The following is a 56,072-nucleotide window of genomic DNA, read 5'->3' as shown; positions in this document are numbered from 1 at the left end:
GCTGGGCTACGGCGCCCTGGACCGCCAACAGGCGCGCGCCTTCCGCCTGTTGGGCCTGGCCGACGGCCCCGACATCTCGCTCGCGGCGGCAGCGGCCGTACTGGGCCTGCCTGTTGACCGGGCCGAGGAGGTCCTGGAGTCCCTGGTGGACACCTCGCTGCTGGAGTCGGCGGCGCCGGGCCGCTACCGCTACCACGACCTCGTACGCCTCTACGCGCGCGCCTGTGCCGAGCGGGACGAACACCCGCCGGGTGAGCGGGATGTGGCGATGTCCAGGCTGCTGGACTTCTACTTGGCGACGGTCGCCGCGACCTACCGGATCCAGCGCCCCGAGGACAAGCTGGTCGACCACCTGGAGCACGCGGAGTACCCGGGCCTGACGTTCGCCGACCGGCACGCGGCGCAGGACTGGGTGCACGCGGAGGCGGTGTGCGTGCTGGCCTGTGTACGGCAGGCCGCGAGCCGGCCGCACGCGCTGCGCCGGGCGGCCGATGTCCTGTGGGCGGCGGTGGAGTTGGCCGAGTCGGGCACCAACTCCCGGGAGTACGAGGCGGTGGCGGCGATCGTGCGGGACGCGGCGCGGGCGGCGGGATCGTCACGCACGGAGGCGCGCGCCCTGACGACCCTGGCCTTCGTGCACCACGTCTCCGGGAGCGACTTCGACTCGGCCGTCCAGGAGTCGGAGCGGGCAACGGAGTTGGCGCTCGCGGCGGACGACCAGTACACCGCGTGCTGGTCGTCCAACATCAGCGGCATCGTCGCGCTCTACCAGAGCAGGCACGACGCGGGCGAGGCCCACTTCACCCGCGCCATCGAGAACTACCGCGCCTGCGCGGACCGTCCGGGCGAGGCGAGCGCCCTGTGCAATCTGTCCCGCATCCACCTCGCCACCGGCCGCACCGACAGCGCGGTCGCCCTGGCCGAGCGGGGCACGGCGATGTACGACGCGATGGGCCACACGGTCCGAGGGGCCAACGGCCGCTACGCGCTGGGCCTGGCGCTCACCCAGAGCGGCCAACTGGCGGAAGCGGCAGACCACTTGGACGAAGCCCTACGAGTCTTCCGGGACAGCCGACAGCGCCTGTGGGAGGGCATGACCCTGTTCCGCCTGGCCGAGGTGGATCTCGCGGCGGCCCGTTCGGCGCATGCGGCGACCAATGCCGAGCAGGCGCTGACGGTACTGCGCGGCATCGGCGGCGAGTGGCGCCGCGGGAACGTCCTCACGGTCCTGGGCCGTGCCCTGCACGGCATCGGCCAGCTGGACCGCGCCCAGGTCTGCTGGAAGGACGCGCTCGGCATCTTCGAGTCGCTGGGGGCGCCTGAGGGGGTCGCGGTACGGGAGCTGCTGGGGCAGCCGACGCGTACGAACCGCTGACGGTTGCCTGGGCATACCCGAAGGTGAGCGGCGTTCATCGTTCGTTTATCGCCGTCCGGCAGTCTCGTCCCTGTCGAGCCGTCGCGTCGGGGGGCAGGCGGAACGACAGGGGGCCGGACCTCTTAAGGTGAACCGGCCCTGGGCCCGTCCCACGATCCACGGGGGAATCGCGGGACGGGCCCTCACCGTCCACCGGTCACCATTCAGGGGAGACAGCAAGATGAGCGACGAGAACACGACGGACGACGTCCACGCGACGTCGGAGCCGGCGACCGTGACGACGCTGGGCGACGTCCACGCGACGAGCGAGCCGGTCAAGAAGACGAAGACCACGGCCACGATCCTGGGCGACGTCCACGCCACGACGGAACCGGCCACGGCCACGACGGACGACGTCCACGCGACGGACGAGACGGCCTGAGCCACGGGGCTCCAACGGGGCTCCCACGGGGGGAGTCCCACGGGGCTCCAACAGACGTACACCTGCACGGGGAACGACCGCGGCGGCGCGGAGGGGGAGCCGCCGCGGTCGTGGTGTTTGGGGGGGGCGGTGAGGCGGTGGGGCGGTCAACTATCCGGCTGTGGGAAGGCCCGGTGAGCAGCTCCCGGACCCGCGCTCGGCGAAGATACGGCCGATTCCACGCCGTTCCCTCTCTGCCGCGGCCGACTCCTCCTCAGTGACCGGACGGCCTTTCATGGCCTGCGGAACACCGGCGCCGGCCAGCTCACACCACACCGTCTTGCCCTCGGCGTCCACCTCCACGCCCCACCGCACGGCCAACGCCCCGAGCAGCGCCAGCCCGCGCCCCGACTCGTCGGCCCCGGTGGCGCTGAGCAGCACGGGCAGAGCACGCGGGTCGGGATCATCGACCTCGACCCGGACCCGAGCGCCGTCGACACGGGCCACTCGTACGGCAACGGGCACCCCCTCCCCGACATGCCGGATGACGTTGCCGACGAGTTCGGTGACGCACAACTGCACGTCCTCCCCGAACCACTCGCGCACCGCACTCCGTAGCTCCGGTACCGCCTTGGGGACCGCGAGCAGTTCGGCACCGAAGGAGGTCATGACGTTCACTGCCCGGCCGCGTTCCGCAGCACGGCGGCCAGCTTCCGCGCGGTGGCCGCGTTGCAGCCGCCGAGCGCGACCAGGCCCCTCGGCGTCCGGTAACTCCCCGCGAAACTCGGCAGATCGATCCGCAGGGACGGCAGGGTGATCCCGTGCTCACGGAGGGCGTCGCGGAGTTCCTCGACGCAAAGGGTGACGTCGAAGACGGTGGGTTCGGGCTGCGTGGGCTCCATGGGGCGGGACCTCCCTGCTCAGCACGCACTTATGCGCGCTCTGTGACGATTCCCTCACAGAGTGACGTGACGGTGCGTACCGTGGAAGGGCTTCGGATTGCGCAGCGCAACTGGAAAGAGGCGGTGGTGAGTTGTGCCCTCCCGTAAGGACCCCGACGCGTCGGCGAACGTCCCTTCCTTCTACGGCGCCGAGTTGCGCTTTCGAAGGGAACAGGCCGGCCTGACCCTGGAACAACTGGTCGAGGGAAGCTGGCGCGGCATCTCGTTCCTGAGCCAGGTCGAGCGCGGCGAACGCCGGATGACGGACGACCTGGCCAAGCACGTCGACCAGAAACTGGATACGGACGGCTTTTTCGTACGGCGTTGTGAAGACGCCCGCAGGGCGAAGCAGTCGGGGCACGCGGAGTACTTCGCGGACGTGGTCGAGATGGAGCAGCACGCGGAGTCGATCGAGGAGTGGGCGCCAATGCTCCTGCCCGGCCTTCTCCAGACCAAGGAGTACGCCAAGAAGGTCATCGAAACGGGGAGCCCTTGGCTACGCCCACGCACGGTCGAGAAACAGGTCAAGGCTCGGGTGGAGCGCGCCAAGCTCTGGGCATGCGAGGAGCCTCCCGCGTTCTGGGCGATCGTCCGCGAGGCGCTGATCCGCGAACCGCTGCTGCCACCCAAGGAGATGGCGGAGCAACTGGAGCACATCGCGCACATGATCCGCTCCACGCAGGGCGTTCTTCAGATCCTGCCGGAAACAGCTGTCGCCCACCCGCTCATGATGGGCATGATCAAAGTCATGACCTTCCCGGACGCACCCCCCGTCGTCTACACCGAGGGTCTCCACAGCGGCCAACTGATCGACTATCCACCCCTCGTGAGGGACTACCGCAGGTCGTACGATCTGCTCAGGGCCGCAGCACTTCCGCCGGAAGCGTCCCTGGCCATGATCGAACAAGCGGCAGAGGACTACCGAAATGGCAAGCATCCAGCCTGACTTGAGCACTGCGGTGTGGCGCAAGAGCAGCCACAGCAACTCCAGTGGCGGGGACTGCGTCGAACTCGCCGGAGCCTTCCCCGGCGCGGCCCTCTGGCGCAAGAGCAGCTACAGCAACGGCACCGGCGGAGACTGCGTCGAGGTGTCCTCCGCCCCCGGCGTCGTCCCCGTACGCGACTCCAAGACCGCCGCCCCGCACAACGGCCCCGTACTCCTCTTCCGGGCCGGGGCCTGGGCGGCCTTTCTCACCTCGGTGAAGAGCTGACCTGCCCGGCACCGGCGTTCACTCCAACCGACCACTCCGAACACCCTGCGTAGCCACTCGCCCCTGCCGTACCGTAGGCCCAGCACGGTCCACGGAAGGATCAGGATGACCGCACAGCACATCGAGCCCAGCGGGCCTCTCATCCCGCGGCCCGAGCGAACGCCCGCCGCTCTGCGCATCGCGCTGGCGCAGGTGGCTCCCCACCGGCTGGCCGAGATGGAGCGGCAGAAAGACGAGGCCATCACCCTGGCGGCGCGCACGGACAACCTCGGCCCCATCACGCAGTTCCTCGAAACGTGGGCCGTGGCGATCGAGATCGCAAGGATTCCGGCGGCCGCGGCACAGCTCCGTACCGCTGAGTACACGGCGCAGACCGTCGATCGCGACGAGCCCGCGTGGCGTGACGCCATGGACGAGATCCGGCACCTGCACTCCACCGCCCGGAAGTCGGTCACCGGTGGGTGATTGGTGCTGGGAGTATGACCCGGACGAAACGCACGTCATCGGCGGCCCCACACCCGCGCCTCCCGCTTTCGTCGCAGAAGTCGAAAAGCGGGCCGCCGAGATCGCACGAGCAGCCGAGGCACTCCACCTGGACGGCACCCGTTATCAAGGCGCGGGCGAGGGCGTGCAGACTGCCTATGTCTCAGGCGGGATGTTCCTCTACCTGACCATCGTTCGCCAGGAGTGCGTGTACGTCCTCCAGGTCACCCCGTGGCCGAACTAGAACCGGAACCCGGCCTGGCCAGCGGCCAAAGAGACATGTCGCGCACCACGCGTCTGACCGCCTACGGTGCCGTCTCCACCACCCTGGCCCTGCACAGCGACCGCTCCCTGTCCGAACTCGTCGACGCAGCCATGCCGACTCGCTCCGGCATCGGCGGAAAGTCGGCGCTGCTGGACGTCGACGGAACCCCGGTCTTCGTGAAGCGGGTGCCGCTCACCGACCTGGAAAGGGCATCGGAGAACGTACGGTCCACAGCGAACCTCTTCGACCTGCCGATGTTCTGCCAGTACGGCATCGGCGGGCCGGGCTTCGGGGCCTGGCGGGAACTCGCCGTGCACGCCATGACGACGAACTGGGTGCTCACGGGGGATCACGAGGGTTTCCCCCTGCTGTACCACTGGCGGGTGCTGCCCGACTCCACACCGCTCCCCGAGGAACTGGCCGACGTGGAACGGGCCGTCTCCTACTGGGGAGGCGGAGCACCGGTGCGGCGCCGGATCGAGGCTCTCCAGCAGTCCTCGGCGAGCGTGGCACTCTTCCTGGAGTACATCCCGCAGAACCTGCACCAATGGCTCCGCGAACAACTGGACGCCGGAGACCAGGCCGCAGACCGGGCCTGCGTCATGGTGGAGAGGAACCTGGCAGCGGGCACCTCGTTCATGAACAGCCGAGGGCTCCTGCACTTCGACGCCCACTTCGAGAACATCCTGACCGACGGCCGGCGCCTCTACTTCACGGACTACGGCCTCGCCCTCTCCTCCCGGTTCGAACTGTCCCAGGACGAGGCCGACTTCTTCGACCGCCATCAGACGTACGACCGCTGCTACACCGCTTCCTACCTGGTGCACTGGCTGCTCACCGCCCAGTACGGACACGACCGGGAAGACCGCTTCGCGCTGGTGCGCGCCTGCGCGGAAGGCAGACACCCCGCAGGTATCCCCGGAGCCGTCCCGAAGGAGGCGGCAGCGATCATCGCGCGACACGCGTCGCTCGCCCTGGTGATGTGGGACTTCATCGACGAACTCCGGCACCGAAGGAGGAGCGCCCCGTACCCACTGGAGAAAATCCGCCGGATCGACCTTCAGAAGTGAAGTGACGAACTCCGTTTTCAACTGAATTCAAACCCGGAAAAGGAAACTCCGATGTGGCCGTCCTCGGTGCGGATGGTGAGGTCGAGCAGGTCGTGGTCGTGGTTGATCCACACGTGCTGGACGGTGCGGGTGCCCTTGGTGCTTGCCGGTCTTCGGGGTGGCGGCTTCGACCTTGTCCCCGGTCTTGATCGCGCCGATCGGTTTGGTCCTGCCGTTGTCCATCAGGACAGGGGTGTCCGGGGAGAAACTGCAACGGCTGGGGGACTCGGTTCCGCCGTGGGCAGTGCCGGCTGACGGCTTGTCCGGCGCTGCCCCCGCCGCGTCCGCCTCCTCCGCCCGTGCCTAAGCGTTCGCCCGCTTGATGGCGGCGAGGTCCGCCGCGTCGGTCGCCGCTTCGTCAACGGCCTTGCTACCTGCGCCGGCCGCCGCGGCAGCATCCCCTTCAACGGCCCCCGTACTCCTCTTCCGGGCCGGGGGCCTGGGCGGCCTTCCTCGCCGAGGTGAAGTCGGGCTGATCCACGTATCCCCGTCTCAGAGGTCGTCCGGCAGCAGCCGGAACGCCGTCTCTCCGGTGAGCGGGGGTTTCATGCAGAAGTGACGGTCCGTAGTGAAGAGGTCGGCGGTCTGGAACGCGGCGGCCAGCACCACGTTCATGGCATCCGCGAGGCCCACACCCTTGCCGCCGCCGACGTCCTCATAGCCCGCATCACCGCCATCGCGTCACGCAGGTGCGGCGCGGAGTCCGGGATCCCGAATCGGCGGGCCTCCACCTGGCCCGCGATGAAGTCAAGAGCGTTCATGGATGCCCGGGGTCCCACTCGCTCCGTGAGCAGGTAGTCGAATTCGGTGAGGACCATGGGGGGGGACGACGAGGTGCCCCACTCTGGCCAGAGCCGCCCGGTGCGCGGCATGACGCGGGTCCTTCGGCGTGAACAGGCGGTACAGCGCGTTCGTGTCGGCGATGACGACCGGAATCTCGGGTCCGGATACTTCAGCCATCAACCGCACCCATCCCCCGCAGAGTCTCACCGAGCTCGTCGTCGCCCAGTACCGGTCCCCCCAGATCAGGGATGTCCAGCAAGCCCATGGGGTCGATCCTCAAGGCGTACACCGGCCGCCCGGTACGAATCCCGTCGCGCACACCGTGCGGAACGATGTCCCCTATCGGCACGCCGTCCTTGGTGATGGTGACGGTCTCGCCCGCCGCGACACGGGCCATGACCCGCGAGGTCTGCTGATTGAGTTCTCTGAGCGGCACCTCGCTGCGACCGTCCATGCCCACAAACGTACTACGCGTTCTACACCCCAGTTCCTCGGAAGGATCAGGATGACCGCACAGCACATCGAGCCCAGCGGGCCTCTTGTCCCGCGGCCCGAGCGAACGCCTGCCACCCTGCGAGTCGCACCGGCACAGGGTGGCTCCTCACCGGTCGGCCGGCATGGAGCGGCAGAAGGACGAGGCCATCACCCTGGCGGCACGCACGGGCAACCTCGGACTCTTCACCCAGTTCCTCGAAACGTGGGCGGTGTCGATCGAGATCGCGAGGATCCCGGCCGCCGTCGCACGGCTCCGTGCCGCCGAGTGGACAAACCCATTGAAGATCTCTAGAAGACGAAGACCGTCATCCAGACCGCCCACATTCCCGCCGAGAGGACGAGAACAGCGCCTGGGCTGAGCCAGCGGCCGATCCAGACGATGGTGTTCCGTCCAGCCGACCCGGCTCCGAGAGCACGCCGGGTCAGCACATGGCTGATCTGCCGTGATACGCACAGCGCACTTGGCAGGACAGGCACCAGGGACACCGCGACCCGCACGTACCACTCCGCGTCCGAACGGCTCGGGCCCAGCAGGATACTTCCGACCGCCAACAGGGCTGTGATCATGAACCACAGCCATGATCGAAAGCCCAAGACGTACAAGGCCGGGAACCACACGTTGTTTGCGTACTTCTTGCTGATCTTTCCGGGACGGAACCTCAGGAGATCCGCGACTGCCTGGTCGGCATCAGCGGCTGCGCTCACGGACTCCTTCCGCTCCCCCCTGGCGAAGGCGAGGAACACCAGCCGTGTCAGGCCGGTCTCGCAAGAACGCAGGATCCGGCCCCAGCGCCCGGTCACCATTTTGCGATTTGCGTGATGACGCCGACGATCTGCCGTCTGCGCTGCCCCGGAAATAGTGGTTGTACCGTGCCGAGTCGGACGAAGAGCTGTTCAGCAGCGACTGAGCTACCCAGCAGGGGCAACATTCCCAGGGAGCTGAGCTCTTCGAAGAGAATTTTCACGTTCTTCCGGTTCCATTTGCTAACCGAGCCCGAGGGAGGTACGTCAAAGGACCAGGAGATCATTTTCCCTGACTTGAGCGAAATGGACAGCACAGAGTGCTTGGCCGCCACAGAGTCCCCCGACGCAACCCCCAGATTCAACAGACTTGCAACAAATACCAAGACCCTCGCACCCCGCATCGCAGAAAATCCTGCATCGATACGATGAATGCCGCTCCAGGCAATAGACAGGGAGCCTCCTTTATCCACCCCAACACTGGTAAACCTGATGGTGAAATCATCCTCACCGGCCCCAATGCGCGCCACATCATCGGCCAGACATAGAGGGCCGTACACCGCTCGCCGCATTTTTCGTCCGATCGATATTATCGCCGCATTCAGATCCGCGCCAGGATCTGATTAGTCAGTCAGGTTCAAGCGCCTGCGCCGCCGACGTTCGGAGAAGGCGGTGAGAGTGAAGAGGACGACAACAGGAGGAGTGCCGAAGACGGCTCCGAGCCACTCTCCCGAACCAATGGCGAAAATCAAATAAAAGCCGATTCCTCCGAGAACCCCAGCCATAAACGGATGGGCAGCTGACCATCTGGTGATTTGCCGTCGGATCGATTCCGGGATCACCCCCTTCACACCTCCCTCTTACCGCTCTCCCCATGGAGGCATGGACGCGGATCGCCATGCCCTTGGGCCCACTGAGCAAGAAGGTTGAGCAGAGCCTGCACTCTTTCCCTCCCGCGTCGACTTTTATGCCATTGGCTGTCATCTCTTCAAGGATGCGTGGCACGGATTCCTCAAGAGCGAGGTAGCCATCGACCCTCAGGGAGCCACAATCCCACGAGTGATTGATCGCTAGTGCCGGGACTCTAGCAATCAGTGGTCTTTCCGAAGAAGTTGGATTTCCCACTCGCTATCTGGTTTGCCGGATCCTTCTCGGTCACTGTTGACGATCAACTGACCGCCAACAGTGACCTCCAGACGCCACGAACCAAGTCCGGCTACACCGCGCCGAAGGACTGCATCACCTGAAAGAGCCTTGAAGAGGAACTCTTCTGCCTGCTCTAGGGCCACTGGGGCAAAGACCCAGTCGCTGATACGTACTTCAACTGTCGGTACGGAGGGATGGCCATACACGGTGAACCACAGGGGGGTTCCTCGGCTCTGGCCTTCCCAGTCGATGGACCAGCCTCCGGACTCCGTTGTCTCCGGTTCGACGGCGCTCGGCGTGGCACCGGCTCTCGTAAGGGCCAAGACCACGGCTTCCACCCATGGAGTGGGGCTGCTCTGCTGCATCACAGGAATCCTCCGTGGAACCAGTCGTAGTGCCGGCGGAAGATCTTGACGCGGAAGACGGTGCGAGTCGCCTTCACGCCCCACTGGCGTCTGAAGCCGTGAGCACTCCATCCCATGGCGAAGCGACTCCCGCGGTTCAGCCAGCCCATACGTCCGGATCGGTGGATGTCACCGAACAGCCGACTGCCGGTTCCGATCCAGCGGGATCTCGAGGCCCACCCGCCAAATCGACTCGTGTAGGTCAATGCCTTGTACGCACGGTATCCGCGGTAGGCCCAGACTGCCTGTCCCAGACCGGGAGTGAAGCTCGCAGCAGTGGCTGCGATATCCCATTTGTGCCGCCAGGCCCACCTGCCGGCCTTACGCCACCAGCTCCTGCCATCTAGGTCGTAGTGGTTGACGGGATCGCCATTGCAGTACTCGTAGGCGTTCGCCGAGCCGCCTGGGACGGGATCGACGGACAGGAAGCGTCCGGTCGCGGGGTCGTAAAGGCGTACCCCCATGAGGACAGCGCCAGTGAGCGTTTCACCGGAGCGCTGCTTGCCGCCGAGCCAGCCGTAGCGGGTTGCCGTGGTGTCGCCCTCCAGGTTGCCGTACTCGTCATAGGCATGCGCGGTCGCTGCCTTGGAGGTGTCCAGTGGCATCTGGACGGTCACATCACCGTGGATGTCGGTCAACTGCAGGACGGCGTCACCAGTGGCGTCAGTGATCACGTCCAGATCTCCGCTGATGCCCTGCACGTTGCGGGTGAGGTCGCCGCTGGCTTCCTGGATCCAGTCGGGGCTGTCGCCGCCGTCGGCTCCGTAATGGTTGGTCTTGGACCCGGTCTGGGTCCAGGTTGCTCCGCTGTTGGTTTCGGTGGTCCAAGCGGCTAGGCGACCTGCCGCGTCCAGCGTCCAGGTCTGCCGGCTGGTACCGGAGGTCTGCTGCCGGACGAGGTCGTTGGTGTAGTAGCCGATGGTGGCGCCGGACGCCTGGGTCGTCGTGCGGCCGAAGGCGTCGTAGACCGTGCCGGAGGTGACCAGCCGGTCGGCGCTGTCGTAGGCGTACGACGTGGTGGTTGCGCCGGTGGAGGTGCAGGCCGCGCCGACGTCGCTCGTCGAGGTGGCCAGGGCGGTGCGGTTGGTGTTGTTGTCGAAGGTGTAGTCACGGCGGGTGCAGGCCCCGTCCGGGTCGGTGTCCTCCGCCCTGGTGAGGCGACCGGCCGCGTCGTAGGTGTAGGTGCGGCTGCGGCTCTGGCCCGAGGTGTTGGCGTCGGCCACGACCTGGCCCTGGATGCTCTCGTCCGTGCTGTCGGAGGCGATCACACTGTTGTCGCTGTCACGGGTGTAGACCCGGGACGTCTCCGCACCCGTCTCGTCCTGGCCGATGGTGAGGGTGTAGCCGCCGGGCAAGGCCTGGGTGGTCAGGTCGCCGTCAGCGTCGTAGGTGGCAGCGAAGGTGCCGGCGACCGAGTCGGTGCGGGAGGTTTCCAGACCGCGGGGGTCTATGTCCTTGTCGTAGGTGTAGGTGGTGGTGGACGGGGCGGAGTCGGTGGTCTTCACCGCGCGGCCGAGGGGGTCGTAGGACGTGGTGGCGGTGTTGCCCGCGCCGTCGTTGTAGGAGATCTCCCGTCCGAGGGTGTCGTAGGTGTGGGTGATGGTCTGCCCGTTGGAGGTCACGGTCGCCACGTCGCCGCTGCTGCTGTCGTACGTGGTCGTGACGTCCGGCACCGCCGTGCCCACGCCACCGCTGACCGACGTGGTCGTCAACCGGCCTGCCGTGTCATAGGTGTTGGTGGTGGTACGGGTGACGGAGTTGGCGGTCTCGGTGACCTTGGCGATGTTGCCCCACCGGTCGTACTCGATGGTTTTGGTGGGGAGCGCGGTGGGGTTGGAGCCGCCACCGGTGATGCTTGCGGCCGGCCCCGTCGAGCAGACCAGGTCCGCCCATTCGGGGCGGCCGTTGCAGGCACCGCTTCCGGTGGCCGAGTAGTACGTGGTCACCGTGGCGCCGGCGTCCGAGCCGGACGACTTGGGCAGGCTGGTCTTGATCACCCGGCCCTGGGAGTCGTACGACGTGGTCCTGGCCAGTGCCAGCCCGTTCGGGTCGGTGATGGTCCTGGTGGGCAGGCCCTTGACCCAGTCGTACTGCGTGGTGCTGGTGCGTACGTCCGCGTCCGACGGGTAGCCGTCGACATACGCGCCCACCTTGGTGGTGGTGACCTGGTTGACGACGGTCGCGGTGCCGTCGGTGGGCCGGCCCTCGTCGTAGGTGTTGACCGTGTGCTCGCGGACCGGCCACGGGGTGCCCGCGGGCAGGTCGGTGCCGCCGGAGCCCGCGGCCAATGCCGAGGTGAGCGTGACCTGGTGCAGCGGACCCTTCTCGTCGGTCTCGCGCAGACCGTCGGCGGAGTACACCGAGCGGGTGGACAGCAGTTCGGCCCGGTCATCGCTGGTCATCTTGTCGATGCTCAGCGCGACCTGTTCCGCCAGACCGGCACCGCTGGTGGCAAGCGCCAGTTCCCGGTTGCCCGCGGTCAGTTCACGCACCGTGTTGCCGAAGCGGTCGTACTCGGTGGTGCTGATGTGCCCGCCGGGCGTGGCCGTGTTCACCTCGCGGCCGGAGTCATCGGTGTAGGTGATGCCGGCCCGCAGGTAGTCGGACGCGACCAGATCACTGCCGGTGTGGGACAACGGCACCGAGTCGGCCGGGAAGACCGCGGTGGCGTCCGTGGGGACGTCGGTCTGGCCCCAGGTTCCGACGTCCGAAGTACCCATGGCGTTGGGCGCGTTGGTGCCGGTGAGCGGGACGTCGTAGACCACGCTGGTGGTCGCCGTCGTACCGTCCGTGGTGTTCTTGGTGCCCGCCGTGAGGCTGTCAATCGCGTGCCCCCACTGAGAGCGTCACCAACGCCTCTTCCAGGCCGGGACCTTGGCAGCCTTCCCCACCGACGTAAAAGGCCAGGACCAGCCCAGTCGCCAGGCCCTACGCTCCCGGGCATGACCAAGTTCTTCGCCACTGTGTGCCTGCTGCCGACGGCTCCCCGGAAGGTCCCGCAGGCAGTGGCCGCGGCCATGGCTCCCTACAACTCTGAGCTGAGCGACGAGTGGAGTCCGGACGGCCACTGGGACTGGTGGGCCATCCACTCCGGTGCGGGCAGCGCGTACCTCGTACTGCCCGAGTACGACGGCGACCGCAGACTCGTCACGGCGAGGACCGTGCCGCGCAGGAAGGCCAGGCTCGATGCCCTCGGGCCGCTGGAATGCCATGGTGGGCCTCGGGGGCTGCTCGACTTCGACGGTATGCGGAACCGAACGGGGCGCGCGTATGACGCCCTGCTCGCCGCCTGGACCGGGCTGACCGCGATACACCCGCCGGCCCGTCCGCTCACCGACTTCCTCGCCCGCCACGAGGCCGATCCCGACGGGTACTCCCTGGCGGATGCCAAGAAGGAGCATCTGGCTCAGCCGCTGGTGCAGGAGGTGGCGCAGCGGGCGGTCGCGGGAGACCCGCACTTCACCACGTCGCTCTTGCTCAGCGACCCGGTCGAGTACTTCGCACAGGACCAGGAGGAGGCCCGGCTGTGGGCTGTCCGGGGCGCCGTGCCCGGCTTCGCCCTGGTCACCCTCGACGGCTCATGGACGGACGCGGACACCGACGGCCACTGGGAAGAGGCCAACCGCCATCTCGACGACCTCGACGCCGAGACCGTCGTCGTCAACGTGCTGTGCCACTGCTGACCTCGACCCGACCGAGAAGTGGGAGCCGGGGAAGGCAATTCCGACGGGTGTTCTGTGACGACAGTCGGATCGCGCGGCGTCCGCTCGCGAAGGCCGTCACACAGCCCAGGACTTGAGCAACTCGGCCACGCTACGGACCGTGCAGCTCTCCCTCTTCAACTCGTTCGCGAGTGCGGTAACCCGCTGTTGATCGAGCTTGGCGGGAACTCCAGAGGCGATGAGGTACCCGTGAGCAGCCGCGACAGCCACCTTGAGGTTCGATCGCTCCAACCAGCGCATACGGCCCAGGGAGTGCGCGAGGGCCGCCGCCTTGGCGTACGGCCCCTGGTAGACCTCCTGTCCGACAAGCACGGCTCGTTGCCGCTCGACGGCCGCCAGGGGAACGCCGTAGTCGTCGACTGCTGGATCACCCTGCCCCGCCCGCTGCGCAACCTGCAGAATCCACGCGAGGTCGACATCAAGATTCACGTACGGGTCTCCCCCTGCTCCCCCTCGATCTCGTCCAGGAGATCGCCGTACTCATCCAGCACTTCCTGTGCGGCCGCCATGAAGACCGCACGCAGATGCTCGTTGTCGTTCCGAATGAGCTGCTCGACGTACTCGTTGACCGGTATACGCCTGGTCTCCGCCGCATGCCGGGCCATCTCGGCGGTGTCGTCGTCCATCCGGATGTTGATCTGCGTCTTGGCCATACAGGGAAGATACCACCTGATACCAATCGCGCCCACTTCGCCAGCGATCAGATCGAGGCGCCATCGGTCAACGAAGCCACGGCCCACGGACGCAGGACCATGAGCGACCCCTCCAAGGCCGCCACCATGGCAAAGGGAAACCGGTCGAGTTCAAGGCACAGGGCGACGTCGTCAGGATGGACGCCCTGGCGCACCCCCTCCGCCAGCTCGGCGGCGGCGCGCGAGTCGGCAGCGCGACGGAGGAACCCGGCAGCATCCGCCCCGGCCCCGTCGGCCCCGCCAGCTCTGGCGGCGATGTACTGAGCGCACGCCAGGTCCTCCTCGGCCTGCCCACCCTCGCCGGTGACCACGAACGTGACGCTGTCGCACTCGCCTTCCCGCAGGAGCCGAGCCGTCGCCTCCGCCACCACGAAGCCGGCGCACAGCACCAGCGACGCCTCCTTGACCGCGAGGGCTCCGACCGTCCCCGCCGTGGTCTTCTGCACGACGGTCCGCCCGCCGAGGTCGACGGACCGCAGCAGCCCCGGCGAGTTGACCATCTCGAACCCGGGCGCGGGCGGCCCGTCCTTGAGCGCCACCCAGTCGGGGTGACGAGCCTTGAGGGCCAGGGCGCCGTCCAGCGACTCGGCAAGAACAATCTTCTCCGCGCCTTGCGCGAAGACCCACGCAGCCACGGTGAAAGCACGCATGACGTCGACCACGACGGCCACGGAGGGGACTTCGGCCAGTTCGGCGATGCCAAGGAAATGAGCGTCCATTCCGATCATGATCGCGCACGCCCGACCCTAAGCACCCTGAGGGTGATGCGCGTCATATTGGCGCTCCCGGGATGCCCCTCGCCCCCCGCAATTCCCCCTTGACCACCTTCCCACTCGCATTCCGAGGCAGCCCGCTCACGAACTCCACCACCCTCGGCACCTTGTAGTTCGCCATCTCCCGCCGGGCCCAGGCGATCAGGTCGTCCCCCGTCAGAGACACCCCCGGCCGCCGCACCACGTACGCCTTCCCGACCTCACCGAGCCGCCCGTCCGGTACGCCGATCACCGCCACGTCCGCCACATCCGGGTGCAGGCCGAGGAGTTGCTCGATCTCCGCCGGGTACGCGTTGAAGCCGCCGACGATGAACATGTCCTTGAGGCGGTCGGTGATCCGCAGGTTGCCGTCGGCGTCCAGGACTCCGACGTCCCCCGTCCTCAACCAGCCCTCCCCCGTGACCGCTTCGGCCGTGCTCTCCGCGTCCTCGAAGTACCCCCGCATGACGTTGAAGCCCCGCACCAGCACCTCCCCGGGCTCACCGACAGGCGCCTCCACCTTCACCTCGGCCCCCGGTACGGCCCGCCCGGACGTCGACGCGATCACCTCGGCCGCATCCCCGCGACGGCACATCGTGACGATCCCGCTCGCCTCCGAAAGCCCGTACGCCGTCAGGACGGTGGCCACTCCCAGCTCCGTACGCAACCGTTCCACCAGCCGCAACGGCACCACCGCCGCCCCCGTCACCACCAGCCGCAGGGAAGAAAGGTCGTAGGAGTCACGCGACGGGTGGTCCAGCAGCGACTGGAGCAGAGTGGGCGGACCCGGCAGCACCGACACCCGCTCCGCCGCCACGTTCGCCAGGACCGTGTCCACGTTGAACACCGGCTGCGGAATCACCGTCGCGCCCCGCATCAGACACGCCAACACCCCTGCCTTGTAGCCGAAGGTGTGGAAGAACGGGTTCACGACGAGATAGCGGTCCCCCTCCCGCAGCCCCGCCAACTCGCTCCAGATCTCGTACGCCCGCAGCGACTGCGCATGTGTGATCACGGCCCCCTTCGGCCGCCCCGTCGTCCCCGACGTGAAGACGATGTCCGAGGGGTCCTCCCCCCGAACACCCTCCGCCCGTGCCCGTACCGCCCCCGCGTCCACCCCGTCCCCGCCCGCCAAGAAGTCCTTCCACGTACGGAATTCAGCCGGCGCGTCCTCCCCCAGCACCACCACGTCCGTCAGCTCCGGCAACCCCGGCAGGGGTCCCGAACCGCTCCCCTCCCCCGCCGCCCTCCGCAGCGACGCCACGTACGACGTGCCCAGGAACGTCCCCGTCACGAACAGCAACTTCGCCCGGCTGCGCGCCAGTACGTACGCCGCCTCCGTCCCCTTGAAGCGTGTGTTCAGCGGTACGAGCACCGCGCCCGCCGAGACCGCGCCCAGCGCGGACACCATCCAGTCCAGGGAGTTGGGCGCCCAGATCGCCACCCGGTCGCCGATCTCCACCCCGCCCGCGACGCACGCCGCCGCCGCGTGCTCCACCCGCGCGCCCAACTCCGTGTACGAGACCCGCGTACGTCCGTCCACGACCGCCTCGGCGTCGCCGTACCGCTCCGCCGCCGCCCGGACCAGCCCCGGAATGCTGCCCCACGCCAAGTCACCGCGCATCGTCGGCCTCCCCACAACATCCCACACACAAGAGCTGACTGACCGTCAGATTAGCTGTAACCTGACGCTCTGTCAGCAGCCAGCCGGGCGCTCGCGCGGAGGTGCACTCACAGCTATGGCAATTACCGTCGGCATCAAGGACGCCACCGCCATCGCCGGGATCGGACAGACCCCTTTCGCCCGCCAACTCCCCGAGAACGAGCGGACGTTGGCGTGCCGTGCGATCCTCGCCGCGCTCGACGACGCGGGCATCGCCCCCGCCGAGGTCGATGCCCTCGCCTCCTACACCATGGAGGAGACCGACGAGGTCGAGGTCGCCAAGGCGCTCGGCCTCGGTGACCTCACCTTCTTCTCCAAGGTCGGCTACGGCGGCGGCGGTTCCTGCGCCACCATCGCCCACCTCGCCGCCGCCATCGCCTCCGGCCAGGCAACGGTCGGTGTCGCCTGGAGGTCGCGGAAGAGGGGTTCCGGGCCACGGCCGTGGCGGAACACCACCGCCCAACTCCCCACCCCCGCCCAGTGGACGCGCCCCTTCGGACTCCTCCGGCCCTCCGACGAGATCGCCATGCTCACGCGCCGCCACATGCACGAGTACGGCACGACCCGCGACCACCTCTTCAACGTCGCCCTCGCCTGCCGCAACCGGGCCAACCAGAACCCGGCCGCGATCATGTACGACCGTCCGCTCACCCGCGAGATGTACATGACCTCCCGCTGGATCAGCGAACCCCTCTGCCTCTTCGACAACTGCCTTGAGACGGACGGGGCGTTGGCGTGCGTGATCGTCTCCGCCGAGCGGGCCCGCGACTGCCGGCGCGCCCCCGTCTACATCCACTCCGCCGCCCAGGGGCTGCCCGCCCAGCACCACGGGATGGTCAACTACTGGAACGACGACCCACTGACCGGCCCGGCCTGGGCAGCCGCCCGACACCTCTGGAAACACGCCGACTTCACCCCCGACGACGTCCAAGTCGCCCAGATCTACGACGCGTTCACCGCCCTCATCCCGCTCTCCCTGGAGGGCTACGGCTTCTGCGGACGCGGTGAGGGCGGCGCCTTCACCGAGGGCGGCGCCCTGGAGATCGGCGGCCGACTGCCGATGAACACCGGCGGGGGCGGCCTCAGCGAGGCGTACGTCCATGGCTTCAACCTCATCAACGAGGGCGTACGGCAACTGCGCGGCACCAGCACCGCCCAGGTCCCCGGGGCCACCACCTGCCTGGTCACGGCGGGTGAGGGCGTCCCCACCTCCGCCCTTCTGTTGAGAAGTTGAGAGCCCGAGGAGTTGAGTTGAGATGCTGACACCGGTCGTCGACGAAGACGGCGCCCCCTTCTGGGGGTACGCCGCCCAGGGCGAACTCCGCGTCCAGACCTGCGCCGACTGCGCCGAACCCCGCTTCCCGCCCCGCCCCTGCTGCCCCCACTGCCAGTCCTTCGCGAGCGAGTGGCGCCAGGTCAGCGGACGCGGACGCGTCTGGTCGTACGTCGTCCCGCATCCGCCGCTCCTCCCGGACTACGCCGAGCTGGCCCCGTACAACGTGATCGTGGTCGAGCTGGCGGACGCGCCGCGTATCCGGCTGGTCGGCAATCTGGTCACGGGCCCCGACGCGCCCCTCAACTCCCTTCCCCCCGACCGGATTCGCATCGGGGCGCGGGTGCAGGTGGTATTCACGCGAGCCGGGCTTCCGCAGTGGGTCCTGGAGCGCCCGTGAGCAGCCTGAGTCTGTCGGCCGACAAGGACACCGGAGTCGCCGTCCTCACCCTCGACCGGCCGCGGAAGCTCAACGCCATCGACCTCGCCACCGCCGCCGAACTGGCCGCCACCTGGCGGGAGTTGCGCTTCGACGACACCGTACGGGCGGTGGTCCTGACGGGCGCAGGCCCGCGCGCCTTCTGCACCGGGCTCGACCGCACCGCGATCGTCCCGCAGCCCAACTCCCCCTACATGGTGGACGATCCGCTGGAGAGGATCGGGCCGAAGGCCAACGACCTCTGGAAGCCGGTGATCGCGGCGGTGAACGGTATGGCCTGCGGCGGCGCCTTCTATCTCCTCGCGGAGTCGGAGTTCGTCGTCGCCGACCCGGCCGCGACCTTCTTCGATCCGCACACCACGTACGGCATGGTCAGCGCGTACGAGACGATGGGCATGGCGCAGCGGATGCCGTACGGGGAGATCGCGCGGATGGCGCTGATGGGGACCGCGGAGCGGGTGTCGGCGGCGCGGGCGTACGAGATCGGCCTGGTCAGTGAAGTCACCGCGCCCGGTGGGGTGTTGGCGGCAGCGGTGGAGTGCGCCCGGGTCATCGCGTCGTATCCGCCGGAGGGGGTGCAGGGGACGGTTCGGGCGGTGTGGGCGGCGAAGGAGGCGGCCCGTGCGCATGCCCTCGCCTACGCCCCGCACCTGGTGCGACTGGGCAACCTCCCGGGGGAGCGGCAGGCGGAACTGTTCGCCGCCCGGACCCCGGATTTCCGGTTGCGATAGCAACGCATACCCTTTGCATCATGGCTGAGAACCACGTAGTGAACCGCACAGCGGTCGAGCACCGCATGGTGGACGTGAACGGCATCCAGCTGCACATCGCGGAGGCCGGCGAGGGCCCGCTGGTCGTCCTGCTGCACGGTTTCCCCGAGTCCTGGCACTCCTGGCGCCACCAGTTCGGCCCGCTGGCCGCCGCCGGTTTCCGGGTCGTCGCCCCCGACCAGCGCGGATACGGCGGCAGCGACCGCCCCGAGGACGTGTCCTCGTACAGCGTCCTGCACCTGGTCGGAGACGTGGTCGGGCTGATCCACGCGCTCGGTGAGGAGACGGCGTACGTCGTCGGGCACGACTGGGGCGCGCCCGTGGCCTGGCACACCGCGCTGCTGCGCCCTGACGTCGTGCGCGGGGTGGCGGGTCTGAGCGTGCCGCCGCCGTTCCGGGGCGACCGCCCGCCCCTGGGCGTGATGGAGGCGATGTTCGGCGGCCGTTTCTACTGGAACTACATCAACCGCCCCGGGGCCGCCGACGCCGAACTGGCCCGCGACCCGCGCACCGCCCTCCGCAAGTGCCTGTACGCCTTCTCCGGCGACGGCCCCGACGCGGGCACCGGCAAGCAGCCGCTGGTCGAGCCCGGCCAGGGCTGGCTGGACACGATGCCCGACCCGGAGCGACTCCCGGCCTGGCTCACGGAGGCGGACCTCGACCACCTCACCGACAGCTTCGCGGGCAGCTTCACCGGCGCCCTCGACTGGTACCGCAACATCGACCGCAACTGGGAGCTGACGGCGGCCTGGCACGGGGCGGTGGTCACCACGCCCGCGCTGTACGTGTACGGCGACAAGGACCTGGTGCCGGCGTTCCCGGGCACACCCCAACTCATCGAGCGGCTCCCGGAGTTGATGCCGAACCTGCGGCGCCCGCCGGTGGTGTTGGAGGGCTGCGGCCACTGGACGCAGCAGGAGCGGCCGGAGGAGGTCAACGCGGAACTGGTCCCGTTCCTCACAGAGTTGAGGGACGGCACGAGCTGAGTTCGTCGCGCGAATCCGTACGCCGGCTTCAGTTGGCGTAGATGACGTGCACACCGCCGGCCATGACCGTGCAGACACCCCCCGTGCCCCTGCCTTCGCGGACCCAGATCTGCCGCACGCTCGATGCGAAGGTGTGGAACACGTCCCACTCGGCGCCGACTCCGCCGTAGTTGTAGAACCACTCGTCGCGGGAATTGCCGTCCGCGTAGGTGGCGTGGATCTGCACGCAGGCCGACATGCCGTCCTTGGCGGTGTCCTTGAGATACGTCCGAACATCCACCCGGCCGGCAGCGTCGCCGGATGTGATCAGGCACGTCGTCCCGTGCGCGTACGCCCCGGCGATGTCACCCGGGGTGCCGGTGGCTCCCCAGCCGTCGCATATCGCTGCCGCGGCGGCACCGGCGGGCGCGGCGGCGACCAGACCGCCGCCGAGCAGGGCGGCCGTCGTGGCGGCGACTGCGAGGGCTCTGCGTACGGACATGGGTGTTCCCTTCATTTGCGTTCCCTTCATGGAACGGATGCTGGTCCAAGACGCTATGGGCGGGCCTCGTGCGGGTCGTCCCACGCTGGTTGGCACTCCGGGCCGACCCGGCGTGGTAGCAACACGGTTCCTGCGACTTCCGCGGTACCGCCGAAGGTTGACGCCATCCGCCGGGTCTGGCCCTACGCTGCTGCGATGCGGATCCGCCCCCTTGCCGTCGACGCGCTGATCGTGGCGGCGCTGACCGGTGTGGCCCTACTGCTGGGGCCGGAGGCCGCGCGGCAGGGGCAGAATCCGCTCGACGCGACCGCCTACGCGCTGGTCGTACTGGTCCACCTGCCGCTCGTCCTGCGTGGCCGGGCCCCTGTCGTCGTCTGCTGCCTCGTGCACGCGATCTGGCTGGTGTACATCACCGCCGGCTACTGGCCCGTGGTGTGCAGCTTCGGACCCATGCTCGGCGTCTACACCGTCGCCTCCGTGCGAGGGCCGCGCGTCTCCGTCGCCTGTGCCGCGCTGATGGGCGCGACCTGGATCTACGCGGGCGCGGTGAGCTACACCGACGGCTGGCCGGCCGTCGTCGCGCAGGCCGTGGTCTACCCCACGATCCTGTGGCGCTTCGGCGCCCTCGCCCGCCGCGCGGCCGAACTGACCCGGCAGCTGCGCCGGGAACAGGCCGAACGGGCCCGGCGCGAGGTGGCCGAGGAACGCGGCCGGATCGCCCGCGAACTGCACGACGTGGTCGCCCACCACATCTCCGTGATCTCCGTGCAGACCGGTCTCGCCCGGTTCGTCTTCGACACCGACCGCCAGACCACGCGTACCGCCCTCGACACGATAGAAGCCACCGGCAAGGAGGCCCTCGAAGAGCTGCGCCGCATGCTCATGGTGCTGCGCGCCGCCGACGACGGCGCCCCCGCGGGCCCGATGCCGGGCCTGGCCCGCCTCGGCGAGATGACCGAACGCGTCCGCGCCGGCGGGACCCGGGTCGCCCTGACCGTCGAGGGCACCGAGCGTCCCCTGGCGCCCGGCGTCGAACTGTGCGCCTACCGGGTGGTGCAGGAGGCACTCACCAACGTCCTCAAGCACGCGCCCGGCGCGAGTGCGCAGGTACGGCTGAGGTATGAGCCGCACCAGGTGACGGTTTCGGTCACGGACGACGGAGAGGGGGTGATTCCGGCCAGAGTACGAACCGGTGGCGGACACGGCTTGCTCGGTATGCGGGAGCGGGCCAAGCTCTACGGCGGGGAGATCGACATCGGCCCGCAGGACCAAGGTGGCTTCGCCGTACGGCTGATCCTGCCGACCTCGGCGCGGGCCGCACAGCAGGGGGACGACACCACTACATGACCACCACTGCATGACCACCGTGCTCGTCGTGGACGACCAGTTCCTCATCCGGGCCGGCCTGGTGGGGCTGCTGCGTGCCGCACCCGGCATCGAGGTGGTCGGCGAGGCGAGCGACGGCGCGGAGGGCGTGTTCCTGGCCGCCCGGACCGCCCCCGAGGTGATCCTGATGGATGTGCGGATGCCCGGCATGAACGGCATCGAGGCCACCGAACGCATCCTCGCCGAGGCCGGCGACCCACCGCCCCGGATCCTGATGCTGACCACCTTCGACCTCGACGAGTACGTGTACGGAGCGCTGCGCGCCGGAGCCTGCGGGTTTCTGCTCAAGGACTCCGGCCCGGAACGGCTGCTGGCCGCCGTGGCCGCGATCGCCGGTGGCGACGCGCTCTTCGCACCCAGCGTCACCCGCCGCCTGGTGGAGGCGTACGCCCGGCAGACCGCCTGCGAACAGCCCCCCGATCTCCAGGCGTTGACCGCCCGCGAACTGGAGGTCCTGAAACTGATCGCACGCGGCCTGTCCAACCTGGAGATCGCCGAGCGCCTCTACATCAGCGAGGCGACCGTCAAGACCCACCTCAACCGCACGATGACCAAACTCGACCTGGGCAGCAGGGCACAGGCCGTGGTGGTGGCGTACGAGTCGGGGCTCGTGACCCCGGGCGGATAGCGGCCGGGCGACCTGTCCGGTGCCGGTCAGTGGACGTGGACGCGGGCCTCACCGAGACCCCGGCGACTTTGCCAGCTCTTTACAACCCGCTCCCCGGCTGCCTCGTCTCTTCGCACGATCCGTCACTTCCGGGCGGACCGACGAAAGAGAGCGAATCCATGCGCCGTACCGTGCGCCGTACTGTCCTCAGCGCCGTGGCACTCGCGGCCACCGCCGTACTGGCGGGCACCGCGCCCGCGTTCGCCGACGACACCGCGACCCCGGTGCCCAGCACCGCGCCGACCGAGGCCACCCCGGTCCCGAGCGCCGAGCCGACCCAGGCGCCGGCCGACGAAGCCAGCCCGGTGCCCAGCGAGGCGCCCACCACCGACCCCAACCAGGAGCCGGCCCAGGTCGCCGAGGTGCCGAATGGCGCCCCGAACACCGGTGTGACGCCGGCCTCGTCGGACTCCGGCACGCCGGGCACGCTGATCGGCGGAGGCGTCGCCGCCGCGTTCGCCCTGGGTGGCGCGGCCGTGTTCGTCGTACGCCGTCGGCAGGCGACCGGGGCGTGACCGTGCTCTCCAGGCGCGCCTTCGGCACGGCGGCCACGGCTGCCGCGGCCGCTCTGCTCGTGGGCTGTTCCTCCGACGGCGAGGGCGTACGGACCACCGGGACCGCGCACCCCGGTACCACCCCGCCGCCGTCGGCCTCGTCCTCCACGAACACCTCCGCCAAGTCGGTGCGGGCGGTGGGCCGTTCGGCCCCGGTCCGGCTGCGGATCCCCGCCATCGGGGTCGACACCCCGGTCATGCGGCTGGGGCTGGCCCCGGACCGCACCGTGCAGGTGCCGCCGGTCACCGATCACGACCAGGCGGGCTGGTACGAACAGTCGGCGACGCCGGGACAGACCGGCCCGTCGGTGATCCTCGGGCATGTGACGGTCGGCTCGTACGGGGACGGTGTCTTCCACGACCTCGGGCGGCTGCGCCGGGGCGAGAAGATCGTGGCGCGCCTGGAGAACGGCACGGAGACGGAGTTCACGGTGACGTCCCTGCGGACGGTCGCCAAGGCCGACTTCCCGGCGGACGACGTCTACGGGAACGTGGACCGCCCCGAGCTCCGGCTCATCACCTGCGGCGGCCCGCGGGACGAGAACGGCTACCTCGACAACGTGATCGTCTTCGCCGCGCTGACGTCGTCGACGAGCCCGTGAGCGTATCCGCGCAGAAAACAGAACGGCGGTCCGGCGGAACGTACGCCGCCGGCCCGCCGTCCTCCCCCACGAGGGCCACGAGTGCCACGAGTGTGACGAGTGTGACGCCGGTGGCAACAGGTCTGACAGCACCATGGAGAGCGTTGAAACGGTCCCGCGACAAGGCAGCGTCCGAGCTGTTCGCCGCCCTCTACCCGCGCCTGGCCGGCTGGGTCCGCCGACTCGTCGACGACGACGAGACGGCCCACGAGATCGCCTCGGAGGCGTTCACCCGCCTGTGGGCGCGCTGGACGTCGGTGGAGGAGCCGCGCGGCTTCCTCTATGTGACGGCGGCCAACATCGTCCGGGACCACTGGCGCAAGATGGAACGCGAGCGCAAGGCGATGCGCCACGTGACCACGGAAGCCGCCCTGCTCACGCACACCGACCCGGCGGACCCGTCCATCCGCATGCTGGTCCAGTCGCTGCCGGAACGACTCCGCGTCCCGATCCTCCTGCACTACTACGCTGACATGCCGATCCGGGACGTGTCCGCGCTGACCGGACGCAAGGAAGGAACCATCAAGGCCGACCTCCACGCGGCCCGAGAACTGCTCCGCGCCCACCTGAGGAAAAGCCTTGACCACACGCTTTGACGACGAAGAAGACCCGGAATCCGGACCGTTCGACCCGACCAGCCCCGAGCACGCCCCGGACGACCCCCTCCTGGTCCTCCTCGGCCCCACCCCCACCTATCTGGGCGCACCCCCGGGCCGCTACGAGGAGATCCGCCGCACCGCGACCCGGCGCCGCCGGACCCGTACGGCGGCCGGAGTGGGCGCGGCCTGCGCCATCGCCGCGCTGATCGTGCTCCCCCTCAACCTGATGGCGTCAGGGGAGTCCCCCCGCTCCCCCACTCCCCCCATGGCCCCACCTGTCTCGACGGTCCCGGCAACACCCCCCGTCACCGACGGCACCACCGCCCCCACGCCGTCGCCCTCCGCCTCCGCCTCCGCCTCGGCCTCCCCCGAACCCGCGACGGCTGTCCCCTCCGACGACCCCTCCGGGGCGTCCCTCGCCCCGCCCGAGCAGACACCGGTGCCGACTCCGGCGGCCTCGACGGACGCGAGCCCGGCGGGGACCGAGCCGACGGAGAGCGTGCCGGAGAGCATCGCGGAGCCCACGGCGACACCGGACAGCACGACGGCGTCGTAGCCGGTCGTACGCGCGCGGTGGCTGCCGGCCGATGCGTTGCGGGCGCCCGGCAGCCGTGATTGGCTCCCCCGGTGAACCTTCTGCTGACGGCGAGCGGCCTGCGCAACGCGACACTGCGGGACGCGCTGCGAGACCTGCTGGGAAAGCCGTTCGCGTCGGCGAACATCGTCTACGTGCCCACGGCATCCGTCGCCGAGCCCGGTGACCACGGTTGGCTGATCGCGGACATGAACCGCCTGCACACGCTCGGCTGGCGGGAGTTCGACATCCTGGAACTGAACGGCCTGCCCCGGCGACTGGTGCGCGACCGGCTGGCACACGCCGACGTCATCTACGTCAGCGGCGGAAACCACTACCACCTGGCGCGCAGCATCACCGGCAACGGTCTGGCGGAGGACTTCCTGGAGCTGCTGGAGAGCCGGGTCTACGTCGGACTGAGCGCCGGATCGATGATCTTCAGCCGGAACCTCACCGCACACTCCGCCGACGTCATCGGGGACACCGCGGACCTGCACGTGCTCGGCGCGACGACGGTGGAGCCGCCGTTCGGCCTCTACGACTGGTATCTGAAGCCGCACCTGTACTCGCCGGACTTCCCGGAACGCGACGACGCCTGGGCCGACCGCATCATCGAGCGCGCGGACTTCCCGGTCTACTTCATCGACGACGACACAGCGGTCCGCGTCACCGACGGCAAGGTGGACGTCGTCTCCGAGGGCCGATGGCGGTTCGGGGCGGGCACGGGATGATCGGGACGGTGTTCCGCAGCGAGGACGTGCCCGCGGCGGACAGGTTCGACCACTGGCGGGAACTGATCGCCCGTACGCGCTCGAACGATTTCATCAGCACCCACGCGGCCGAATTCTGGGGAGAGTTACGGCTGTTGGAGCTGGGCCCGGCGACGGTGATGAAGGTGTCGTTCCTGCCGACGAGGTTCCGGCGCAGCACACGCATGGTGCGCCAGAGCGACCGGGAGCTGTACCACCTGACGCTGATGCTGGACGACGGAATGGCCCTGGACCACGCGGGCCGGACCACCGGGTTCGCCCCCGGCGACCTGCACATCGTCGACAGCTCGCGCCCGTACGACTTCCGCCCGGCGGACGACCGCGAACGCAGGGTCGTCAGAGGCATAGGCCTGGACATCCCCAAAGCCCTGCTGCCTCTCCCGCCGCACCGGGTACGGGAGTTGCTGAACCGGCGTCTGCCGGGCCACGAGGGAATCGGCGCCCTGCTCGCCGACCACCTCACCGGCCTGCACCGCCAGGCCGACACCCTCCAGCCCGCCGACGCGCCCCGCCTGGGCAGGGTCGTCCAGGATCTCCTGACAGCCTGGCTCGCCCAACTCCTGGACGCGGAGGCAGCCTTGCCCCCGGAGACCCGCCAACAGGCCCTGACGGAACGCATCCGCGCGTTCGTCCAGCAGAACCTGCACGACCCGGAACTGACGCCCCCCACGATCGCCGCCGCACACCACATCTCCGTCAGCTACCTGCACCGCGTCTTCCAGCAACAGCAGACGCAGGGCGAGACGGTAGCGGCGTGGATACGCGGCCAACGACTGGAAGGCGTACGCCGGGACCTGGCGAACCCGGCCCTCCGCAGCACCCCGATCCACGTGATCGCGGCCCACTGGAACTTCCCCCGAGCCGCAGACCTCACCCGCGCGTTCCGCGCCGCGTACGGCGTCTCGCCGAAGGAGTACCGGCTCCGGGCGCTGTCCCAATTTCGACCGGAGGACCCGGCTTGACGCGCCGTAAGAAAACCGGCTGGTGCATCATCACTCCCCTCCTGACGGCCGCGTTGGCGACCGGAGCACTCACCGGCTGCCGGCCCCTGTCGGACGCCGTGTCCGCCTCGGGCTGCGAGGGCACCGAGAGCAGGCTCGACAAGCTGAGGTCGTACGGCATTCTCGACTCGCTCCCCCAAGGGGCAGCCGTCCCCCAGGGCTTCGAGGACCTCGACTCCGGCTGCTGGGAGGACAGCGGCGAGGCATGGCTGTACGCCGAGCGGACGTACGTCTTCCCCGGCGACGGCGACAGGGCCGACGTGACCCGGCACTACCGGGCGGCAGCGGAACGCGAGGGCTGGAAGCTGTCCCAGTCGACCCGCCCGTCCGCGAAGGAGGACCGGCCCACGAGCCTGTGCTTCACCCGGGGCGCGGCGGACACCTCGACGACGCTGGACGTCTACTTCCTTACCGAGGAGATCCTCGACACGGAGGAGCGCGAGCCCGGGCCCGAATTTAACTCCGGGGCGGGCTATCGCGTCGCCGTCACCGCCACGGCCGACGGTTCCGCGACCAGTTGCTCGGCCTGAGGTCGGTCGAGCATGCGACCTGGCAACAGGACTCGCTCCGGCTCGGTCTCCAGAACGGTCAAGTCGCGGTCAGTTGCAGGTCGGCCGTCGTGGCGTGGCCCGGCTGCAGGGGCACCTCCTTGGCTGACGGGCGGTGGGCGGTGGCCGAGGCCGTGATTCGCAGTGGGCTCTGGCGGGCGTCCAGCCAGAGGTCGTAGTGGCCGTTCGAGTCGGTGCGTACGGTGTGGGCGAGGCGGGCGCAGCCGGTCGGTCCGGCGTGCGCCGCCGGGCAGATCAGGACGGTGGCCCCGGCGAGCGGCGCTCCCGTGTGTCTGTCGGTGATCGTTCCGGAGAGATGGCCCCAGGTCCGCGGGATCGTGACCTTGAGGCTGACCTTGACCGATGCTCCGGCGTAGGGGGCGTCAGTGCTGTAGGTGAGCCGCGCGGTGTAGGTGCCGGCCGTGGCGACGGCGGAGGCGTCCGCGCGGACGGTGACCGTGGTGGAACGGCCGGGGGCGAGGTCGAACGAGGTCCTGTCCGTCGACAGCCAGGTGACGTCGTCGCCGTCGCACTGGTCGTGCCCGGGCAGGACCTCGGCCGAGGAGGCGGTGTCGGCGAGCGAGATCAAGCCGCCGACGCGGTAGATCCCGCAGCCGCCGCCGGCCCGGAAGACGGCGGAGGAGGCGTTGGGCAGGTCGGACCAGGTGTTGGACACCGGGTCGTACTCGACGACGGTGTTGACCGCGTCCCGTCCGGCGATGCCGCCGACAGCCTGGAGTTTGCCGTCGTTCCCACTCGCGATGGCGCCCCAGCGTGTGTCGGGCATGTCGGCCGCGCGGGTCCAGGTGTCGGCGGAGGGGCTGTAACGGTAGGTCTGTCCGTTGGCCTCGCTGCGATTGATGCCCCCGGCGCAGACCAGTTCACCGGTGATGCCGGTGCAGGCCGCGCGTTCCACGGGGAACGGGTAGTCGGCGCGACGGGTCCAGGTGTCGGTGGCCGGAGTGTAGCGGTAGACGGTGCTGACCATGTCCGTACAGCCGGATCCGGTGCAGCCTCCGATGACGTACAGGCTGCCGTCGAGGACGGTCACATTGGGCATGCCGACCGCCTGGGGCAGATCCGTGAGGCGGGTCCAGGTGTCGGTGGTGGGGTGGTACGCGTAGAGCGAGGCGCTGGCATGGTCCCCGGCCCAGCCGCCGGCGACGTACATGGTCCCGTTGATGAACGCCCCGCCGGGTGACTCCAGGGCCTCGGGGAGGTCCGCGATGGGCGTCCAGGCGTCGGTGGACGGGTCGTGCACATAACTGTGGGTGAGGTACTGCCCGTTGAAGATTCCGGAGACTCCGGCGACGGAGTAGACCTTGCCCTGGTAGGTGCCCACCGCGTTGTCCATGACGGGCTCGGGGTAGTCGGCGATGCCGGTCCAGGGGCCGGTCGATCCCGCTGCCGATCCTGATGCCGATGCCGTGGTCGTGGAGGTGGAACTCATCGGTCCTGGTGTGTAGTTGCCCCTGACGCGCAGTGTCGGAGCGCCTGCCGAGGAGTCCGACGTGGTCGTGGGTGTGCCGTCCGGTGAGGTGTAACCGGTGCTCTGCTCACCGAGGTTGACGTGCAGCGGCGCCTGTCCCCTGTTGGTGAAGGTGACCTTCTTGCTGCCTGATCCGCCGAGCGTCTCGCTGACGGAGAGGGCGTCCGAACTCACCGCCAGGCGGCCCGCCTTGAGCGTGCGGTCGAACCGGTTGATCTTGTCCGGCCGCGTGGTGAGGGTGCCGGTCGAGGTGGTGTAGCGGGCGGCGGCCGTCCGGTACGTGTGACGTCCGGTGGGCTCGCTGAACAGCCAGTAGTAGCCGTCGGCCAGCGCCAGGTCGTCGGGGGTCGCCACGGTGGTCGCCGTCGCGTACTTGTCCGCGGTGTCGGTGACGGTGGCGGGCGTGACGGTGTCGCCGGTGTTGCCGTCGACGACCTTTCCGGCGACGATGCCTCCGCTCACGGCCGCGCAGGAGCCGACGGTGACCGTGTCGAGCTGCCAGATCGACAGGCCGCTGCCGGAGTAGTGGAAGCGCACCTTCACGTGCTTCGCGTTCGCCGCCCGGGGCAGGGGAACCTCGACGTGGCCCAGGTACTCGGCCGTGTCCCGGTGCCACACCGTGGTCCACGTCGCACCCGAGTCGAGGCTGAGGTCGACGTCGGCCACCGAGTCCTTGCTGGGGGCGTAGAGGGCGTCGAAGCCGAGAACGGGTGAGTTCTGGCCTGCCAGGCTGAAGACGGGCGAGACGAGTTCGGTGTCCTCGTGGACACCGCCCCGGCCCCAGGGGTCGGCGGTGGCCCAGTTCCCGGTCCCGCCCGTGTAGTTGGCCAGCAGGCTGTCGGCGAAGTCCCAGGCGGCGCCGCTCGTCCCGTGGTCCACGACCGTCCAGCCGTGCTCCGGCGTGGTGCCGGTCCACCCTTCGAAGTCGGCCCCGGCCGGGTAGGCCTGGCCGGGCGCGACGCAGGCCTTCAGGTCCACGCCCGGGGCCACGTCGGTACGTACGTCGGCCGTGCCCACCGGGACGCTCAGGTCCGTGCTCCGGTAGCCGGGGTAGACCGGGGCCACATGGACGTCGTACGTGGCCTTCTCCGGAAGTTCCACGCTGTACTTGCCGGTGTAGGGGTCGGTGTAGAGGGCGCCGTTCGGATAGCCGTCGATGGTGATCTTCGAGTACAGGGGCCAGCCGTGCCCGCCGCCGTCCTTCACCGTGCCGGACACCGTGCGGGTGCGCAGTTTCACCAGGGCCAGGTCGGCGGTGGTGCTCTGGTTCTCGGCGACGCTCACCCCGGAGCGGGTGTTCTCTTGGTAGCCGAAGTCGGTGGCGGTGATCCGGTAGTCGCCCACAGCCACGGGGAGGCTGTACGCGCCGTCGGCGTCGGTGGTGACGCGGTACTCCCGACCGCCTGCCGCTACTCCTGCTGCTGTTCCGGTCGCTGCTCCTGCCGCCTCCTCGGAGATGGTCAGCGCCGCACCGGCGAGCGGGGCGCCGGACCTGCTGTCGGTGACTCGTCCGGACAGCGTTCCATGGACGCCGAAGGCCAGCGCGGACACGCCGACCGGGGTACCGAGACCGGTCGGGCCGTCCCAGCCGGTGCCGGCGGTGCACGTCACGGTGGAGCAGTCGTCGTTGGAGCCTGTCGTCACATCGGTCAGCCCGGAAGCATTGATGTACGGGTAGGTCACCGGGTAGGTGTCCTCGACGGGGGTGCCCGCCAGCGCGTACATCGCCGCGATCAGCGGCGCGGAGAGGCTGGTGCCGCCGACCTGCAGCCAGCCGTCCTGGCCCACCGTGTGGTAGACGGCCAGGCCGGTCGCGGGGTCGGCGACCGCGGAGACGTCAGCCGTCGCCCGGGTGTCACAGCCGGTGGCGAGCCCTCTCTGATAGGCGGGCTGGGCCTCGTACAGCGAGCAGCCCGATCCGCCGGAGGTCCAGGCGGACTCCGTCCAGCCGCGCTCGGTGTCCTCGCTGCGGGTCAGCCGGGTGCCGCCGGCGGCCACCACGTTGGGGTTGGTGGCGGGCCAGTTCTGGACATGGCCGGTGTCGCCGGTGGACGCGACCACGGCCACACCGGGATGGTCGTAGTGGTGGTCGTACGCGGTCTGGAAGGCGCCCTCGCCGGGGAGACCGTAGGAGTTGGAGACGTACTTGGCGCCCAGGCGTACGGCGGTGTCGACCGCGGCGCCCAGGTCGTCCAGGCTGGCCGAATCACCCTGCACAAGAAGGATGTCGCACGCCGGACAGGCTGCGGAGACGGCGTCGAGGTCGAGCGCGGTCTCCAGTGCCCAGCCCGCGTCGTCGGCGGGGTAGTCCGTGCCGCCTCGCTGATCGACCTTGCGGAAGCAGCCGTTGGCGGTGGTGCACTCGGGCAGCCCGTAGTGCTTGCGGTACTCGGCCAGGTCGGCCTCGGCGTGGGAGTTGCCGTACGCGTCGACGATCGCCACCGTCCGCCCCTCGCCGCCGGCGGGAAGGTCGTAGGCCGCCTGGATGTCGGCCGGGCCCAGCGCCTGGGACGGGGGCGCGCTCGCGTGCGGCTCGACGATGTGGTCGGAGCCGGTGACCACGTCGGCGAAGCACTGGGCCACGCCGTCCTCGACGCTCGGGTTGTTGCAGCCGGCCGGGACGTAGTTCTGCGGGACGTTGTCCTGCGGCACGGCGTTGAGCAGGTCGGAGGCCCTGGAGGAACCGGGGGTGGCCGCGGCGGCGGTGGCCGGCGGTGTCGCGGCGAGAGCCGCGGCGCCGAGACAGCCGGCTATGAGAAGGGAGAGGGGTGCGCGTACGCGCGCACGTCTTGAGAACAGCAAGCTTGAGGACAGCAAGCTTGAGGGCAGCAAGGGAGACAGCAAGGAGCACCCTTTTCGTCGCGTTCAGGACCCGGTCGGGCCAGGATCAGAGAGGTTCGTAGTCGCTGTACGGGTCGCTGTACGGGTCGCTGTACGGGTCGCTCTCCGGCGGACGGACGCCCTTCCGGTCATGCTCAGATGGGGTGCGGAACGGCTTACGGACCCTGCGCGCACTGAGTATCGACGGCCGCCGCGTGTCCTCGCGATGGGGCGGATGACCTAAAGTTCCGAGCCCGCGCCAGTGGTGTGGCCTGCCGACGGGGTGATTCCGGCCTGTGTCAGGCTGACCGCCAGTGCGGTACGCGAGGTCACTCCGTATTTGCGCATCGCGGAGTTCAGCTGCGCGGCGATGGTCTTCGGGGAACGGGAGAGTGCCCGTGCGATGGCCGGGTTGGTCAGTCCGGTGAGCATCAGCCGGACCACTTCCAGCTCGCGCGGGGACAGTTGGTCGCCGTAGCCACGCCGTCCACCGCGCCACACCTCTCGTACCGGCGCCCCGGCCGCACGGCGCGCGTCGTGCATCCGGGCGGCGTCCGTCCGGGCTCCCAGAGCCGTGAACCCGGCCTGTGCGCGGGCGAGTTCGGCCAGTCCGGTGTCCCTGTCCCCCGCTGCCAGCAGACAGCCGGCCCGGCGTTCGGCCGCGAGCAGTGCCTCGTACGGCCGGGGCAGGCGCTGCCAGGCGGCGGTGGCCCGGCCGAACGCGGCGGCTGCCTCGACACTGCGGCCCTCTCCTTCCGCCAGCACTCCGCGACACGTCTCCAGGGCCGCGTCCGCTGCCGGCAGGTTCCTGCCGCTGAGCCCTTCGGCCAGGTCCGCGACGAACTGCCGTGCCTGGTCCGGCCGTTCGACCGCGAGCAGCGCGCCGGTCCGCACCGGTGCGAACTCGGTGGCCCATAACCAGATGTTCTTGCGGGCCACGACGTCGGCCGGTCCGTCCGTCAGCTCCAGCGCCTCGGCGGCCGACCCCTCGGCGAGCCGGATCCGCGCCAGGGCCGCCGCGGGCTCCAGCGGCAGATCCACGATGCCCCGCCGCAGCCCCGCGTCGAGCACCTGGCGTAGCCGCTCCTCGACGGTCCCGAGCCCGCCTTCGGCCACCGCCGCGGGGCCGGGATCCGCCGTTCCACCGCCGCCGACCGCCCGGTCCAGCAGGGCCGTGATCAGCAGGGCGTCCAGCTGGACCACGGGTTCCTCCTCCACCCCTGCCAGGGCGGCGGCCCGCTCGGCCAGTCCGTCCCAGGCGCCGGTGAACCAGTCCAGGTGCACCAGCGTCACCCGGATCATGTCGTGGAGCCGCTGGTACCGGTGTTCCCCGGCCCTGGCCAGCCCGGTCGTCAGCAGCGCTCTGGCCTCGTCGTAGCGCCCCCAACGCATGGCCGAGTTACCGATGTTGAGTCCGCCGCGGGCCAGCTGCATCATTCCTTCCGGGGTCGTCGCGGTGTCGGGCAGCTCCGCGGCCACGGCCCAGCCGACGTCATCTCCCATGTCCAGCAAGGAAGTTGCCCGGTCCCCCACCAGAGCAAGGCGTTGGTCCGCCGTCATCGGCAGCCGGGCCGCGTCGGCCGCCCGGTCCAGCCAACGGCGGTGCTCCCCGGCGGACATCAGGGTGCTCGGCGGGCTGCCGAGCGTGTTCATCGCCCAGGCGGCCTGGAACGGTTCGCCGGCCAGATCCGGCAGCGCCCTCTCCAACTCCGCTGCTGCGGCGGCGTACTCGCCCGTGTGCAGCAGCATCCGCCCCAGTTGGGTGCGGACGGCCGCGCGCTCGTGCGGGGCGAGCGCCTCCCCGTCCAGCACCCTGCGCAGCGCGCGGGTCAGATCGCCACGGCCGACGAGCCCGGTGAAGGCCAGGACCGGCATCTTCTGGGCCCACCGGGCCATCGAGGCGGCGGGCGGATCGCTCCCGGTGAGCAACTCGTGGAGCAGTCCTACGGCGGTGCGGTGGTCCCCGGAGGCCAGGGCGAGGTCGGCGGTCCGTTCCGCGTACTCGCGCCACCGCCCGGTGTCCCCCGCCTCCCGGTAGTGGTGGGCGAGCCGGGCGACCGGCTGCGGCGTCATGGCCCGCAGGGAGCGGCCCGCTCCCCGGTGCAGGGCCCGGCGGTCGGGCGCGGGCGTCATGTCGTAGACCGCACGGGCCGCCAGCGCGTGCCGGAAACTGACCCGGCCGGCCCGGTCCTCGCCGAGCAGTCCACTGCGTACGGCGGCGTCCACGGCCCCTTCGGCAACGTTGTCCGGGAGCCCGCTCACCGTCGCGAGGACGGCCGGGCCGACCGGTTCGGCCAGTACGGAGGCGGCCCGCAGCACGCGTTGCGCATCCGGGGTGAGGCGCGAGGCGCGCTCGGCGACGGCGTCCCGGATGGTGGGCGGCACGGCGATGTCGGCCAGCGTCCTGCGCACCCACTCGCCGTCGCGCCGGACCAGATCGGCCCGGTCGCGCAGCAGCCGCACCGACTCCTCAATGGCCAGCGGCACTCCGTCGGTCCGTTCCTGGAGGAACGACGCGAAAGTCCCGGAGACGTGTTCCCCGTCCAGCATCGACGACATCAACTCGGCGGTCTGCGGCACGTCCAGCGCGCCAAGACAGATCCGTACGTACCCGGTGCCGGCCGGGGGCCGGGAGATCAGCCGCATCAGCGCGGACTCCGGCGCCACGTCCTCGGGACGGTACGTCAGCACCAGGCTCACCCGGCGGGACCGACGGGAGGCGAGGAACAGCAGGAAGTCCAGGGTGGCTTCGTCGGCCCAGTGGACGTCCTCCAGGACCAGCACGCCGACGCCCATGACGTCCAGCAGTTCGGCCAGTGCGCGGAAGAGCCGGTGCCGGGCGGCGCCCGCGTCCGACAGCGCCTCGGGGGCCGGCGGCAGGTCCTGCCCCCACTCGGGGAACAGCGGGCGCAGCACCCCGGCGAGGGGCGTGAGCGCCAACTCGGCCACATCGGGCCGGGCTTCGCGGGCGGCATCGACGACCGGCCCCAGGGTGAGGGCCTCCCGGAACGGGGGGCACATGGCGGCCAGCGGCCGCAGGGCGGCGACACCGGGCTCGTCCAGCGCCTCCGACACGAGTCGGCTCTTGCCGATTCCGGCCTCGCCCTCGACGAGAACCGCGGCCGGCGGCCGGGCCAAGGCAGCTGTCAGCCGGTGCAGTTCGGCCGCCCGGCCGACGAAACGGGGAACGCCGAGGCTGGGCAGCACGGGCGGGAGGCCGTCCTCGACAGAGCGTCCCATCCGACCGCCTTCCCCACCCCGCCCGGGCCTGCGCGACCCGAACGCCGAACGCCCGTGCGGGCGTTGACACCGCAGCATGCCATGGTCGCCGCAATGGCCGCGCCCGGCTGTGCCGACCGTGGCCGACCCCGTACAACTTTTCGCCGGGATCGGTCGTCAGATTGATCAGCAAGGTGGCTGACCACCGTCTGCGGTGTTCAGCGATCACACGTCTGATTCAAGTGACCAACCGATCGGGAACGGGGCCCACGATGCGGGAAAGACGTCAGCAAGGATGGCGGAAGGCCAGTTCAGGGGCTGTTTTGGTGTTGACGGTCCTGGCGGTCGGGGCGGGGCTGATGCCGTCGGCGGAGGCTGGAAGCGGGCCGGGGCCGGGGGCCGCCGTCGCGGACCGCGCGGGGATGCCGTCGGTCACCCTCAAGGGGAAACCGGGACCGCTGACGAAGCCGGCGGCACCGGTCAGCGCCGATGCTGCCGGCGTCCTGTCCTACGCCACCGGGAACAGCCCGTCGGCGCTGTATACATGGGAGCGGCCGAACGGTACCTACGTGAACGGCCTGCCCCAGCCCGTCATTTTCTACCCCCCTCACTCCAACAGCCTGTGGGGCGTCAACGGCCGCTTCGGCCTGGAGCGGATCGGCACCACCAGCACCTACCGGATCCGGAACTACGACACCGGCAAGGTGGTGCAGTTCGACCTGCCGGCCGGCGACACCGCCACCACGGTGGTCGCCGAGAACCGCCTGCTGACGCTGCGGAAGACAGCCGGCAAGTGGGCGCTGCGTCTGCTGGAGATCCCCGCGGCCGGTGGCCGGCCGGTCGACCGGCCGGTGTCAGGTGTCCCTGACAACCTGCCGGGGGACATCACCCACGTCCAACTGGACGCCCGCGGAGCGGCGATCACCTTCGGAGGCTCGACCGGCATCCAGACACTGCTGGACTTCGCGACCCGCCGCCTGACCGTCGTGCCCAACGAGGGCCCCTCCAGGTTGACTCTGCTGTCGCTCAGCGCCACCACGGTTCTGTACGAGGCCGACTACAACGGGGATTTCGGGTCCTACTTCGTCGACCGCGACCATCCGGACGGGCCCCGAACCCCGCTCAAGGTGGATTCCACGGTCAATTTGAGGTTGTTGGGCAACTGGGCGCTGTACCCCGATGGCGAAGGCGCGATCGTGGCCCAGCCTGCCGCGGGCGGCGCGGCCCGCACCCTGCTGCCGAAGTCCGACAACCACCTCGTCACAGGTGCGGACGGCGCCGTCTACACCGTGGGCGGCACGGGCCCGGACGACTGGGCGGTTCGGCGCATCACGCTCGGCGCCGACGGGACCCCGGTCGTCGGCGAACTCGTACCGCTGCCCCGGCAGACCACGTACGACGTGGGCGGTGTCGCGGTCGACCAGGGACAGCTCCGGGTCGGCACGCTGCACCTACCGAGCGACGCCTCCCGCGCGACCACGTATCTTTCCGGCTCCTCCCTGTCGCTGACGGCGAGTGGCACGCTCAACGCCACGCCCCCGCGGAACGTCGGCGACCTCGGATGGCACCCGGCGGACGAGGACCCCGCGTACGACATGCAGTGCACCGGGCGGTGCCTGCGGCTGGTCGGCACCGGGGAAGGCGACGTCGTGCGGTCCACCCGGAGCAACTACGTACCCACGCTGACGGCATCCGGCAGGTTCAGCGTTCAGCGCCCCGACTCCCGGTTCCAGTACGTCTACGACGGGACCAAGGCGCTGAGCCACACCGACCGTTGGCACGCGGCTTCCCTCTGGGGCAGCCAACTGTGGAGCGCGGGCACCAGGAGCGGTACCGTCACCGCGGTGTCCCTGCCGTCGATGAAGGCGCTCGGCTCCGCCGTGTCCGTGGGCGCCCCCTGCGTACCCGAGGAGATCCAGGTCGTGGGCCGGTGGATCTACTGGTCCTGCGGTCCCACCAAGAAGGCCGGTGTCTACGACCGCACCACGAAGCGCGTGATCAAGGTGCCGTCCGGCTACGCGCAACTGGCCGACGGATACCTCGTCAGCCAGAACGACGCGGCGGCCAGGCTGAGTATCACCTACTTCCCCGGCGCGGTTCCGGCCGCGCGCGTGGGCACCGGCGACCTGGCTCCGTTGACGAACCAGGTGGGCGAACCCGCCGACCGGCGTGGGCGGTTCTGGGCCGTGGACCGGTTCGGCGGGCCCCTGGCCTACCTCACCGACGCGGGGGATGTGACGGTCAAGTGGCCGCGGGTGACCACCTCTCCTCTTGCCGTCATCGCGACCGACAGCCCCGCCCGCGTGGATCTGCGTGCGACGGGCAGCAAGTACACGGGGGTGTGGCACCTGTCGAAGCCGGCGGCGAGCTGGAAGCTGACGATCGTCTCCGCCGCCAGCGGAAAGACCGTCCGTACCCTCACCGGCGGTCCGGCGGCAGGCAAGATCTCCGCGACGTGGGACGGCATCGGCCCAGACGGCAAGAAGGTCCCCACGGGGACGTACCGCTGGACCCTGACCGCACCGGCGGCCGACCACGTGGGACGGTCCGCGACCGTGAAGGGTTCGGTCGCGGTGCGGTCGTAGGCGGCGCGGCGGCCTCCATCCGTCGGGTCAGCCGATGGAGGAGACGCCGCCCTCGCGGGCGCCGACCAGCTCGTCCCAGTGGTCGGTCGCCCGTCGGCACGCGGCAGCCGGCGGCTCCGCGTACTCGTCGGGATCGATCTTCCCCCAGGAAGCCGAGACGGAGCCCATGAACTCGGACCGGGTGGTGCCCGGACCGCAGCCGTCCGACCCCGGCACCACCACCGACCCCAGCGCCCCCGTCGAAGCTCCCACCGAGGAGTCCGACGCCCCCAGCCGGACGCCCGACGACACCGCCGACACCTCGGCCGAGGACCCGGCGGTGCCCACCCCCGCGCCTTCGATGTACGCCCGGATACTGCTCGAACAGTCGGGCCTCGGTCTCCGCCCACGCCTCCTACGCCTCATTCGGCAGGCCGTTCGCGTGGCGACGGTCGGTCATCGAGGTCGGACATCGGTGGCCACCCGAGACAGCGGTGCAGCCTTCGCCGCCAGGGGCGGCAGATCATCCCCCCGGCCTGCAGTTCAGAAGTCACTCCCCGTGGTAGAGGCGGAGCAAATCGATCAGTTGGATCGTGGGGTCGTCCTTCGCAAGGTGATGCAGTTCATCGGTGAAGCCGGTGCCGCTGAAGCAGTACAGCCGTGTTGCCTCGGTGGCCGCGCCGCTCCTGGTCAGGAGAGAGCGGATGTGCCGGAGACGCTCCAGGTGGCCGACCCCCATCACGTCGCCCCACTTCGCTTCCCCGATGGCGAGCAGCGCTTGGCGTCCGTCATGCGTTTCGCCGTGGACGGCGACGTCGACCTCATGGCTGGTCCTGGCAGCGGGGTCGTTGACGGTGCCACTGGCAACCCGTGTGGCGTGTCCGCCATGAGTGCCGCGTGCCAGCGGGCCCATTCCCGGCACACCTGCTCGAAGTGCGGGCCGACGACTTTGCTGCGGAAGGTGGACTGGGCGCGGCGCCATACGTCGGGTGCCCGCCCGGGGCGTTCCAGGTCGCCCCAGGCCGGGCGCATGACCGCGTGGTAGAAGGTCACGAGCGGCTCGGCGATGCGATAGGCGGAGCGGCCGACCAGGTCAGCTATCGCTTCGCCCAGTGGATCGGCCTGTCCGGAGCCGTAATCCAGGCACTCGCGCTGGCCATTTCCCGTACCCGGACGGCCCGTTATGTCGACGAACTCGATCCCTCGACAGCTGATCCGACACGGCACGGCGCAGAAGCCGTTGCCGGGGAGGGCAAGAACTGATCAGATCGCGGTGGCAATTTACGCCTGGCCGTTTCCTGCTCCGCGAGCGAGGACGGCGCCGATGTGATCCATTGCAGACAGCAACTGGAGTGCCTGACGGATGCCCGAGCCCCGCAGGCCCTCTCCAAGGACGTTGCCGAAGTCAGCCGAACCAGCCCACCTGCACGACCACGATCCGCTCACCGAATGTCCGTCAGGTACGTGAGCATGAGGAGCCCTCGGCTCTCGGTCCGCACGCCAGGCCCCGGCCCGGTGTAGGCGGCTCCCTCCAGGAAGACCATGGACTCGCGTACGGCGATCTCGTTGGCCAGCCGCTCTGTCTCGGCGCGTGCCGCCTCCGGGAGTCCGTCCAGCAGGTCGTCCTGGAACAGCTCCCAGTGCCAGTCAGCCACCGGCGACCTCACGGTGAGCCGCCTGCACGATCTCGCCGGCCTCCTGGATCGCCCGCTCCCGTACGTCAGGGTCAGCGCTGCTGATGGCCTGCTCGGCGGCGTGCAGCCTGCGCGCCATCTCAGGGTGTCTCTCGATCTCCACGACGACGCCCCACTGCCGGTAGAGATCGGTACGACGCTGTCCTCGTCGCCCGCGCGCACGAAGGCCTTCTGCAGGTCCTCGAAGAACTCGGGCAGCCGCGATGGAATGACAGTGGCCACAGCCTGCCGCAGGTCGGGCAGCGTCAGCTCGGGCCGGGGGATGAGCGGGCCGTCCCCGTCCGCGTACGGCATGGTCATCGGCCGCCCCTTCCACTCGTCGAGCCGCGTTCCGGCACGCGCCCACGCTAACGCCATTCCCGTCACTTCTCGGCTCCGATGAGCGGAACGGCATCACACGGGGTGCCGATGAGCCCCCACTCCGCCCACACCGTCTTCCCCACCCCCTCCCGCGGCCCGACCCCCCACCGCCCGGCCAACGCCCCCACCAACAACAACCCCCGCCCGAACTGATCGTCCCCGGTCACCTCACGAGGACACGGCACCCGCTCGGCACGCGGATCACTCACCTCGACGCGCAGGGCTGCGGCGGTGAGGGTCAGTCGTACGCGGATGAGGCGGCCCCGGATGCTCCCGTGGAGCAGGGCGTTGGTCATCAACTCGCTGACGACCAGGGCGATATCACCGGCCAGCTCCGGGTGCCCCCACTCGGCGACGAGTCGGGCGGTGCGGGTGCGGGCGAGGGGGACGCTGCGGGGGACGGGGGTGTAGTCGAGGCGGTCCTCGTGGAGGAGGGGATCTTGGGGCATGGGGGTGCACCTCCAGTGCTTTGGGTGAGCAATTGAGCACTGAAGGTAGCGATGCCCCGCTCCAGGGGCAATCAATTCGGGGAAGTTCTTCCCCAAAGTGTGAACACGTTCGACTCGGTGACGAGTTCGGGACACACTGTGACCGTGATGCGATCAACCCAACCCGTAGGCAACCGAGCGTCAACTGTCTTGGGACGCAGGCTCGGTGGAGAGCTGCTGCGTCTACGCGACACCGCGGGCAAGACCCAGCAGCAGGCCGCCGAGTCCATCAACGCGACCGGCACCAAGATCGTGAAGATGGAGCGCGGCTGGGTGCCGATGCGCGACCCGGACATCCGGGTGCTGTGCGAGTTCTACGGCCTGGAGGACCCCAAGAGCCTGGCCCGCCTTCTGGGCCTGGCCCGGCTGGACCGGGAGCGCCGCAAGGCGAAGGGGTGGTGGCAGGACTCACCCCACCCGGGCACGCTCTCCGAGTACATCGCACTGGAGGACGCCGCCAGCCGCGTACGGACTTGGGAACTCTCCCTGGTTCCCGGCCTGTTCCAGACAGCCGAGTACGCCCGCGCTCTGGCTGTCAGCGAAGGTGCAGGGGTGTGGGACGACCCCGACGAGATCGAGCTCCTGGTCGAGATCCGCATGCGCCGCCAGGCACGTCTGCACGACGAACGCCCTCTTGAGGTGTACGCCATCGTCTGGGAAGCGGCGCTGCGGCAGTTGATCGGCGGGCCGGACACCATGCGCGCTCAGCTGGAGCATCTGCTGGAGGTGGCCGAACTGCCGAATGTCCGCCTACAGATCCTGCCGTACCGTGCGGGCGGACACCCATGCATTCCAGGCGCGTTCACCATCGTCTCGTTCGCCGAGACCGAGGCCGTGGACGTCGTCCACGTCGACACGATCGCCTCTACTGTGTGGGTGGAAAACGAGACCGATAGCGCCGCCTACGGCGGGTTCTTCGACCGTACGGCCAGGCTGAGCCTCTCCCAGCGCGACTCGGTTCTCCTGATGGACGCCATCCGCAAGGAGTTCTGATGCCCACGTTCAACTTCGTGAAGTCCAGCTACAGCAGCACCTCGGGCCAATGCGTCGAAGTCGCCCGCAACCTCCCCGGAGTCATCGCCGTCCGCGACTCCAAAACACTCCCCGACCCCGAAACCCCCATACTCCACCTCTCCCCCACCGCCTGGCAGCACTTCACCGCCGCGCAGTGAACCGGGGCTGTTGGGGGTAATGGCAGGGTCTCTCTGAGGCCGCGCCGCACGCCTACGCTGGCCGTATGGACAACCGTGCCGAAATCAGCGCGTTCCTGAAGTCGCGCCGCGACAAGATCACGCCCGAGCAGGCCGGTCTGCCCGTGTACGGCCACCGCCGGGTGACCGGGCTGCGCAGGAACGAGGTCGCGACGCTCGCGGGCGTCAGCGTCGAGTACTACACGCGGCTGGAGCGCGGCAACCTCAGCGGTGTCTCCGACAGCGTTCTGGACGCGCTCTCCCAGGCCCTGCGGCTCGACGACACGGAGCGTACGCACCTGTACGACCTGGCCCGAGCGGCGAACACGACGCCCGCCCGGGTGCGGCGCCGGACTGCCCGGCCGGCCGTGCGGCCCAGCGTGCAGCGCATCGTCGACGGGATGCCGGGCATGCCGGCGTTCGTGAAGAACCACCGGTTCGACATCTTGGTCGCCAACCCGCTCGGTCGCGCCCTGTTCTCCGAGATGTACGCCGATCCGGCCTGCGGGGCGAACACCGTGCGGTTCGTGTTCCTCAGCCCCGCGGCCAGACGGTTCTACGTCGACTGGGAACGCATCGCCAAGGGTGCTGTGGGCGCGCTGCGGATCGAGGCGGGCAAGAACCCGTACGACCGGGAGCTGTCGAACCTGATCGGTGAGCTGTCGACCCGCAGCGACACCTTCCGCGTGCTGTGGGGAGCACACGACGTGCACGTCTTCCATGAGGGGACGAAACGCCTCCGGCACCCGGTCGTCGGCGAGCTGGAGCTCGACTTCGAGTCGATGAACCTGCCCGACGGCTCGGGGCTGGTCGTGGCGTTGTACAACGCGGCCCCCGGCACCGCGGCCGAGGACGCCCTGAAGCTGCTGGCGAGCTGGTCCGCCACGGCAGAGGCCACGGATGCGCGGGCCGCCGAGGCGGACTCCGAGAACTGAACCGACCTCCACAGCCCCGCCCCCTGCCGCTGGGGGTCCCTGCCATTACCCCTCACAGCGGAGACTCCCTCACCGTGTCCGTTCCCGGTTGCATGGTCGGTGCCCACTCACCCACTCATGCAAAGGAACCACCGTGAAGAAGCGCGAACTGGGAAACAGCGGCCTCGAAGTGTCCTCGATCGGCCTCGGCTGCATGGGAATGACCTTCGGCTACGGCCCGGCCGCGGACACCGTTGAGGCCATCAAGCTGATCCGCGCCGCCGCCGAACGCGGCGTGACGCTCTTCGACACCGCCGAGGGATACGGAGAAGCGAACGAGAAGCTGGTGGGCGAGGCCCTCGCGCCGGTGCGTGACCAGGTCGTCATCGCCACCAAGTTCGGGTTCAAGGACGGCAACCCCACAGCGGGACTCGACAGCCGCCCGGAACGGATCCGGATGGTCGCCGAGCAGTCCCTCAAGCGCCTGCGGACCGACCGTATCGACCTCTTCTACCAGCACCGGGTGGACCCGAACGTGCCGATCGAGGAGGTCGCGGGCACGGTCCGGGAACTCATCCAGGAGGGCAAGGTCAAGCACTTCGGCCTGTCCGAGGCCGGTGTGGACGTCATCCGCAGGGCGCACGCGGTGCAGCCGGTCACGGCTCTCCAGAGCGAGTACTCCCTGTGGTGGCGTGAGCCCGAGGAGATCATCCTGCCGACCCTCGAAGAGCTGGGCATCGGCTTCGTACCGTTCAGCCCGCTCGGCAAGGGCTTCCTGACCGGCGCCATCAGCCAGGACACGAAGTTCGAGGCCAACGACGTACGCAACGTCCTGCCGCGTTTCGAGGAAGAGGCCCGCCAGGCCAACCTCGCGCTGATCGCGCTGCTGGGTGAGATCGCGGACGCCAAGCAGGCGACCCGCGCCCAGACCGCCATCGCATGGCTGCTGGCGCAGAAGCCGTGGATCGCGCCGATCCCGGGCACGACCAAGCTGCACCGCCTCGAAGAGAACATCGGCGCCGACACCGTGGAACTGACGCCCGAGGACCTCAAGCGCATCGAAGAGGCCGTCACGCAGATCCAGATCAAGGGCGAGCGGTACACGGCACAGCAGCAGAAAACCATCAACCGGTAGCACGCCGGCCCCCACCAGCCCTTGCCTCCGGCAATGATCACGAAAGACATGTCCATGAAGAAGCGATTCAGACTCGCGGCGATCTCCGCGACTGCGGCCGTCGTCGTCTCGGCACCGTACGCGTCCGCCGCGACCGAGCGGACGAGCACGCGGCCCGCCGTCACCCACGTGAAGACCGTGGCCGCCTTCGACTTCGCCACCGGCGACGTGCCCGAGAACATCACCGTCAACCCGGACAACTCGCTGACCGTCTCGATGGTCGGCGCGCCCGCGGGCGAACGGCCGGCGCTGGTGCGGATCGCACCGTCCGGACACCGCACGGTGCTGGTCACCGGACAGAAGGGCGACGGAATCACCGGCACCACCCGCGGCCACGACGGCACCGTCTACTACAACGTGTGGTCCACCGACGCCTCCCGCAACGGGGTGTGGAAGCTGCCGCCCGGCGGCACCCCCCACCGCATCGCCGCGCTGCCCGTCGGCGGAGTCCCGAACGGCCTGGCCATCGATCCGGCCGGGCGCACCCTGTACGTGGCCGACAGCCAGAAGGGCACCGTCTGGGCCGTACCGGTCTCCGGCGGTCGCGCGACCGCCTGGCTGGTCGACCCCGCCCTCGCGATCGAGGCGTCCGCACCCGTGCCATACGGCGCGAACGGACTCCGCTTCCACAACGGCGCCGTATGGGTCTCCAACCTCAGCAAGGGCACCCTGCTGCGGATCCCCGTCACCGCCACCGGAGCCCCTGGCCGGATCCACACCGTCGCCGACGGCCTCACCGGCGTCGACGACTTCACCTTCCTCAGCGACCGCTCCGACGTCGTGTTCGCCGCGCTGAACACACAGAACAAGGTCGCGGCGGTCTACCCGGACGGCACCACCAGGACGGTGCTGACCGCCTCGGACGGCCTCGCCTCGCCCACCGCCACCGCGGTCCGCGGCAACCGGCTGTACATCACCGACGGCGGGCTCAACGAGCCCCACGACGCGAAATTGCAGAGCGGGAAGATCAACCTCGCCGCGCTGCTCTCGCGCTGAGAGGGCGTGACCTCAACAGACGTTCACCGCCTCGCGGTGATCCCCGCCAGGATCAGATCGATCCCCGCCACGAACTCCTCCCGGTCATCGTGATCCCGTAGCTGCTCCGCGACGTTCCGGGTGAACGCGTACTCCTCGGAGTCCAGGTTCGCCCACGTCGCCGAGACCCCGGCCAGGAACTCCTCGCGGGTCGTGCCCGGCTGGTGGTCGCGGGCGTTGGCCGCGTTCTGGCCGCCCACGCCGAGGACGTAGTTCAGCAGCGTGGACGCGGCCGTGAACTGGGCCGCGTGGGGCACCCCGAGCGCCTGGACCTGGCGCCCGAGGTGCTCGAAGACCCGCAGCAGCGGCGTCTGCCCCGGGGCGCGGGCGAGTTGCGCGCCGATCCACGGGTGGACGTCGATCGCGTCGAACACGCCGAGCGCGAGGGCACGTACCGCCTCCCGCGGTGTCGCACCGGCGGTGACGACGGCGTTCATGGTGTCGGTGACGACCGCGTCGGTGGCGGCGCCGAGCAACTCGTCCTTGCCCGTGACGTGCCAGTAGATCGCGCCGGGCCCCGTGGAGAGGCGCCGGGCCAGCGCGCGGAACGTCAGTCCGCCCTCGCCCTCCGCGTCGAGAAGCTCGATCGCCGCCTCGACGATCCGCTCCCGGGAGAGCGGCTCCCTTCGTCGCTCCGAACGACGTGCTCCGCTTTCAGCCATGCGTTCATCCTGACATACGCCTGGAACGGCGTTCCACCTTGACATTCATGGAACGGCGTTCCAGTCTGGGGCAACCGATGGAACACCGTTCCATGGATTCCCGCCCGGCGACCGCCCGGCGACCGCCCCGCGCCCATCCAGCCGCCACCGGTCGCCGCGACACCCACCAGGAGCCACCATGACCGCCACCACGACCACCACCCCCCACGTCACGATCGTCGGCGCCGGACTCGGCGGACTGACCCTCGCCCGTGTCCTCCACGTCAACGGCATACCGGCCACCGTCTACGAGGCCGAGGCATCCCCGACCGCCCGCGCCCAGGGCGGGCTGCTCGACATCCACGACCACAACGGGCAGCTCGCCCTGAAGGCCGCCGGGCTGTTCGACGAGTTCCGCGGCCTCGTCCTGGAGGGCCGCCAGGCCTCACGGATCCTCGGCCGGGACGGGACCGTCCTGTTCGAGGACGGCGACGACGGCACGGGGGGACGCCCCGAGGTGCAGCGCGGCGAGCTGCGGCAGCTGCTGCTCGACTCGCTCCCGGCCGGCACCGTCCGCTGGGGGCACAAGGTCAGCGGTGCCCAGACCCTGTCCGACGGCCGCCACGAGGTGACCTTCGCCGACGGGACCACCCTCGTCACCGGCCTGCTCGTCGGCGCGGACGGCGCCTGGTCCCGGGTCCGGCCGCTGCTCTCCGACGCGACACCCTCGTACCTCGGGATGTCGTACGTCGAGACCTACCTGTTCGACGCCGACACCCGGCATCCGGCCGGCGCGAAGGCGGTCGGCGGCGGATCGCTGTTCGCGCCCGTGCCGGGGCAGGGGATCGGGGCCCATCGCGAGCGCGGCGGGACCATCCACGCCTACGTGATGCTCTCCAGGCCGCAGGAGTGGTTCGCCGGAATCGACTTCACCGACCCCGCCGCCGCCAAGGCCAGGATCGCGCGGGAGTTCGACGGCTGGGCGCCGGAACTCACCGCGCTGATCACCGACGGCGAGACCACACCGGTCGTCCGCCCCCTCAACGTCCTGCCCGTCGGCCACCGTTGGGACCGCGTACCGGGCGTGACCCTGCTCGGCGACGCCGCCCACGTCTCGATCCCGGCCGGCGAGGGCGCCAACCTGGCCATGTACGACGGCGCCGAACTCGCCAGGACCATCGCCGCCCACCCCGACGACATCGAGACCGCCCTGGCCGAGTACGAGCAGGCCATGTTCCCCCGCAGCGCCGAAGCGGCCGCCGAGGGCGTCCAGGTGCACGAACTGCTCTACGGCGCCGACGCGCCCCACAGCCTGGTCGCCATGTTCGGCGGACACGCGTAGCCGCAACCGGCGCGCCCGGGCCGTGTCCGGCGGATCAGCGCAGTCCGGCGAAGAGATCGTTCTCGGGCATGGCCGCGCCGGTGGCGTCCTGGACCCGTACGAAGGTCTCCACGCCCATCAGCTCGCCGAACCGCTCCTTGCCCATCTTGAGGAAGAAGATGTTCTCGCCCTGACTGGCGTGCGCGGCCAGCGCGTCGAACTTCTGACCGCTGAACGCGGTGGTGTCCACCCACGTGGTGATCTCGTCGTCGGGGAGGCCCATCTCGGCCATCGCGGCGGCCTCGGCGGGGTCCGGCTCCGGCATGTCCTCGTCGAACTCGCGCATGAACTCGCCGAACCGCCCGATCACCGAGCGGGGCATCGTCGTCCAGTACACCTTCGGTGTCGGCCCGGTCTTCTCCAGTGCGGTCAGCTCCAGCGCCGCCATCGTGATGCGATGGGCCTGGATGTGGTCGGGGTGGCCGTAGAAGCCGTTCTCGTCGTAGGTGACGACCACGTCGGGCCGGTAGTGCCGCATGAGTTCCGCGAGTCGGGCCGCGCCTTCCGCCACGGGCGTCTGCCAGAAGGATCCGGGGGCGTCGTTGCTCAGCCAGCCCATCATCCCGGAGTCGGCATAGCCCAGCAGCTCCAGATCGCTGATCTTCAGGACGTCACGGCTCGCCTCAAGTTCCTGTCGGCGCATCACGGCGACCGCCGCCGGATCGTGCCCGGGGTCACCCGGCTTGACACCCCCCGGTCCATCACCGCAACCGCCGTCGGTACACGTCACGAGAACCGTGCGGATGCCTTCCGCCGCGTACCGCGCGAGCACCCCTCCGGTCCCCGTGGCCTCGTCGTCGGGGTGGGCGTGCACTGCCATGAGCGTCAAGGGCCGGTCAATCATGAAAACAGTCCTCCTGCGGAAGTACGTCCGTCCGGTGCGAGGAGCGCGGCGGGCGTACCGCGATCCCGGGGGCCGGATCCGGGTGGGGCGGACGACCTTACGGTCTCCGTGCCCCCGCCCCTGCGGCGCCGGTCCCTCGGTCGGTGCAACCCCGTCGGCCGGACCGGCTGTTCCCGGCTCGGCCACGGACTCGGGCGAGGGCGACGACCGGCAGGGGGAAGGCGGCAGCGCAGAGCCGGGCCGGACCGCACGCAACGCGGGCCGACGAGCCGGGCCGCGCGGAGCGCGACAGCCGCCCCCGCAGCGGGAGTTCGCCCCCAGCCACAGCGGGAGTTCGGCCCTCAGCAGGAGTCCCCGCACCCACCCCCTTGGCTAATCTGCACGGATGACCATCGCCCTGACCCTGCTCCCGCGCGTCGCCTACCGCGGGCAGGAGGTCACCGCGCCCCGGCTGCGTGCCCTGCTCGCCCTCCTCGCGGGCGACCCGCGCACCGGCTGCAGCGCCGAGCGGCTGGTCGCGGGGCTGTGGCCGGACGAGTTGCCGGAGCGGCCCGGCAAGGCGCTCCAGGTGCTCGTGTCCCGCGCGCGGGCCCAGCTCGGCGCCGACCTCCTCGCCAGCACGCCGACCGGATACCGGCTCACCCTCGCCGAGGAGCAGGTCGACAGTTCCGCCCTGCTGCTGCACGCCGCCGCCAGTGCGGACCGGGCCAGGGCCGGGGACCACGCCGGGTCACTGGCCGCCGCCGAGGCCGGACTCGCCCTGTGGGAGGGCACCCCCGATCCCGATGGGGACGACGATCCCGTGGCCGCGCTGCGCGCCGAGCGTGCCCCCGTCCACCGCGCCCTCGTCCGCGCGCGGGCCCTCGCGCTCGGCCGGCTCGGGCGGCACTCGGAGGCCGCCGGGCCGCTGGCCGCCGTAGCCGCCGAGCATCCGCACGACGAGGAGGTGCTCGCCGAGCTGCTGCGCGGCGAGGCCGCGACGGCCGGCCCCTCCGCCGCGCTGACCCGGTACGAGGCGTACCGCCGCGAGCTGCGCGACACGCTCGGTACGGATCCGGGGGCCCGACTCAAGGCCGTACAGCGGGAGTTGCTGCGCGGTGAGGCGCCCGTGGTCCGGCACGGGGTGCCGCACGAGCCGAATCCGCTGCTCGGGCGGGACGACGACATCGCCGAGGTGGAGCGGCTGCTGCGCGGGGCGCGTGCCGTGACCGTCGCCGGGCCCGGTGGCCTCGGCAAGACCCGGCTCGCGCACGCCGTCAGCCGCCGGGCCGAGCACCGGGCCGTGTACTTCGTGCCGCTCGCCGGCGTCACCGAGGACAAGGACGTGGCTGCCGAGGTGGCCTCCGCGCTCGGCGCGGGCGAGGGGCGGCCCGGCCCTGCCACCGGCCACGACCCCGTGTCCGGCGTCCTCGGCGTGCTCGGCACCGGGCCCGCCCTCCTGGTCCTCGACAACTGCGAGCAGGTCGTCGCCGGTGCCGCAGATCTCGTACACGCCCTGGTCTCGTCCTCCCGGGAGCTGCGCGTGCTCGTCACCAGCCGCGCGCCCCTCGGCCTGACCTCGGAGGCCGTGTACGCGCTGCCCGAACTCCGACTCCCCACCTCCGTCGAGCTGTTCACCCAGCGGGCGCGGGCCGCGCGGCCCGGTGTGGAGCTGCCGCCGGACGCGGTGGCCGGGCTGTGCCGTCACCTCGACGGGCTGCCGCTCGCCGTGGAGCTGGCGGCGGCGCGCGTACGGGTGCTGTCGGTGCCCGAGATAGCCCGCCGCCTCGGCGACCGCTTCGCCCTGCTGCGCGGCGGAGCACGGGACGCACCGGAACGCCACCGCACCCTGCACGCGGTCGTGGACTGGAGCTGGAACCTCCTCGACGAGCAGGCCAGGGCGGCTCTTCGTACCCTGTCCGTCTTCCCCGGCGGCTTCTCCGGCGACGCGGCCGAACACGTGCTCGGCGACGACGCGCTGCCGCTGCTGGAGCAGCTGGCCGGCCAGTCGCTGCTCACCGTCGCCGAGACCCCGGCCGGTGTGCGGTTCCGGATGCTGGAGACCGTACGGGAGTTCAGCGCGGCCCGGCGGGCCGAGGCGGGCGAGGACGAGACGGCCGTCGGCCAACTCCTCGCCTGGGCACGGGACTTCGGGGTCGCCCGCCACGACTGGTTCTTCGGCTCGGGCCCCCTCGGCGCCTGGGAGCGGGTCAGGGCCGAGCAGGACAACCTCGTGGCGGCCCTGCGGCACGCCCTGGCCCGTACGGACGGCCCCGCCGTCGCCGCCCTCACCGCCGTCCTCGCCGCCCTGTGGTCCACCTCCGACTACGTCCGCCTCACCACCCTCGCCGCGGACACCGGCCCACCGCTGTCGCACTACCGCCCCGAGCCCGAACACGTCGAAGTCGCCCGCGCCGCCGCGGTGTTGTGCACGGCGAGCCTCTTCATGGGCTACGGCCCGCACGTCGTACGCCACCTCGTCACCCTCCGCCGACTGCCCCCGGCCCCGCCGGACACGGCGCTGCGCGCCTTCGCGATCGTGCTCGGCGCGGTCCCCGAGATGCGGCCTCCCGGGTACGACGTACTGCGGCGGCTCTGCGAGAGCGAGCAGCCGCTGCTCGCGGGCGTCGCCGGGTGCGTCGCCACGTACGCCTGGGAGGCGGAGCACGACATCGACCGCGCGCTCGCCTCGGCCCGCCTGGCCGTCTCCGCGCTGACGGGCGTCGACAACCCGTTCCTCCAGGTCATGTGCCACACCCGGCTGAGCCAGCTGTGCCTGCAGACGGAGCAGGGCGAGGCCGCGTACCGGCACTTCAGGGTGGCGCTCGACGCGCTGCCACGGCTCGGCGACGAGCACGACTCGATCGGCGTCCGCTGGGGCCTCGTCTTCGCCTGCCTCCAGCGCGGCGACCCCGACGAGGCGGAGTACTGGCTGCGGCAGGCGGAGGACGCCGGCAACCGGCAGCAGGGCGACCCCGACAGCGCCGGTCTCGAAGGGCGCGCCGAGATCGCGCTCGCCCGTGGACTGACGGAGGTCGGGCTCGGCCTGTGGCGCGGTTCGGTGGAGCAGGCGACGGCGGTCGGCACGATGTACAGCGGCGATCCCTTCCTGGACCGGTGGGTGCTGCGGGTCCGCTCGGCGGCGGTGACGGCGCACGCGCACGCGGGCCGGGTCGAGCCGGTCGCGGAGTCGGTCGACCGGCTGCGGCAGGCGCTGCGGACCCTGCTGTCCCGTCCGGCCGGCTCACCCATGGAGCTCCTGGTGTTCGGGACGGTGCTGCACGCCCTCGGCATGGCGGGAATCGCGTACGGCGACACCTCCGCCGTACGGATGATCGCGCTGGCCGAGCGGCTGGGGGTGCTGCGCGACTACCAGCCGACGATGTCGGCGGACCGGGCCCGGCGGGCGGCCGAGAACGCCGACGGGGCGGCGTACGCCGACGCGGTGTCGGAGTACGCCGCCCTGGGGTGGGACGAGTTGCGGGAGGCCGCCCGCGCTGTCACCGGGGTTACTTCGGATCGCGGTTGAACTGCGCCGTCGACCAGCGGTAGCCGAGGACGGACAGGCCGACGCACCAGGCGATCGCGATCCAGCCGTTGTTGCCGATCTCGGTGCCGAGGAGCAGACCGCGCAGGGTCTCGATGGCCGGTGTGAAGGGCTGGTACTCGGCGATCGGCTGGAACCAGCCCGGCATGGTGTCGGCCGGGATGAAGGCGCTGGAGATCAGCGGGAGGAGGATCAGCGGCATCGCCATGTTGCTGGCCGCCTCGGGGTTCGGGCTGGCCATACCCATCCCGACGGCGATCCAGGTGAGGGCAAGGGAGAACAGGGCGAGCAGCCCGATCGCCGCGAGCCATTCCAGGGCCGTCGCGTCCGTGGACCGGAACCCGATGGCCACGGCGACGGCACCGACCAGGACCAGACTGGCCATGACCTGCACCACGCTGCCCACGACGTGCCCGACGAGCAGGGAGCCCCGGTAGATCGCCATCGTGCGGAAGCGGGCGATGAGGCCCTGGGTCATGTCCATGGAGACGGCGATCGCGGCCCCGATCACGGTGGAACCGATGGTCATCATCAGCAGGCCGGGGACGATGTAGGCGATGTAGTCGGAGCGGTCGGCGCCGCTGCCGCCGATGCCCGCGCTCATCACGTCGCCGAAGACGTAGACGAAGAGCAGGAGCAGCATGATCGGCGTGAGCAGGAGGTTCAGGGTCATGGAGGGGTAGCGGAGGGCGTGGAGGAGGTTGCGGCGCAGCATGGTGTTCGAGTCGCGCACGGCGAGGGTGAGGGCACTGCTGCTCATCGGGCGTTCTCCTTCGTGGAGTGGGTGGACACGTTGGTGGTGGGGCCGGTCAGGGCGAAGAACACGTCGTCCAAGTCCGGGGTGTGCACGGTGAGTTCGTCCGCCTCGATGCCGGCGGTGTCGAGCCAGTCGAGGATGGAGCGCAGTTCGCGCTGGCTGCCGTCGCTGGGGATCTGGAGGGCGAGTGCCTCGTCGTCGCGGGTGACCTCGCGCAGGGCGGTTGCGGCGGAGCGGTAGGTGTCGGGGTCGGTGAAGCGGAGGCGGACGTGACCGCCGGGGACGAGGCGCTTCAGCTCCTCTGCGGTGCCCTCGGCGACGATCTTCCCGTCGTTCAACACGGCGATACGGTCGGCGAGTTCGTCGGCCTCTTCCAGGTACTGCGTGGTGAGGAACACCGTCACCCCGTCGGCGACGAGCCCGCGGATGATGCCCCACATGTTGTGGCGGGAGCGGGGGTCGAGGCCGGTGGTGGGTTCGTCGAGGAAGATGATCCGGGGGTTGCCTACGAGGGTCATGGCGAGGTCGAGACGGCGCTTCATGCCGCCGGAGTAGGTGGAGGCGGGCTTGGTCGCGGCCTCGGTGAGGTCGAAGCGCTCCAGGAGTTCGGCGGCGGCCTTCCGCCCCTCCTGCCTGGGCAGGTGGTGCAGGTCGGCCATGAGGAGCATGTTCTCCTCGCCGGTGATCAGGCCGTCCACGGCGGAGAACTGGCCGGTGACGCCGATCGCGGCGCGGACCGCGTGGGGGTGGGTGGCGAGGTCGTGGCCGCCGACGTGCAGGTCGCCTGCGTCGGCGGTGACGAGGGTGGAGAGGATCTTGACGGCGGTGGTCTTGCCGGCGCCGTTCGGGCCGAGCAGGGAGAAGACGGTGCCGGTGGGCACCGAGAGGTCGATGCCGTCGAGGACGGTTTTGTCCCCGTAGGCCTTGCGCAGCCCCTGGGCTGCGATGGCGGGTGTGTGCGATGTCGTCGAGGTCATGCCGAGGAGAGTGCGGCAGGGCGCATTCAGCTCGGTTTCACCGTGGTTTCAGTGCCCTGTTCCTCGCCCCCGCCGCCCCTACCCGTTCCCATCCTTCTGGGGGCTGCGCCCCCAGACCCCCCTTGTCCTCAAACGCCGGACGGGCTAAAAGATCAAGCACCGGCCGGCACCACCCAGCCCGTCCGGCGTTTGAGGACGAGCGCGTTCAGCGCGACAGGGGGGTCTGGGGGCGCAGCCCCCAGGGATGGGTATGGGTAGGGGCGGCGGGGGCGAGGAACAGGGCGGGCCGGGTTCTCAGCCCGTGCGCGCCGTCCCCGTCCCCTTCTCCGCGTCCAGTGCGTACACACACCGGTCCTTGCTGCACGCGTACACCACGCCGTCCTTGACCACCGGCGCACCGGTGATCTCACCGCCCGTCGCCAGCTTCCACCTCAAGCGGCCGTCATCCGCCTTCAGGGTGTAGAGGAGATGGTCCGTCGAGCCGAAGTGGATCCGGCCCTCCGCCACCGCCGGGGCGCCCACGATGTCGCCGCCCGCCTGGAAGCGCCATTTGGGGGTTCCGGTGACCGCGTCCAAGGTGTACAGGCCCTTGCCGCTGCCTACATGCACATGTCCCGCCGCCACCAGCACCGGCTCGATCGACGCCCGCGACTCCGTCGCGATGCGCCACCTGTCCCGCCCGTCCGCCGCGTCGAGGGCGTACACCGTGCCGAGGTAGTCGGCGAGGTAGACGCCACCGCCCGTGACCGCCGGGCCGGGAGCGAAGGTCGGCGGCGAGAGGAACACCGCCGGGGCCTCGAAGTGCCAGCGGACGTGGCCGCCGGAGACGTCGATCGCCAGGACACGGGTGCCCGCGGAGACGTACACCTGGCCGTCGGGGCCCGGGGTCAGCCGTACCGGGACTCCGCCGCAGGAGGTGGCGTCGCCGATCGGGTAGGACCAGCGCTCGTCACCCGTACGGGCCTCCAGGGCGCGCAGGCGGCCTTCCTTCCACACGAACACCGTGCCCTCGTGGACGAGGGGCCCGGCCTCCGGGGACTCGAAGTCCGTCTGGGCGCCGGTGTGCTCCCACAGCTTCTGGCCGGTCGCCGCGTCCCAGCCCTGGACGCCGCCGCCGCGCGTACCGGTGACGACCGTGCCCCGGTCGGCCTTCAGGGAGTACACCCAGGCGTCTGTCGAGAGCCTCCACAGGTCCATGCCCTCCCTCGCGTCGAGGGCGAAGAGCGTCGGGCCGTCAGAGGCGTGGATACGGCCGTCCGCGACCGCCATCGACCAGGCGACGTCCCTCGTCTTGAAGCGGCGGCGGCCCGTCATCACGTCCAGGGCGTGCACCTCGAAGGAGGTGACGTAGACGAGGTCGCCCGCGACGGCCGGGGTGCCCCAGACGTCGTTCGACATCCGGAACCGCCAGGGGCGCCAGCCCGCGGGGGACTCCGGGGGCAGCGGCGGCGCCGGCACGGGGTTCGGGTCGGCGCCGTTGACCCCGGGGCGCGGGCGCGACCAGGAGGCGACCAGACCGGCCTCCGGCGGCGGCGCCTGTACGGCGGCGGCGCGCACGTCGGAGACGCGCGGACCGGGGCCGATGGGCACGGGGGCGCCTGCGAGACGTACGGGGCCGGTGTCCGGCGCTCCGGTGGGTACGGGGGCCGGCATGGGGCCGGGTACGAGACCCGGTCCCGGGCGGGGGTCGAAGGGCGGCGGGTCGTGGGACGGCGGCGGCGGGATCGCCAGCCTGCCGCCGCTGCGGCCACCGGACGCCTGCGGCTTCGCCGCCGGGCGTCCACCACGGCGCGTCTCGATGAGGGTCACCGCCCGCTCGGGCAGCCACGCGGACGCCGTACCGCTGTCGTCGGAGCCGGAGCCGAAGAGGTGGGGGGCCAGCTGGGCCTGGAGGTCGGCGGGGTTGGGGCGGCCTGTGGCCTCCATCTGCATACAGGACTCGATGAGCGGGCGGAGTTCGTCCGGCAGACCTTCGAGGTCCGGGCCCTCCCGGAGCAGCATGAAGACCGTCTCGACGGGGTTGGCGCCGTGGAAGGGGGCGTGTCCGGTGGCCGCGAAGACCAGCATCGAGCCGAGCGAGAACACGTCGCTCGCGCCGGTCACGCTCCGCGAGTCCTTCGCCTGCTCGGGGGACATGTAGGCGGGGGTGCCCACGGCGACGTTCGTCATCGTCAGACGTGTGTTCGACACGCCGGACGCGATACCGAAGTCGATGACCCGGGGGCCGTCCTCCACCACCAGCACGTTGGAAGGCTTGAGGTCACGGTGGACGAGCCCGGCGCCGTGAATGGACTGCAGCGCCTCCGCGACCCCCGCCGCGAGCCAGCGCACCGCCTGGGCCGGCATCGGCCCGCACTCGTTCACTATCTCTTCGAGGGAGGGCGCGGGCACGTACGCGGTGGCCAGCCAGGGCACGGCGGCGCGCGGATCGGCGTCGACGACGGCAGCCGTGTAGAAGCCGGAGACGGCCCGCGCCGCCTCCACCTCACGCGTGAAGCGGACCCGGAACAGCTGGTCCTCGGCCAGTTCCGTACGGACCGTCTTGATCGCCACGCGCCGGCCCGAGGCCGAGCGCGCGAGATAGACCAGCCCCATGCCGCCGGCACCCAGCCGTCCCAGCACCTCGAACGGCCCGATCCGCCGCGGATCGTGCTGCGTCAGCTGATCCACCACTTGCCTGCCACCTCCCCGTACGAGCCGCGTCACCTACATATGTACGCGACCCCGTGCAGCGTCTCACCACCGCCACCGCCTTGGCGGCACGCACCCCGATTCTTCCTGGCCGGGGCACAGGTTGCGAACTCGGGTCCGAAACGGGGTGTCTCCACCCAACCTGGTGCAAAACAGGTCCCCGCAGGGGCGCTCCCGAACCCGCTCACGCCCTCCCGTACCCGCTCCCAGCGGCTCATTTCCGGAGCAGTGCGAACGACGCTCCCTGATTGTCCGTGACGACCGCCACATTCCCGTACGAAGTGTCGAAGGGCGTCGACTGGACGCGACCGCCGAGCCGGTTCACCTCCCCGAGGGCCTCCTCCATGTCCTCGACGGCGAAATGGACCAGGAAATGCGGCGGCATCTCGACCGGGAACACCTCCGACACGGCGGCCCGGCCGAAGTCGGGGGCCGCGTCCGGGCCGAACAGCGCCTCGTGGAAGAGGTTGCCGTAGAAGGTGTTCACGACGTCCGTGTCCCGGGCGTACAGCTCGGCCCAGGCGAAGGTGCGGGGCTCGTGGCTGCGGCCGAATCCGGGGTGCGTACCGGCCTGCCAGAGGCCGAAGACGGCGCCGTCGGGGTCGGTTGCCAGCGCCGTCGTGCCCAGGTCCCCCACGGGAACCGGCGCGGTGATCACCTGTCCGCCGGCCGCGCGGATCCGGGCGACGAGGGCATGGGCGTCCGGGGTGGCGAAGTACACCGTCCAGACGGTGGGCATCCGGCCGTCCGTCTTGTGGGCGAGGGCGGCGACGGGCTCGCCGTCGCACAGGGCCAGCACCAGGCTCTCCTTCTCCTCGAAGGACCACCCGAAAAGCTCACCGTAGAACCGCTTGCCCGCCTCTACGTCGGGCAGCTGGGCGTCCAGCCAGCACGGGACGCCCTCTGTACGGGCGGATGCCCTGTTTTCGGCCATACCGTCAAGCTAACGTTCCTTCACGCATCCCGCAGAGCAGGAACAGCTGTCCCCGACTGCCCCCGCACCCCATTTGCAGTCGGCCGAATCGCGCTCCGATCACCCCTCGGTAAGCTGACGGCATGACAGGACAAGTGCGTACCGTCGACGGCCGTGTGGCCGGTCGGCGTGGGCAGGCGACCCGGCAGAAGCTGCTCGACTGCCTCAGCGAGATGCTCAGCTCCTCCCCTTACCGGGACGTCAAAGTCATCGATGTCGCCCGGAAGGCGGGGACTTCACCCGCGACCTTCTACCAGTACTTCCCGGACGTCGAAGGCGCCGTCCTGGAGATCGCCGAGCAAATGGCCACGGAGGGCGCCGGGTTGACCGAGCTGCTCGCCGGGCGGTCATGGGTCGGCAAGGCCGGGTGGCAGACCGCCCAGGAACTCGTCGACGGGTTCCTGGAGTTCTGGCGCAGGAACGACGCGATCCTCCGGGTCGTCGATCTGGGCGCCGCCGAGGGC

The 56,072-nt window shown here is 70.2% G+C and carries 57 protein-coding genes (2 of these 57 cut by a window edge); 30 read left to right on the top strand and 27 right to left on the bottom strand.

Annotation, left to right across the window (positions count from 1 at the left end; translation table 11 throughout):
- Positions 1–1,375, top strand: the 3' end of a protein-coding gene (locus ACFYXF_RS23395; protein ID WP_389351947.1) for a BTAD domain-containing putative transcriptional regulator. 1,637 nt of this gene lie to the left of the window's left edge; only the last 1,375 of its 3,012 coding nucleotides appear in the window; its start codon lies beyond the left edge, outside the window; the stop codon is at positions 1,373–1,375.
- A gap of 220 nt (positions 1,376–1,595) precedes the next feature.
- Positions 1,596–1,796 carry a hypothetical protein gene (locus ACFYXF_RS23390; RefSeq protein ID WP_389351945.1) on the top strand — a complete coding sequence of 67 codons (201 nt, stop codon included), beginning with the start codon at positions 1,596–1,598 and terminating at the stop codon, positions 1,794–1,796.
- Between the two features lie 150 nt (positions 1,797–1,946).
- On the opposite strand, the gene ACFYXF_RS23385 is transcribed toward ACFYXF_RS23390, so the two are convergent.
- Positions 1,947–2,444, bottom strand: coding sequence for an ATP-binding protein (locus ACFYXF_RS23385; protein ID WP_389351943.1), 498 nt, complete (start codon positions 2,442–2,444; stop codon positions 1,947–1,949).
- Positions 2,445–2,449: 5 nt separating this feature from the next.
- Positions 2,450–2,677: a hypothetical protein gene (locus ACFYXF_RS23380; RefSeq protein WP_389351941.1), complete on the bottom strand. Its 228-nt coding sequence runs from the start codon at positions 2,675–2,677 to the stop codon at positions 2,450–2,452.
- 133 nt (positions 2,678–2,810) lie between these two features.
- Here ACFYXF_RS23380 and ACFYXF_RS23375 point away from each other — a divergent pair, with 133 nt between their 5' ends.
- From ACFYXF_RS23375 to ACFYXF_RS23360, 4 genes are all read left to right on the top strand, one after another.
- Entirely contained in the window at positions 2,811–3,662 is an 852-nt protein-coding gene (locus tag ACFYXF_RS23375; protein ID WP_389351940.1) for a helix-turn-helix domain-containing protein, read from the top strand.
- Positions 3,643–3,927, top strand: coding sequence for a DUF397 domain-containing protein (locus tag ACFYXF_RS23370; RefSeq protein ID WP_389351938.1), 285 nt, complete (start codon positions 3,643–3,645; stop codon positions 3,925–3,927). The genes ACFYXF_RS23375 and ACFYXF_RS23370 overlap by 20 nt, the downstream gene beginning before the upstream one ends.
- A gap of 105 nt (positions 3,928–4,032) precedes the next feature.
- Complete coding sequence (locus ACFYXF_RS23365; protein WP_389351936.1) at positions 4,033–4,392, top strand: DUF6247 family protein; 360 nt, start codon at positions 4,033–4,035, stop codon at positions 4,390–4,392.
- Between the two features lie 297 nt (positions 4,393–4,689).
- A complete protein-coding gene (locus tag ACFYXF_RS23360) occupies positions 4,690–5,745 on the top strand; it encodes a protein kinase family protein (protein ID WP_389351934.1) in 1,056 nt (351 codons plus the stop codon).
- A gap of 531 nt (positions 5,746–6,276) precedes the next feature.
- Here the strand turns inward: ACFYXF_RS23360 and ACFYXF_RS23355 are convergent.
- From ACFYXF_RS23355 to ACFYXF_RS23325, 7 genes are all read right to left on the bottom strand, one after another.
- The gene (locus ACFYXF_RS23355) at positions 6,277–6,399 is read right to left on the bottom strand and encodes a hypothetical protein (protein WP_389351932.1); all 123 of its coding nucleotides are present in this window, start codon (positions 6,397–6,399) and stop codon (positions 6,277–6,279) included.
- On the bottom strand, positions 6,396–6,545 hold the full coding sequence (locus ACFYXF_RS23350) for a hypothetical protein (RefSeq protein ID WP_389351931.1): 150 nt from the start codon (positions 6,543–6,545) through the stop codon (positions 6,396–6,398). The genes ACFYXF_RS23355 and ACFYXF_RS23350 overlap by 4 nt, the downstream gene beginning before the upstream one ends.
- A gap of 191 nt (positions 6,546–6,736) precedes the next feature.
- On the bottom strand, positions 6,737–7,021 hold the full coding sequence (locus ACFYXF_RS23345) for a type II toxin-antitoxin system Phd/YefM family antitoxin (RefSeq protein ID WP_389351929.1): 285 nt from the start codon (positions 7,019–7,021) through the stop codon (positions 6,737–6,739).
- Between the two features lie 329 nt (positions 7,022–7,350).
- Positions 7,351–7,767, bottom strand: coding sequence for a hypothetical protein (locus ACFYXF_RS23340; RefSeq protein WP_389351927.1), 417 nt, complete (start codon positions 7,765–7,767; stop codon positions 7,351–7,353).
- 92 nt (positions 7,768–7,859) lie between these two features.
- On the bottom strand, positions 7,860–8,375 hold the full coding sequence (locus tag ACFYXF_RS23335; RefSeq protein WP_389351925.1) for a hypothetical protein: 516 nt from the start codon (positions 8,373–8,375) through the stop codon (positions 7,860–7,862).
- Positions 8,376–8,894: 519 nt separating this feature from the next.
- Positions 8,895–9,314: a hypothetical protein gene (locus ACFYXF_RS23330; protein WP_389351923.1), complete on the bottom strand. Its 420-nt coding sequence runs from the start codon at positions 9,312–9,314 to the stop codon at positions 8,895–8,897.
- Positions 9,314–12,118 carry an RHS repeat-associated core domain-containing protein gene (locus ACFYXF_RS23325; RefSeq protein ID WP_389351922.1) on the bottom strand — a complete coding sequence of 935 codons (2,805 nt, stop codon included), beginning with the start codon at positions 12,116–12,118 and terminating at the stop codon, positions 9,314–9,316. The genes ACFYXF_RS23330 and ACFYXF_RS23325 overlap by 1 nt, the downstream gene beginning before the upstream one ends.
- A gap of 177 nt (positions 12,119–12,295) precedes the next feature.
- Here ACFYXF_RS23325 and ACFYXF_RS23320 point away from each other — a divergent pair, with 177 nt between their 5' ends.
- Positions 12,296–13,036, top strand: coding sequence for a hypothetical protein (locus ACFYXF_RS23320; protein ID WP_389351921.1), 741 nt, complete (start codon positions 12,296–12,298; stop codon positions 13,034–13,036).
- 96 nt (positions 13,037–13,132) lie between these two features.
- Here the strand turns inward: ACFYXF_RS23320 and ACFYXF_RS23315 are convergent, their stop codons facing one another.
- The 4 genes from ACFYXF_RS23315 to ACFYXF_RS23300 are packed head-to-tail and all read right to left on the bottom strand — an operon-like array spanning position 13,133 to position 16,143.
- Positions 13,133–13,504, bottom strand: coding sequence for a fic family toxin-antitoxin system, toxin component (locus tag ACFYXF_RS23315; protein WP_389351919.1), 372 nt, complete (start codon positions 13,502–13,504; stop codon positions 13,133–13,135).
- Positions 13,501–13,728 (bottom strand): hypothetical protein, encoded by a 228-nt coding sequence (locus ACFYXF_RS23310; protein ID WP_389351917.1) that lies wholly within the window; start codon positions 13,726–13,728, stop codon positions 13,501–13,503. The genes ACFYXF_RS23315 and ACFYXF_RS23310 overlap by 4 nt, the downstream gene beginning before the upstream one ends.
- A gap of 47 nt (positions 13,729–13,775) precedes the next feature.
- Positions 13,776–14,486, bottom strand: a complete 711-nt coding sequence (locus ACFYXF_RS23305) for a 2-phosphosulfolactate phosphatase (RefSeq protein WP_389351915.1) — start codon at positions 14,484–14,486, stop codon at positions 13,776–13,778.
- 52 nt (positions 14,487–14,538) lie between these two features.
- Complete coding sequence (locus tag ACFYXF_RS23300; RefSeq protein ID WP_389351914.1) at positions 14,539–16,143, bottom strand: FadD3 family acyl-CoA ligase; 1,605 nt, start codon at positions 16,141–16,143, stop codon at positions 14,539–14,541.
- 115 nt (positions 16,144–16,258) lie between these two features.
- Between ACFYXF_RS23300 and ACFYXF_RS23295 the strand changes: the two genes are divergently transcribed.
- The 4 genes from ACFYXF_RS23295 to ACFYXF_RS23280 all read left to right on the top strand — a co-directional run bounded on the left by ACFYXF_RS23295 (position 16,259) and on the right by ACFYXF_RS23280 (position 19,650).
- The gene (locus ACFYXF_RS23295; protein ID WP_389351912.1) at positions 16,259–17,416 is read left to right on the top strand and encodes a lipid-transfer protein; all 1,158 of its coding nucleotides are present in this window, start codon (positions 16,259–16,261) and stop codon (positions 17,414–17,416) included.
- Between the two features lie 22 nt (positions 17,417–17,438).
- Positions 17,439–17,855 (top strand): Zn-ribbon domain-containing OB-fold protein, encoded by a 417-nt coding sequence (locus tag ACFYXF_RS23290; protein ID WP_389351910.1) that lies wholly within the window; start codon positions 17,439–17,441, stop codon positions 17,853–17,855.
- Positions 17,852–18,625, top strand: coding sequence for an enoyl-CoA hydratase/isomerase family protein (locus ACFYXF_RS23285; RefSeq protein ID WP_389351909.1), 774 nt, complete (start codon positions 17,852–17,854; stop codon positions 18,623–18,625). Before ACFYXF_RS23290 ends, ACFYXF_RS23285 begins: the two co-directional genes overlap by 4 nt.
- A 65-nt stretch (positions 18,626–18,690) precedes the next feature.
- Positions 18,691–19,650, top strand: coding sequence for an alpha/beta fold hydrolase (locus ACFYXF_RS23280; protein ID WP_389351994.1), 960 nt, complete (start codon positions 18,691–18,693; stop codon positions 19,648–19,650).
- Between the two features lie 28 nt (positions 19,651–19,678).
- Here the strand turns inward: ACFYXF_RS23280 and ACFYXF_RS23275 are convergent, their stop codons facing one another.
- A complete protein-coding gene (locus ACFYXF_RS23275) occupies positions 19,679–20,131 on the bottom strand; it encodes a hypothetical protein (RefSeq protein ID WP_389351907.1) in 453 nt (150 codons plus the stop codon).
- Between the two features lie 195 nt (positions 20,132–20,326).
- On the opposite strand from ACFYXF_RS23275, the gene ACFYXF_RS23270 reads away from it, so the two are divergent.
- The 9 genes from ACFYXF_RS23270 (at position 20,327) to ACFYXF_RS23230 (ending at position 26,853) form a co-directional block, all read left to right on the top strand.
- Positions 20,327–21,478 carry a sensor histidine kinase gene (locus ACFYXF_RS23270; RefSeq protein WP_389351905.1) on the top strand — a complete coding sequence of 384 codons (1,152 nt, stop codon included), beginning with the start codon at positions 20,327–20,329 and terminating at the stop codon, positions 21,476–21,478.
- A 10-nt stretch (positions 21,479–21,488) separates the two neighbouring features.
- On the top strand, positions 21,489–22,145 hold the full coding sequence (locus tag ACFYXF_RS23265) for a response regulator (protein ID WP_389351903.1): 657 nt from the start codon (positions 21,489–21,491) through the stop codon (positions 22,143–22,145).
- Between the two features lie 170 nt (positions 22,146–22,315).
- Positions 22,316–22,699 carry a sortase-dependent protein gene (locus ACFYXF_RS23260; RefSeq protein ID WP_389351993.1) on the top strand — a complete coding sequence of 128 codons (384 nt, stop codon included), beginning with the start codon at positions 22,316–22,318 and terminating at the stop codon, positions 22,697–22,699.
- Entirely contained in the window at positions 22,696–23,340 is a 645-nt protein-coding gene (locus tag ACFYXF_RS23255; protein ID WP_389351902.1) for a class F sortase, read from the top strand. The genes ACFYXF_RS23260 and ACFYXF_RS23255 overlap by 4 nt, the downstream gene beginning before the upstream one ends.
- A 143-nt stretch (positions 23,341–23,483) precedes the next feature.
- Positions 23,484–23,975 (top strand): RNA polymerase sigma factor, encoded by a 492-nt coding sequence (locus ACFYXF_RS23250; protein WP_235477602.1) that lies wholly within the window; start codon positions 23,484–23,486, stop codon positions 23,973–23,975.
- Positions 23,959–24,534, top strand: coding sequence for a hypothetical protein (locus ACFYXF_RS23245; protein WP_389351900.1), 576 nt, complete (start codon positions 23,959–23,961; stop codon positions 24,532–24,534). The genes ACFYXF_RS23250 and ACFYXF_RS23245 overlap by 17 nt, the downstream gene beginning before the upstream one ends.
- A gap of 71 nt (positions 24,535–24,605) precedes the next feature.
- Positions 24,606–25,283, top strand: a complete 678-nt coding sequence (locus tag ACFYXF_RS23240) for a Type 1 glutamine amidotransferase-like domain-containing protein (protein ID WP_389351898.1) — start codon at positions 24,606–24,608, stop codon at positions 25,281–25,283.
- Positions 25,280–26,284, top strand: a complete 1,005-nt coding sequence (locus ACFYXF_RS23235) for a helix-turn-helix domain-containing protein (RefSeq protein ID WP_389351896.1) — start codon at positions 25,280–25,282, stop codon at positions 26,282–26,284. Before ACFYXF_RS23240 ends, ACFYXF_RS23235 begins: the two co-directional genes overlap by 4 nt.
- On the top strand, positions 26,281–26,853 hold the full coding sequence (locus tag ACFYXF_RS23230; RefSeq protein WP_389351894.1) for a hypothetical protein: 573 nt from the start codon (positions 26,281–26,283) through the stop codon (positions 26,851–26,853). The genes ACFYXF_RS23235 and ACFYXF_RS23230 overlap by 4 nt, the downstream gene beginning before the upstream one ends.
- A 58-nt stretch (positions 26,854–26,911) precedes the next feature.
- Here ACFYXF_RS23230 and ACFYXF_RS23225 read toward each other — a convergent pair whose 3' ends face one another.
- The gene (locus tag ACFYXF_RS23225) at positions 26,912–31,162 is read right to left on the bottom strand and encodes a carboxypeptidase regulatory-like domain-containing protein (protein WP_389351892.1); all 4,251 of its coding nucleotides are present in this window, start codon (positions 31,160–31,162) and stop codon (positions 26,912–26,914) included.
- A 258-nt stretch (positions 31,163–31,420) separates the two neighbouring features.
- A complete protein-coding gene (locus ACFYXF_RS23220) occupies positions 31,421–34,420 on the bottom strand; it encodes a helix-turn-helix transcriptional regulator (protein WP_389351890.1) in 3,000 nt (999 codons plus the stop codon).
- A gap of 305 nt (positions 34,421–34,725) precedes the next feature.
- On the opposite strand from ACFYXF_RS23220, the gene ACFYXF_RS23215 reads away from it, so the two are divergent.
- Positions 34,726–36,984, top strand: a complete 2,259-nt coding sequence (locus tag ACFYXF_RS23215) for a FlgD immunoglobulin-like domain containing protein (protein ID WP_389351888.1) — start codon at positions 34,726–34,728, stop codon at positions 36,982–36,984.
- A 27-nt stretch (positions 36,985–37,011) separates the two neighbouring features.
- Here ACFYXF_RS23215 and ACFYXF_RS23210 read toward each other — a convergent pair whose 3' ends face one another.
- Both ACFYXF_RS23210 and ACFYXF_RS23205 read right to left on the bottom strand, forming a co-directional pair.
- Positions 37,012–37,311 carry a hypothetical protein gene (locus tag ACFYXF_RS23210; RefSeq protein WP_389351886.1) on the bottom strand — a complete coding sequence of 100 codons (300 nt, stop codon included), beginning with the start codon at positions 37,309–37,311 and terminating at the stop codon, positions 37,012–37,014.
- Positions 37,312–37,513: 202 nt separating this feature from the next.
- Positions 37,514–37,876 (bottom strand): hypothetical protein, encoded by a 363-nt coding sequence (locus ACFYXF_RS23205; RefSeq protein ID WP_389351884.1) that lies wholly within the window; start codon positions 37,874–37,876, stop codon positions 37,514–37,516.
- Positions 37,877–38,001: 125 nt separating this feature from the next.
- On the opposite strand from ACFYXF_RS23205, the gene ACFYXF_RS23200 reads away from it, so the two are divergent.
- The gene (locus ACFYXF_RS23200; RefSeq protein WP_389351883.1) at positions 38,002–38,226 is read left to right on the top strand and encodes a hypothetical protein; all 225 of its coding nucleotides are present in this window, start codon (positions 38,002–38,004) and stop codon (positions 38,224–38,226) included.
- 179 nt (positions 38,227–38,405) lie between these two features.
- Here the strand turns inward: ACFYXF_RS23200 and ACFYXF_RS23195 are convergent, their stop codons facing one another.
- The 3 genes from ACFYXF_RS23195 to ACFYXF_RS23185 all read right to left on the bottom strand — a co-directional run bounded on the left by ACFYXF_RS23195 (position 38,406) and on the right by ACFYXF_RS23185 (position 39,466).
- Positions 38,406–38,618: a hypothetical protein gene (locus tag ACFYXF_RS23195; RefSeq protein ID WP_389351881.1), complete on the bottom strand. Its 213-nt coding sequence runs from the start codon at positions 38,616–38,618 to the stop codon at positions 38,406–38,408.
- Positions 38,611–38,760 (bottom strand): hypothetical protein, encoded by a 150-nt coding sequence (locus ACFYXF_RS23190; RefSeq protein ID WP_389351879.1) that lies wholly within the window; start codon positions 38,758–38,760, stop codon positions 38,611–38,613. Before ACFYXF_RS23190 ends, ACFYXF_RS23195 begins: the two co-directional genes overlap by 8 nt.
- 259 nt (positions 38,761–39,019) lie before the next feature.
- On the bottom strand, positions 39,020–39,466 hold the full coding sequence (locus ACFYXF_RS23185) for an ATP-binding protein (protein WP_389351877.1): 447 nt from the start codon (positions 39,464–39,466) through the stop codon (positions 39,020–39,022).
- 147 nt (positions 39,467–39,613) lie between these two features.
- Here ACFYXF_RS23185 and ACFYXF_RS23180 point away from each other — a divergent pair, with 147 nt between their 5' ends.
- The 5 genes from ACFYXF_RS23180 to ACFYXF_RS23160 all read left to right on the top strand — a co-directional run bounded on the left by ACFYXF_RS23180 (position 39,614) and on the right by ACFYXF_RS23160 (position 43,779).
- Complete coding sequence (locus ACFYXF_RS23180; RefSeq protein ID WP_389351875.1) at positions 39,614–40,498, top strand: helix-turn-helix domain-containing protein; 885 nt, start codon at positions 39,614–39,616, stop codon at positions 40,496–40,498.
- Positions 40,498–40,677: a DUF397 domain-containing protein gene (locus ACFYXF_RS23175; protein ID WP_389351873.1), complete on the top strand. Its 180-nt coding sequence runs from the start codon at positions 40,498–40,500 to the stop codon at positions 40,675–40,677. The genes ACFYXF_RS23180 and ACFYXF_RS23175 overlap by 1 nt, the downstream gene beginning before the upstream one ends.
- 65 nt (positions 40,678–40,742) lie before the next feature.
- Entirely contained in the window at positions 40,743–41,630 is an 888-nt protein-coding gene (locus ACFYXF_RS23170; RefSeq protein WP_389351871.1) for a helix-turn-helix transcriptional regulator, read from the top strand.
- Between the two features lie 133 nt (positions 41,631–41,763).
- On the top strand, positions 41,764–42,744 hold the full coding sequence (locus ACFYXF_RS23165; protein ID WP_389351869.1) for an aldo/keto reductase: 981 nt from the start codon (positions 41,764–41,766) through the stop codon (positions 42,742–42,744).
- Between the two features lie 54 nt (positions 42,745–42,798).
- A complete protein-coding gene (locus ACFYXF_RS23160) occupies positions 42,799–43,779 on the top strand; it encodes a hypothetical protein (protein ID WP_389351867.1) in 981 nt (326 codons plus the stop codon).
- Between the two features lie 23 nt (positions 43,780–43,802).
- Here ACFYXF_RS23160 and ACFYXF_RS23155 read toward each other — a convergent pair whose 3' ends face one another.
- Complete coding sequence (locus ACFYXF_RS23155; RefSeq protein ID WP_389351866.1) at positions 43,803–44,480, bottom strand: TetR/AcrR family transcriptional regulator; 678 nt, start codon at positions 44,478–44,480, stop codon at positions 43,803–43,805.
- 178 nt (positions 44,481–44,658) lie between these two features.
- Between ACFYXF_RS23155 and ACFYXF_RS23150 the strand changes: the two genes are divergently transcribed.
- Entirely contained in the window at positions 44,659–45,801 is a 1,143-nt protein-coding gene (locus ACFYXF_RS23150; protein WP_389351864.1) for an FAD-dependent oxidoreductase, read from the top strand.
- Positions 45,802–45,835: 34 nt separating this feature from the next.
- Here the strand turns inward: ACFYXF_RS23150 and ACFYXF_RS23145 are convergent, their stop codons facing one another.
- Positions 45,836–46,684: a PIG-L family deacetylase gene (locus ACFYXF_RS23145; protein WP_389351862.1), complete on the bottom strand. Its 849-nt coding sequence runs from the start codon at positions 46,682–46,684 to the stop codon at positions 45,836–45,838.
- Positions 46,685–47,069: 385 nt separating this feature from the next.
- Between ACFYXF_RS23145 and ACFYXF_RS23140 the strand changes: the two genes are divergently transcribed.
- Positions 47,070–50,192 carry an ATP-binding protein gene (locus ACFYXF_RS23140; protein ID WP_389351861.1) on the top strand — a complete coding sequence of 1,041 codons (3,123 nt, stop codon included), beginning with the start codon at positions 47,070–47,072 and terminating at the stop codon, positions 50,190–50,192.
- Here the strand turns inward: ACFYXF_RS23140 and ACFYXF_RS23135 are convergent.
- From ACFYXF_RS23135 to ACFYXF_RS23120, 4 genes are all read right to left on the bottom strand, one after another.
- Positions 50,173–50,970 carry an ABC transporter permease gene (locus ACFYXF_RS23135; RefSeq protein ID WP_389351859.1) on the bottom strand — a complete coding sequence of 266 codons (798 nt, stop codon included), beginning with the start codon at positions 50,968–50,970 and terminating at the stop codon, positions 50,173–50,175. The genes ACFYXF_RS23140 and ACFYXF_RS23135 overlap by 20 nt on opposite strands.
- Positions 50,967–51,944, bottom strand: a complete 978-nt coding sequence (locus tag ACFYXF_RS23130; protein ID WP_389351858.1) for an ATP-binding cassette domain-containing protein — start codon at positions 51,942–51,944, stop codon at positions 50,967–50,969. Before ACFYXF_RS23130 ends, ACFYXF_RS23135 begins: the two co-directional genes overlap by 4 nt.
- A gap of 294 nt (positions 51,945–52,238) precedes the next feature.
- On the bottom strand, positions 52,239–54,617 hold the full coding sequence (locus ACFYXF_RS23125) for a PQQ-binding-like beta-propeller repeat protein (protein WP_389351856.1): 2,379 nt from the start codon (positions 54,615–54,617) through the stop codon (positions 52,239–52,241).
- Between the two features lie 232 nt (positions 54,618–54,849).
- Positions 54,850–55,569 carry a VOC family protein gene (locus ACFYXF_RS23120; RefSeq protein WP_389351855.1) on the bottom strand — a complete coding sequence of 240 codons (720 nt, stop codon included), beginning with the start codon at positions 55,567–55,569 and terminating at the stop codon, positions 54,850–54,852.
- 122 nt (positions 55,570–55,691) lie between these two features.
- Between ACFYXF_RS23120 and ACFYXF_RS23115 the strand changes: the two genes are divergently transcribed.
- Positions 55,692–56,072 carry the 5' portion of a TetR family transcriptional regulator gene (locus tag ACFYXF_RS23115; protein ID WP_105972865.1) on the top strand. 267 nt of this gene lie beyond the right edge of the window, so only the first 381 of its 648 coding nucleotides appear in the window; the start codon lies at positions 55,692–55,694; its stop codon lies off the right edge, out of view.

The sequence above is a fragment of the Streptomyces sp. NPDC002680 genome (assembly GCF_042889145.1).
GTDB classification, from domain to species: Bacteria; Actinomycetota; Actinomycetes; order Streptomycetales; family Streptomycetaceae; genus Streptomyces; species Streptomyces adonidis.
The sequence above is the reverse complement of the archived record's forward strand: the minus strand, read 5'-3'. Positions and strand labels throughout refer to the sequence as shown.

Coding starts and splice junctions, on each gene's coding strand:
- ACFYXF_RS23155 (WP_389351866.1), bottom strand. CDS start 44,480: ATGGCTGAAAGCGGAGCACGTCGTTCGGAGCGACGAAGGGAGCCGCTC.
- ACFYXF_RS23170 (WP_389351871.1), top strand. CDS start 40,743: ATGGACAACCGTGCCGAAATCAGCGCGTTCCTGAAGTCGCGCCGCGAC.
- ACFYXF_RS23390 (WP_389351945.1), top strand. CDS start 1,596: ATGAGCGACGAGAACACGACGGACGACGTCCACGCGACGTCGGAGCCG.
- ACFYXF_RS23150 (WP_389351864.1), top strand. CDS start 44,659: ATGACCGCCACCACGACCACCACCCCCCACGTCACGATCGTCGGCGCC.
- ACFYXF_RS23305 (WP_389351915.1), bottom strand. CDS start 14,486: ATGGACGCTCATTTCCTTGGCATCGCCGAACTGGCCGAAGTCCCCTCC.
- ACFYXF_RS23275 (WP_389351907.1), bottom strand. CDS start 20,131: ATGTCCGTACGCAGAGCCCTCGCAGTCGCCGCCACGACGGCCGCCCTG.
- ACFYXF_RS23205 (WP_389351884.1), bottom strand. CDS start 37,876: ATGGGCCCGCTGGCACGCGGCACTCATGGCGGACACGCCACACGGGTT.
- ACFYXF_RS23185 (WP_389351877.1), bottom strand. CDS start 39,466: ATGCCCCAAGATCCCCTCCTCCACGAGGACCGCCTCGACTACACCCCC.
- ACFYXF_RS23295 (WP_389351912.1), top strand. CDS start 16,259: ATGGCAATTACCGTCGGCATCAAGGACGCCACCGCCATCGCCGGGATC.
- ACFYXF_RS23175 (WP_389351873.1), top strand. CDS start 40,498: ATGCCCACGTTCAACTTCGTGAAGTCCAGCTACAGCAGCACCTCGGGC.
- ACFYXF_RS23265 (WP_389351903.1), top strand. CDS start 21,489: ATGACCACCGTGCTCGTCGTGGACGACCAGTTCCTCATCCGGGCCGGC.
- ACFYXF_RS23335 (WP_389351925.1), bottom strand. CDS start 8,375: ATGCGGCGAGCGGTGTACGGCCCTCTATGTCTGGCCGATGATGTGGCG.
- ACFYXF_RS23320 (WP_389351921.1), top strand. CDS start 12,296: ATGACCAAGTTCTTCGCCACTGTGTGCCTGCTGCCGACGGCTCCCCGG.
- ACFYXF_RS23130 (WP_389351858.1), bottom strand. CDS start 51,944: ATGACCTCGACGACATCGCACACACCCGCCATCGCAGCCCAGGGGCTG.
- ACFYXF_RS23145 (WP_389351862.1), bottom strand. CDS start 46,684: ATGATTGACCGGCCCTTGACGCTCATGGCAGTGCACGCCCACCCCGAC.
- ACFYXF_RS23385 (WP_389351943.1), bottom strand. CDS start 2,444: ATGACCTCCTTCGGTGCCGAACTGCTCGCGGTCCCCAAGGCGGTACCG.
- ACFYXF_RS23300 (WP_389351914.1), bottom strand. CDS start 16,143: ATGCGCGGTGACTTGGCGTGGGGCAGCATTCCGGGGCTGGTCCGGGCG.
- ACFYXF_RS23160 (WP_389351867.1), top strand. CDS start 42,799: ATGAAGAAGCGATTCAGACTCGCGGCGATCTCCGCGACTGCGGCCGTC.
- ACFYXF_RS23280 (WP_389351994.1), top strand. CDS start 18,691: ATGGTGGACGTGAACGGCATCCAGCTGCACATCGCGGAGGCCGGCGAG.
- ACFYXF_RS23330 (WP_389351923.1), bottom strand. CDS start 9,314: ATGCAGCAGAGCAGCCCCACTCCATGGGTGGAAGCCGTGGTCTTGGCC.
- ACFYXF_RS23345 (WP_389351929.1), bottom strand. CDS start 7,021: ATGGACGGTCGCAGCGAGGTGCCGCTCAGAGAACTCAATCAGCAGACC.
- ACFYXF_RS23220 (WP_389351890.1), bottom strand. CDS start 34,420: ATGGGACGCTCTGTCGAGGACGGCCTCCCGCCCGTGCTGCCCAGCCTC.
- ACFYXF_RS23135 (WP_389351859.1), bottom strand. CDS start 50,970: ATGAGCAGCAGTGCCCTCACCCTCGCCGTGCGCGACTCGAACACCATG.
- ACFYXF_RS23270 (WP_389351905.1), top strand. CDS start 20,327: ATGCGGATCCGCCCCCTTGCCGTCGACGCGCTGATCGTGGCGGCGCTG.
- ACFYXF_RS23380 (WP_389351941.1), bottom strand. CDS start 2,677: ATGGAGCCCACGCAGCCCGAACCCACCGTCTTCGACGTCACCCTTTGC.
- ACFYXF_RS23140 (WP_389351861.1), top strand. CDS start 47,070: ATGACCATCGCCCTGACCCTGCTCCCGCGCGTCGCCTACCGCGGGCAG.
- ACFYXF_RS23235 (WP_389351896.1), top strand. CDS start 25,280: ATGATCGGGACGGTGTTCCGCAGCGAGGACGTGCCCGCGGCGGACAGG.
- ACFYXF_RS23365 (WP_389351936.1), top strand. CDS start 4,033: ATGACCGCACAGCACATCGAGCCCAGCGGGCCTCTCATCCCGCGGCCC.
- ACFYXF_RS23350 (WP_389351931.1), bottom strand. CDS start 6,545: ATGAACGCTCTTGACTTCATCGCGGGCCAGGTGGAGGCCCGCCGATTC.
- ACFYXF_RS23370 (WP_389351938.1), top strand. CDS start 3,643: ATGGCAAGCATCCAGCCTGACTTGAGCACTGCGGTGTGGCGCAAGAGC.
- ACFYXF_RS23180 (WP_389351875.1), top strand. CDS start 39,614: ATGCGATCAACCCAACCCGTAGGCAACCGAGCGTCAACTGTCTTGGGA.
- ACFYXF_RS23290 (WP_389351910.1), top strand. CDS start 17,439: ATGCTGACACCGGTCGTCGACGAAGACGGCGCCCCCTTCTGGGGGTAC.
- ACFYXF_RS23120 (WP_389351855.1), bottom strand. CDS start 55,569: ATGGCCGAAAACAGGGCATCCGCCCGTACAGAGGGCGTCCCGTGCTGG.
- ACFYXF_RS23360 (WP_389351934.1), top strand. CDS start 4,690: ATGTCGCGCACCACGCGTCTGACCGCCTACGGTGCCGTCTCCACCACC.
- ACFYXF_RS23310 (WP_389351917.1), bottom strand. CDS start 13,728: ATGGCCAAGACGCAGATCAACATCCGGATGGACGACGACACCGCCGAG.
- ACFYXF_RS23355 (WP_389351932.1), bottom strand. CDS start 6,399: ATGAACGTGGTGCTGGCCGCCGCGTTCCAGACCGCCGACCTCTTCACT.